This window comes from Kitasatospora sp. NPDC004614, assembly GCF_042873675.1.
Lineage (GTDB): Bacteria > Actinomycetota > Actinomycetes > Streptomycetales > Streptomycetaceae > Kitasatospora.
Genome location: NZ_JBIALR010000001.1, coordinates 898347 through 952328 on the forward strand (window position 1 = coordinate 898347; position 53982 = coordinate 952328).

The 53982-nt window shown below is 72.3% G+C and carries 56 protein-coding genes, 1 tRNA gene and 3 pseudogenes (1 of these 60 cut by a window edge); 35 read left to right on the forward strand and 25 right to left on the reverse strand.

What is annotated here, in order from left to right:
* Positions 1-112: 112 nt before the first annotated feature.
* A pseudogene (locus ACFYST_RS03865) lies at positions 113-646 on the reverse strand (multiprotein-bridging factor 1 family protein); the annotation flags it as partial.
* Between the two features lie 24 nt (positions 647-670).
* Between ACFYST_RS03865 and ACFYST_RS03870 the strand changes: the two are divergent.
* Positions 671-886, forward strand: a complete 216-nt coding sequence (locus ACFYST_RS03870; protein WP_387859628.1) for a hypothetical protein — start codon at positions 671-673, stop codon at positions 884-886.
* Positions 887-1000: 114 nt separating this feature from the next.
* Here the strand turns inward: ACFYST_RS03870 and ACFYST_RS03875 are convergent, their stop codons facing one another.
* Positions 1001-1405 carry a DUF6928 family protein gene (locus tag ACFYST_RS03875; protein ID WP_387859629.1) on the reverse strand — a complete coding sequence of 135 codons (405 nt, stop codon included), beginning with the start codon at positions 1403-1405 and terminating at the stop codon, positions 1001-1003.
* 331 nt (positions 1406-1736) lie between these two features.
* On the opposite strand from ACFYST_RS03875, the gene ACFYST_RS03880 reads away from it, so the two are divergent.
* Positions 1737-2579 carry a methyltransferase domain-containing protein gene (locus ACFYST_RS03880; protein WP_387859631.1) on the forward strand — a complete coding sequence of 281 codons (843 nt, stop codon included), beginning with the start codon at positions 1737-1739 and terminating at the stop codon, positions 2577-2579.
* A 209-nt stretch (positions 2580-2788) separates the two neighbouring features.
* On the opposite strand, the gene ACFYST_RS03885 is transcribed toward ACFYST_RS03880, so the two are convergent.
* Positions 2789-3682, reverse strand: a complete 894-nt coding sequence (locus ACFYST_RS03885) for an NAD(P)-dependent oxidoreductase (protein WP_387859633.1) — start codon at positions 3680-3682, stop codon at positions 2789-2791.
* Between the two features lie 84 nt (positions 3683-3766).
* Here ACFYST_RS03885 and ACFYST_RS03890 point away from each other — a divergent pair, with 84 nt between their 5' ends.
* Positions 3767-4138, forward strand: a complete 372-nt coding sequence (locus ACFYST_RS03890) for a winged helix-turn-helix transcriptional regulator (protein WP_387859635.1) — start codon at positions 3767-3769, stop codon at positions 4136-4138.
* A 12-nt stretch (positions 4139-4150) separates the two neighbouring features.
* On the opposite strand, the gene ACFYST_RS03895 is transcribed toward ACFYST_RS03890, so the two are convergent.
* Positions 4151-4924, reverse strand: coding sequence for an IclR family transcriptional regulator (locus ACFYST_RS03895; RefSeq protein WP_387634742.1), 774 nt, complete (start codon positions 4922-4924; stop codon positions 4151-4153).
* Positions 4925-5287: 363 nt separating this feature from the next.
* Here ACFYST_RS03895 and ACFYST_RS03900 point away from each other — a divergent pair, with 363 nt between their 5' ends.
* The 6 genes from ACFYST_RS03900 to ACFYST_RS03925 all read left to right on the forward strand — a co-directional run bounded on the left by ACFYST_RS03900 (position 5288) and on the right by ACFYST_RS03925 (position 11189).
* Positions 5288-6316 (forward strand): ABC transporter substrate-binding protein, encoded by a 1029-nt coding sequence (locus tag ACFYST_RS03900; protein WP_387859637.1) that lies wholly within the window; start codon positions 5288-5290, stop codon positions 6314-6316.
* 81 nt (positions 6317-6397) lie between these two features.
* Entirely contained in the window at positions 6398-7486 is a 1089-nt protein-coding gene (locus ACFYST_RS03905) for an ABC transporter substrate-binding protein (protein WP_387859639.1), read from the forward strand.
* Positions 7483-8340 carry an ABC transporter permease gene (locus ACFYST_RS03910; RefSeq protein WP_387859640.1) on the forward strand — a complete coding sequence of 286 codons (858 nt, stop codon included), beginning with the start codon at positions 7483-7485 and terminating at the stop codon, positions 8338-8340. The genes ACFYST_RS03905 and ACFYST_RS03910 overlap by 4 nt, the downstream gene beginning before the upstream one ends.
* Positions 8337-9068 (forward strand): ABC transporter ATP-binding protein, encoded by a 732-nt coding sequence (locus ACFYST_RS03915; protein WP_387859642.1) that lies wholly within the window; start codon positions 8337-8339, stop codon positions 9066-9068. The genes ACFYST_RS03910 and ACFYST_RS03915 overlap by 4 nt, the downstream gene beginning before the upstream one ends.
* A 34-nt stretch (positions 9069-9102) precedes the next feature.
* Positions 9103-10116 (forward strand): ABC transporter substrate-binding protein, encoded by a 1014-nt coding sequence (locus ACFYST_RS03920; protein ID WP_387859644.1) that lies wholly within the window; start codon positions 9103-9105, stop codon positions 10114-10116.
* A 5-nt stretch (positions 10117-10121) separates the two neighbouring features.
* Positions 10122-11189 carry an LLM class flavin-dependent oxidoreductase gene (locus ACFYST_RS03925; RefSeq protein WP_387859646.1) on the forward strand — a complete coding sequence of 356 codons (1068 nt, stop codon included), beginning with the start codon at positions 10122-10124 and terminating at the stop codon, positions 11187-11189.
* Positions 11190-11238: 49 nt separating this feature from the next.
* On the opposite strand, the gene ACFYST_RS03930 is transcribed toward ACFYST_RS03925, so the two are convergent.
* A complete protein-coding gene (locus ACFYST_RS03930; RefSeq protein ID WP_387859648.1) occupies positions 11239-12228 on the reverse strand; it encodes an aldo/keto reductase in 990 nt (329 codons plus the stop codon).
* A 126-nt stretch (positions 12229-12354) separates the two neighbouring features.
* On the opposite strand from ACFYST_RS03930, the gene ACFYST_RS03935 reads away from it, so the two are divergent.
* Positions 12355-12795, forward strand: coding sequence for a group III truncated hemoglobin (locus ACFYST_RS03935; protein ID WP_387634722.1), 441 nt, complete (start codon positions 12355-12357; stop codon positions 12793-12795).
* Between the two features lie 106 nt (positions 12796-12901).
* Here ACFYST_RS03935 and ACFYST_RS03940 read toward each other — a convergent pair whose 3' ends face one another.
* Entirely contained in the window at positions 12902-13093 is a 192-nt protein-coding gene (locus ACFYST_RS03940; protein WP_387859649.1) for a hypothetical protein, read from the reverse strand.
* 372 nt (positions 13094-13465) lie between these two features.
* Between ACFYST_RS03940 and ACFYST_RS03945 the strand changes: the two genes are divergently transcribed.
* The 4 genes from ACFYST_RS03945 to ACFYST_RS03960 all read left to right on the forward strand — a co-directional run bounded on the left by ACFYST_RS03945 (position 13466) and on the right by ACFYST_RS03960 (position 20208).
* Positions 13466-16756, forward strand: a complete 3291-nt coding sequence (locus ACFYST_RS03945) for a BTAD domain-containing putative transcriptional regulator (RefSeq protein WP_387859651.1) — start codon at positions 13466-13468, stop codon at positions 16754-16756.
* A gap of 140 nt (positions 16757-16896) precedes the next feature.
* Positions 16897-19032 (forward strand): MMPL family transporter, encoded by a 2136-nt coding sequence (locus ACFYST_RS03950; protein ID WP_387859653.1) that lies wholly within the window; start codon positions 16897-16899, stop codon positions 19030-19032.
* Positions 19033-19114: 82 nt separating this feature from the next.
* A complete protein-coding gene (locus tag ACFYST_RS03955; protein WP_387634711.1) occupies positions 19115-19465 on the forward strand; it encodes a DUF488 domain-containing protein in 351 nt (116 codons plus the stop codon).
* Positions 19466-19557: 92 nt separating this feature from the next.
* Complete coding sequence (locus tag ACFYST_RS03960; RefSeq protein ID WP_387859654.1) at positions 19558-20208, forward strand: tetratricopeptide repeat protein; 651 nt, start codon at positions 19558-19560, stop codon at positions 20206-20208.
* 78 nt (positions 20209-20286) lie between these two features.
* Here ACFYST_RS03960 and ACFYST_RS03965 read toward each other — a convergent pair whose 3' ends face one another.
* On the reverse strand, positions 20287-20688 hold the full coding sequence (locus tag ACFYST_RS03965; RefSeq protein WP_387859656.1) for a hypothetical protein: 402 nt from the start codon (positions 20686-20688) through the stop codon (positions 20287-20289).
* A gap of 58 nt (positions 20689-20746) precedes the next feature.
* Positions 20747-21193, reverse strand: coding sequence for a MarR family winged helix-turn-helix transcriptional regulator (locus ACFYST_RS03970; protein WP_387634704.1), 447 nt, complete (start codon positions 21191-21193; stop codon positions 20747-20749).
* A gap of 59 nt (positions 21194-21252) precedes the next feature.
* Here ACFYST_RS03970 and ACFYST_RS03975 point away from each other — a divergent pair, with 59 nt between their 5' ends.
* Positions 21253-21603 carry a hypothetical protein gene (locus ACFYST_RS03975; protein WP_387634701.1) on the forward strand — a complete coding sequence of 117 codons (351 nt, stop codon included), beginning with the start codon at positions 21253-21255 and terminating at the stop codon, positions 21601-21603.
* Positions 21588-21872, forward strand: a complete 285-nt coding sequence (locus ACFYST_RS03980; protein WP_387859658.1) for a DUF2568 domain-containing protein — start codon at positions 21588-21590, stop codon at positions 21870-21872. Before ACFYST_RS03975 ends, ACFYST_RS03980 begins: the two co-directional genes overlap by 16 nt.
* A gap of 34 nt (positions 21873-21906) precedes the next feature.
* Here the strand turns inward: ACFYST_RS03980 and ACFYST_RS03985 are convergent, their stop codons facing one another.
* Positions 21907-22581 carry an SMI1/KNR4 family protein gene (locus ACFYST_RS03985; RefSeq protein ID WP_387859659.1) on the reverse strand — a complete coding sequence of 225 codons (675 nt, stop codon included), beginning with the start codon at positions 22579-22581 and terminating at the stop codon, positions 21907-21909.
* Between the two features lie 277 nt (positions 22582-22858).
* Between ACFYST_RS03985 and ACFYST_RS03990 the strand changes: the two genes are divergently transcribed.
* Positions 22859-23722 (forward strand): universal stress protein, encoded by an 864-nt coding sequence (locus ACFYST_RS03990; RefSeq protein ID WP_387859661.1) that lies wholly within the window; start codon positions 22859-22861, stop codon positions 23720-23722.
* A gap of 103 nt (positions 23723-23825) precedes the next feature.
* Here ACFYST_RS03990 and ACFYST_RS03995 read toward each other — a convergent pair whose 3' ends face one another.
* Positions 23826-24365, reverse strand: a complete 540-nt coding sequence (locus ACFYST_RS03995; protein ID WP_387859663.1) for a TetR/AcrR family transcriptional regulator — start codon at positions 24363-24365, stop codon at positions 23826-23828.
* Here ACFYST_RS03995 and ACFYST_RS04000 point away from each other — a divergent pair.
* Positions 24333-24476: pseudogene (locus ACFYST_RS04000) on the forward strand (SDR family oxidoreductase); the annotation flags it as partial. The gene ACFYST_RS03995 and the pseudogene ACFYST_RS04000 overlap by 33 nt on opposite strands.
* Positions 24477-24852: 376 nt before the next feature.
* Entirely contained in the window at positions 24853-26040 is a 1188-nt protein-coding gene (locus tag ACFYST_RS04005) for an alpha/beta hydrolase (RefSeq protein ID WP_387859664.1), read from the forward strand.
* A 24-nt stretch (positions 26041-26064) separates the two neighbouring features.
* Here the strand turns inward: ACFYST_RS04005 and ACFYST_RS04010 are convergent, their stop codons facing one another.
* Entirely contained in the window at positions 26065-26391 is a 327-nt protein-coding gene (locus tag ACFYST_RS04010) for a MoaF N-terminal domain-containing protein (protein ID WP_387634685.1), read from the reverse strand.
* A 145-nt stretch (positions 26392-26536) separates the two neighbouring features.
* Positions 26537-26932, reverse strand: a complete 396-nt coding sequence (locus ACFYST_RS04015; RefSeq protein ID WP_387634683.1) for a ribonuclease domain-containing protein — start codon at positions 26930-26932, stop codon at positions 26537-26539.
* 294 nt (positions 26933-27226) lie between these two features.
* On the opposite strand from ACFYST_RS04015, the gene ACFYST_RS04020 reads away from it, so the two are divergent.
* From ACFYST_RS04020 to ACFYST_RS04040, 5 genes and pseudogenes are all read left to right on the forward strand, one after another.
* Positions 27227-28489, forward strand: coding sequence for an esterase/lipase family protein (locus ACFYST_RS04020; RefSeq protein ID WP_387859665.1), 1263 nt, complete (start codon positions 27227-27229; stop codon positions 28487-28489).
* 45 nt (positions 28490-28534) lie between these two features.
* Positions 28535-29010: pseudogene (locus tag ACFYST_RS04025) on the forward strand (diadenosine tetraphosphate hydrolase).
* Positions 29011-29048: 38 nt separating this feature from the next.
* On the forward strand, positions 29049-29573 hold the full coding sequence (locus ACFYST_RS04030; protein WP_387634674.1) for a hypothetical protein: 525 nt from the start codon (positions 29049-29051) through the stop codon (positions 29571-29573).
* 255 nt (positions 29574-29828) lie between these two features.
* Positions 29829-30491, forward strand: a complete 663-nt coding sequence (locus tag ACFYST_RS04035) for a hypothetical protein (RefSeq protein WP_387859667.1) — start codon at positions 29829-29831, stop codon at positions 30489-30491.
* Positions 30481-31128: a Fic family protein gene (locus ACFYST_RS04040; RefSeq protein WP_387859669.1), complete on the forward strand. Its 648-nt coding sequence runs from the start codon at positions 30481-30483 to the stop codon at positions 31126-31128. The genes ACFYST_RS04035 and ACFYST_RS04040 overlap by 11 nt, the downstream gene beginning before the upstream one ends.
* A gap of 28 nt (positions 31129-31156) precedes the next feature.
* Here the strand turns inward: ACFYST_RS04040 and ACFYST_RS04045 are convergent, their stop codons facing one another.
* Positions 31157-31660, reverse strand: a complete 504-nt coding sequence (locus ACFYST_RS04045) for an AAA family ATPase (RefSeq protein WP_387859670.1) — start codon at positions 31658-31660, stop codon at positions 31157-31159.
* Positions 31661-31762: 102 nt separating this feature from the next.
* Here ACFYST_RS04045 and ACFYST_RS04050 point away from each other — a divergent pair, with 102 nt between their 5' ends.
* Genes ACFYST_RS04050 through ACFYST_RS04060 form a run of 3 tightly spaced genes read left to right on the forward strand, consistent with a single transcriptional unit; the run spans position 31763 to position 34301 of the window.
* On the forward strand, positions 31763-32485 hold the full coding sequence (locus ACFYST_RS04050) for a hypothetical protein (protein ID WP_387859672.1): 723 nt from the start codon (positions 31763-31765) through the stop codon (positions 32483-32485).
* A gap of 26 nt (positions 32486-32511) precedes the next feature.
* Positions 32512-33633 carry a sensor histidine kinase gene (locus ACFYST_RS04055; RefSeq protein WP_387859674.1) on the forward strand — a complete coding sequence of 374 codons (1122 nt, stop codon included), beginning with the start codon at positions 32512-32514 and terminating at the stop codon, positions 33631-33633.
* Positions 33630-34301, forward strand: a complete 672-nt coding sequence (locus ACFYST_RS04060) for a response regulator (protein ID WP_387859675.1) — start codon at positions 33630-33632, stop codon at positions 34299-34301. The genes ACFYST_RS04055 and ACFYST_RS04060 overlap by 4 nt, the downstream gene beginning before the upstream one ends.
* 11 nt (positions 34302-34312) lie before the next feature.
* Here ACFYST_RS04060 and ACFYST_RS04065 read toward each other — a convergent pair whose 3' ends face one another.
* A complete protein-coding gene (locus ACFYST_RS04065; protein ID WP_387634656.1) occupies positions 34313-35083 on the reverse strand; it encodes an IclR family transcriptional regulator in 771 nt (256 codons plus the stop codon).
* Positions 35084-35175: 92 nt separating this feature from the next.
* Between ACFYST_RS04065 and aceB the strand changes: the two genes are divergently transcribed.
* From aceB to ACFYST_RS04080, 3 genes are all read left to right on the forward strand, one after another.
* Positions 35176-36807: a malate synthase A gene (aceB, locus tag ACFYST_RS04070; RefSeq protein ID WP_387859677.1), complete on the forward strand. Its 1632-nt coding sequence runs from the start codon at positions 35176-35178 to the stop codon at positions 36805-36807.
* A gap of 60 nt (positions 36808-36867) precedes the next feature.
* Positions 36868-36929: transfer RNA gene (locus ACFYST_RS04075), tRNA-Ser, on the forward strand.
* 366 nt (positions 36930-37295) lie between these two features.
* The gene (locus ACFYST_RS04080) at positions 37296-38891 is read left to right on the forward strand and encodes a TROVE domain-containing protein (RefSeq protein ID WP_387859679.1); all 1596 of its coding nucleotides are present in this window, start codon (positions 37296-37298) and stop codon (positions 38889-38891) included.
* A 294-nt stretch (positions 38892-39185) separates the two neighbouring features.
* Here ACFYST_RS04080 and ACFYST_RS04085 read toward each other — a convergent pair whose 3' ends face one another.
* From ACFYST_RS04085 to ACFYST_RS04130, 10 genes are all read right to left on the reverse strand, one after another.
* Positions 39186-39725 carry a hypothetical protein gene (locus ACFYST_RS04085; RefSeq protein WP_387859680.1) on the reverse strand — a complete coding sequence of 180 codons (540 nt, stop codon included), beginning with the start codon at positions 39723-39725 and terminating at the stop codon, positions 39186-39188.
* A 136-nt stretch (positions 39726-39861) separates the two neighbouring features.
* Entirely contained in the window at positions 39862-40299 is a 438-nt protein-coding gene (locus ACFYST_RS04090) for a hypothetical protein (RefSeq protein ID WP_387859682.1), read from the reverse strand.
* A 60-nt stretch (positions 40300-40359) separates the two neighbouring features.
* On the reverse strand, positions 40360-40794 hold the full coding sequence (locus ACFYST_RS04095; protein WP_387859684.1) for a hypothetical protein: 435 nt from the start codon (positions 40792-40794) through the stop codon (positions 40360-40362).
* Positions 40795-40852: 58 nt separating this feature from the next.
* Positions 40853-42238 carry an 8-oxoguanine deaminase gene (locus tag ACFYST_RS04100; RefSeq protein ID WP_387634640.1) on the reverse strand — a complete coding sequence of 462 codons (1386 nt, stop codon included), beginning with the start codon at positions 42236-42238 and terminating at the stop codon, positions 40853-40855.
* A gap of 38 nt (positions 42239-42276) precedes the next feature.
* Positions 42277-43179 (reverse strand): factor-independent urate hydroxylase, encoded by a 903-nt coding sequence (pucL, locus tag ACFYST_RS04105; protein ID WP_387859686.1) that lies wholly within the window; start codon positions 43177-43179, stop codon positions 42277-42279.
* 49 nt (positions 43180-43228) lie between these two features.
* Complete coding sequence (uraH, locus tag ACFYST_RS04110) at positions 43229-43576, reverse strand: hydroxyisourate hydrolase (RefSeq protein WP_387859687.1); 348 nt, start codon at positions 43574-43576, stop codon at positions 43229-43231.
* A 19-nt stretch (positions 43577-43595) separates the two neighbouring features.
* Positions 43596-44105: a 2-oxo-4-hydroxy-4-carboxy-5-ureidoimidazoline decarboxylase gene (gene uraD, locus ACFYST_RS04115; protein ID WP_387859688.1), complete on the reverse strand. Its 510-nt coding sequence runs from the start codon at positions 44103-44105 to the stop codon at positions 43596-43598.
* Positions 44106-44249: 144 nt separating this feature from the next.
* Entirely contained in the window at positions 44250-44621 is a 372-nt protein-coding gene (locus ACFYST_RS04120; protein WP_387859690.1) for a helix-turn-helix domain-containing protein, read from the reverse strand.
* Positions 44618-45070 (reverse strand): thiamine-binding protein, encoded by a 453-nt coding sequence (locus ACFYST_RS04125; RefSeq protein ID WP_387859691.1) that lies wholly within the window; start codon positions 45068-45070, stop codon positions 44618-44620. The genes ACFYST_RS04120 and ACFYST_RS04125 overlap by 4 nt, the downstream gene beginning before the upstream one ends.
* A gap of 126 nt (positions 45071-45196) precedes the next feature.
* The gene (locus tag ACFYST_RS04130; protein ID WP_387859693.1) at positions 45197-45718 is read right to left on the reverse strand and encodes a GNAT family N-acetyltransferase; all 522 of its coding nucleotides are present in this window, start codon (positions 45716-45718) and stop codon (positions 45197-45199) included.
* A 132-nt stretch (positions 45719-45850) separates the two neighbouring features.
* On the opposite strand from ACFYST_RS04130, the gene allB reads away from it, so the two are divergent.
* From allB to ACFYST_RS04150, 4 genes are all read left to right on the forward strand, one after another.
* Positions 45851-47194, forward strand: a complete 1344-nt coding sequence (gene allB, locus ACFYST_RS04135) for an allantoinase AllB (RefSeq protein ID WP_387859695.1) — start codon at positions 45851-45853, stop codon at positions 47192-47194.
* 22 nt (positions 47195-47216) lie between these two features.
* Complete coding sequence (gene alc / locus ACFYST_RS04140; protein WP_387859696.1) at positions 47217-48326, forward strand: allantoicase; 1110 nt, start codon at positions 47217-47219, stop codon at positions 48324-48326.
* A gap of 139 nt (positions 48327-48465) precedes the next feature.
* Complete coding sequence (locus ACFYST_RS04145; protein WP_387859697.1) at positions 48466-49251, forward strand: IclR family transcriptional regulator; 786 nt, start codon at positions 48466-48468, stop codon at positions 49249-49251.
* A gap of 206 nt (positions 49252-49457) precedes the next feature.
* Positions 49458-50600, forward strand: coding sequence for a tetratricopeptide repeat protein (locus tag ACFYST_RS04150; protein WP_387859698.1), 1143 nt, complete (start codon positions 49458-49460; stop codon positions 50598-50600).
* 237 nt (positions 50601-50837) lie between these two features.
* On the opposite strand, the gene ACFYST_RS04155 is transcribed toward ACFYST_RS04150, so the two are convergent.
* Entirely contained in the window at positions 50838-51839 is a 1002-nt protein-coding gene (locus ACFYST_RS04155; RefSeq protein ID WP_387859699.1) for a helix-turn-helix domain-containing protein, read from the reverse strand.
* Between the two features lie 274 nt (positions 51840-52113).
* Here ACFYST_RS04155 and helR point away from each other — a divergent pair, with 274 nt between their 5' ends.
* Positions 52114-53982 carry the 5' portion of an RNA polymerase recycling motor ATPase HelR gene (gene helR, locus ACFYST_RS04160; protein WP_387634606.1) on the forward strand. 294 nt of this gene lie beyond the right edge of the window, so 1869 of the gene's 2163 nt are visible here — the first part of the coding sequence; its start codon is at positions 52114-52116; the stop codon falls past the right edge of the window.

A 53982-nucleotide genomic window follows, 5' to 3' on the forward strand; every position in this document is an offset into this window, starting at 1 on the left:
GGGCGGGGGTGCTCGGCCCCGCTCCGCCAGTGTCGTCCGTCCCCTCCTTGCCCGATGCCAGACGGGCGCGTGCCTCCAGCCAAGCGCCCGGAGGTCCCTGGTGACCGCAGGCGAGAAGGAACGCCCGCAGCACTTCGGGCCTGGGTAGTTGGTCATGGCGCAGAATGGCGGCCACCGTGCTGCGCGGGAGCGTCTCGCCGAGTTCGGCGGCGCGGTTCTCCAGCGCGCGATAGGTGAGTCCGGACCGTTCCCGTAACTCCCGCAGCAGCGCGACGAATTGAGCCGCGTTGTGGGCACGGGCCGGATCGGGGGGTGGCGGCGGAGAGCTCATCCCGCGATTCTCGCCAAGCCACTGCGGGCGGCACCACCGGGATTTGAGTCGTTCATGACCGGCGATCCCGGGGTGGGTGCTTCCATGCCACCAGGTGTGGGCGACTCGGCCTGCCGCTGCGTGTCCGTCCTGGACGGTTCGGACACCGCTGGTCAGGGGCCGGGCGGCTGTCCACGGGTGTCCGGGACGGCTATCTCCTTGCCCGGTCGCTCCGGTGGGTGGTGGAGTTCGAACCGCTCGGCCCCCGGCCGTTCCGCCACGAGCGGTTCGGGCCGAGGACCGGGCCGTGTACCGGGTTCGCCCGGGCCTGGCCATCCGTCACACCGCGAGGAGTTCACGATGATCAACCTCAAGCACGCGGCCGTCGGCGTCGCCGTCGTCAGCAGCGTCGTCCTGGGCGCTGCGGGCACCGCGAATGCCGCGAGCTGGATCACCCTGCGTTCGGGGATCAGCCTCAGCACCTGCGAGGCCGAGAAGAACGGTGCCACCCAGCCGGTCCGCTGCATCGAGTCCCCGGTGGGCAGCGGCAAGTACAAGTTCCAGGTGTGGGCCTGAGCGGCGTGCCCCGGCGGGCCGGTCGGCAGCTGCCGGCCGGCCCGCAACTCCCCGGTCGGGTCGAGCGCACCAGCAAAGCGGTGCACCAGCCGGGTGCCGGCCTCCGGGCACCACCTACTGGTTCACCACGATCGGCGGGCTTGGACGACTCCGGGCCCGCCTCGCATGGAGCCGGGCGAACCGGGACGTGGTCGATCGGGCGGGCTGAACTCGCGGTGCCGGTTGCCGGGTTGGGTCGGCGTCCGCTTTGGCGTACGGGCTCAGTCCCGGGCGGCGATCCTGGCGAGGGTCGCAGATCAGGTCGAGCCCCGGCACGGACAGTGCGCAGACCGTCCCCTCGGGCGGGTAGAGCGCCTCGGCCAGTGCCCACGGCTCGTCGTTGCCCGCGTCGAGGCGGTGGCCCGGGCGTATCCGGGCGAGCAGTGTGGCGGCCTGGTCGAGGTCAGGGGCCGGTGCGTCTTGGAGTACGTCGGCGATGGCGGCTTCCGCGTAGGCCAGCAGTGCGGTCTTCGCTCCCATGTGGCCCGTCCTGTTGGCTTCGGCCGGAGGCTACTGGCCGGCACGGACAGTTGGACGGTCGGGCGTCGAGTTCAGGGGCCGGGGCCGGGCGCTGTGCTCGGATCCGCGCGGCAGCGGAGGGGCAGGGGCGGGCCGAGTGGAACTCGAGGGGCCGGACATGGAGTTGAGGCGAGGCCCCGGTTCCTCCCGGGTGGTCACCCGGGCGAGGCGGGCAGCCGTTCGGGATGGCGTCCGGTTCGTGACGGTCTGTCAGGTGGGGGTGTTCGGAGTGTGAGGCATCCCTCTCCTGTCGTCGTGGCGCCGGTGGCCCGGGAAGGTTGACCATGGAGGAATGACCTCTTCGCATGACGGTGACCGACCGGATCCGACCGACGGTGCTCCCGCCCGTGGGTACCTGCTGGACAACGCGCGGGTGGAGGCGGGTGAGCGATTCGTGTGGTTGGCCGAGCTGTTCGACGGTGTGACGCGCGGGCACTTCGCGCGGCTGGGGATCGGGGCCGGGTCGCGTTGCTGGGAGGTGGGGGCGGGTGGCCCGGGTATTCCGGAGGCGCTTGCGGCGGCTGTCGGGCCGACCGGGTACGTGCTGGCCACGGACATCGACCCGTCGTGGCTGAAGGACGGCAAGGGGTACGAGGTGCGTCGGCACGACGTCGTCGCCGATCCGGCGCCGGAGCCGGGGACGTTCGATCTGGTGCACGCCCGGCTCGTGCTGGTCCATCTGCCGGACCGGGCCCGGGCGTTGGCCACCATGGTGGCGGCATTGCGGCCCGGCGGCTGGCTGCTGATCGAGGACGCCGACACGGCCCTTCAGCCGCTGGCATGCCTGGACGACAGCGGTCCTGCGCAGCGGCGGGCCAACCGGCTGCGCGGCGGGGTCCGGGAGTTGCTGTCGGGTCGCGGTGCGGACCTGAGCTTCGGGCGGACGCTGCCGCGGATACTGCGTGAGGCCGGGTTGGTGGACGTGGCTGCTGCGGGCACGTTCCCGGTCGGTGGGCCGGCCTGCAACCGGCTGGAGGCGGCGACCATTCGGCACGTGCGCGGCGAGCTGCTCGCGGCCCGCCTGGCCGACGACGCGGAGATCGACGCGCACCTGGCCTCCATCGAAGCGGGCGAACTCGACCTGACGCTGGCGCCGTTGATCTCGGCCTGGGGGCGTCGTCCGGTCGAGGGCTGAGGACTCTGCGGCGGCCGGGCAGGTGGGCCAGGTCGGTTAGGTCGGCCAGGTCGGCCAGGTCGGTGGGGGGCAGTTCCCGCAGGCCTGCCAGGACCCAGTGCACCATGCGGCCATGGTGGTGGGGCCCACGCCGCGCGTCATGAGTACGGGTACTCATCGCGGAGCCGGTCCTGGCCGGGCGCGAACACGCGCCCGGCCAGGGGGAGTTGTCAGTGCGGTGTGCGGATGGCGTCGATGATGCGGGTCCAGTTGTCGCTGCCGTGGCCGCGGTCGATGGCGTGCCGGTAGTGGGCCTGGACGGCCAGCGGGAGGGCGAGGTCGAGGCCGAGGGCGGTGCTGGTCTCGACGATGTGGTCGGCGGTGGCGCCCATCATGGTGACGGTGCTGAGGTGGCCGGGGTGTTCGCCCGCGTCGAGGGCCGTGCCGGGGGTCGCTTCGACGGCCCGCAGGATCGCGCCGGTCTGGTCGGCGGAGGCGAGCAGTTCGGGCAGCGCCTCGGCGGCCTTCATGCCGGCCGTGCCGAGCATCGCGGTGGCGTGCATCAGGGCGGACAAGGTGCCGAGGAACACGGCGAGTTGGGCCTGGTACATCATCTGGGCGAGGCCCGGGTCGGTGCCGAGGTACCTGGGTGTTCCGAGCAGTTCCAGCACGGCCGTGTGGCGTTCCATCAGCTGCGGGTCGCCGCTGTAGTAGACGTGGGCCGCCGGTGTGCCGACCATCGGTGCGGGGACCATGACGCCGCCGGTGAGGAAGTTCGCGCCGTGCTCGGCCGCCCAGGTGGCCGCCTCGCGGGAGCGGTCGGGGGTGTCGGAGCTGAGGTTGACCAGGGTGCGGCCGGCGAGCGCGGGGGTGGCGTCGTCGAGGATGTCGTGCATCGCCCGGTAGTCGGTGAGACTGAGGACGGTGAGGTCGCTCGCCTGCACCGCTTCGGCGGGCGTCGCGGCGAGAGTGGCCCCGGCGGCGATCAGGTCGGCGGCGCGGGCGGGGGTGCGGTTCCAGACCGTGACGGGGTGGCCGGCGGCGAGGAGGGTGCGGGTCATGGCCTGGCCCATCGGGCCGAGTCCGATCACGGTGACTGCGCTGAGCTTCTGGTGTTCGTTCACCCCTCCATGCTCGGAGAGCGCCGCTACTCTCGGAAGTACCCACTATTTTCTGCGGTACTTACCTTTTAGTAAGGGGAGTTGGCGATGGCCAAGGCACCACGACGGGGCCCGTACATCTGTGGCATCGACGCCGCGCTCGACGTGGTGAGCGGCAAGTGGAAGGGCCTCATCCTCTGGGAGCTGGACACCCACGGAGTGCGCCGCTTCGCCGAACTCCGGCGCGCGCTACCGGGGGTGAGCGAGAAGATGCTGACGCAGCACCTGCGCGAACTGGAGGAGGACGGGCTGGTCCACCGCGAGGTGTACGCCCAGGTGCCGCCCCGGGTGGAGTACTCGCTGACCGAGGACGGACGCACCCTCAACCGCGCGCTCGGGCCGCTCGGCGCGTGGGGGACGGAGCGGGTGCGCCGTGAAGGCCTCGGGACGGTTGAGGTTCCGGCGTCCGGTCAGCAGTGAGGCCCGCGGCCGTCAGCGTTCGTCCGGGGGGAGGAGGAGGACGGCGAGGGCCCGGGCGCAGGTGTGGGCCTGGGCGAGGGTGTGGGGGAGGGTGTGGAGGGTGAGGTGGGCGGGGGTGGAGCGGAGGGCGAGGGCGAAGCGGGCCGTGGCGGTGGCGTCGAGGACGGGGACGGCGAGGGTGCGGATGCCGGGGGCGGATTCGCCGTCGTTGAGGGCGTAGCCGCGTTCGCGGGTGAGGGCGAGTTCGGCGTCGAGGGCGGCGGGGTCGGTGAGGGTGCGGTCGGTGTAGGCGGGGAGCGGTCCGGGCAGCGGGCTCTCGGTGGGGGAGGGCCAGGCGAGCAGCACCTTGCCGAGGGCGGTGGAGTGCAGCGGGCGGCGCAGGCCGAGGCCGGTGGAGGGCAGGACGGAGCCGCCGACCAGGATGACGGCGTGCGGGCCGGAGCGGATGGCGAGGTCGGCGGTGGCGCCGGTGCGGCGGGCGAGCTGGTCGAGTTCGGGGCCGGCCAGGTGCAAGCCGCGCTGGTGGAAGGTGAGTTGGCCGAGTTCGGCGACGGCCGGGCCGAGCCGGTAGCGGGCGGTGCGCTCGTCCTGGTCGAGGAAGCCGGTGACGACCAGGGTGCGGGCCAGGCGGTGCGCGGTGGAGACGGACAGGCCCATCCGGCGGGCGAGTTCGGAGGCGCTGAGGTCGGGGCCGTTGTCGTGGAAGCAGTGCAGCAGCCCGAGTGCTCGGTGCACTGCCTGGGCGCCGGCCGGTGGTGACTGGAGGGTTCCGGGGCTGGCGGGCATTGCGCACCTCTTCGGGAGTGGCTCATATGGGGTCAACTGCGGTGGGATTTCCAGGATATGGGTGTGATCGCGAACAGAGCATGTCGGCGGTGTTGCGGCAGCGCACCCTCGCGTGAACGGATGATCCCATCATTTGGCAAGGCTTGATCCGGGACCTGACCCCGTGGAACGCTCGACGCATCGGTGAACATCGGTAGCCACCGGCCCGGTGGGCCGGTCCGACAGGAGGGAGCGCGCCGTGGGCATAGACCGGCTGCGCTCCCGCTGTTGTCGCTGAGCACCCTCCTCAACTCCCTTTTCCCGTCGTGCTGTTCCCACTGTGTGGGATGCCTGTGCGTTCTCTTAGATTTCCGGAGCCCCGCCATGAGCCCCGTACCCGCCGTTTCCGGCACGCCCCCGTACCCCGACACCCTGTGGTTCACCCGCTGCCCGGTGCCCACCGCCACCGGCATCGCCGCCGACCGCGGCTGGCTGGCCGAGGAGTTCGCGGCCGACGGCATCGAGGTGCGTTCCCTGCAGGACGCGCCGCCCGAGGTCGCCGCCGACCACCACTACACGCACGCGCTGCCCGCGCTGTTCCGCGAGGGTGGCAACGTGCCTGCGCTGTGGGCCCGTTCGCGTGGTGAGCGGACCCGGCTGATCGGCCTCACCTGGATCGAGGAGCGTCAGACGATTCTGGTTCGGGAGAGCGGTGGGATTCGCTCGGCCGAGCAGCTGCGGGGCGCCCGGCTCGCGGTGCCCCGGCACTCGATCGGCATCGACTTCTGGCGGGCGATGGCCCTGGCCGGCCACCACGGCGCCCTGAAGTCGGCGCAACTCGGCTGGGAAGACGTCGAGTTGACGGAGGTGTCGGCGGAGCCCGGCGGTGAGCAGTGGGCGGCCGAGCTGGCGGCGCTGCGGGACGGCCGGGTGGACGCGGTGTACGTGAAGGGCGCGTTCGCCGTGGAAGCCGCCCGCCGGTACGGCGCGGTGCCCGCCGTGGAGCTGGACGCGCTCGCCGACCGCCGCCACCGGGTCAACAACGGCACCCCGCGGCCGATCACCGTGCACCAGCAACTCCTGGACGAGCACCCCGAGTTGGTGGCCCGGTTCGTCGCCGTGCTGCTGCGCGCCGCCGACTGGGCGGCCGGGCAGCCGGACGAGGTGGCGCGCATCCTCGGGGCCGAGACCGGCGCGGGCCCGGAGGGCGTCGCCGGGGCTTACGCCGGGGGCGGACACCGCACCCTGCACCTGGACCTGTCCGCCGAGCGCCTCGACCTGATCGCCCAGCAGGAGCGGTTCCTGCACGCCCACGGCTTCCTCGTCGACCGGGTGGACGTCCACGCCTGGGCCGACCCCGCCCCGCTGGCCGCCGCCCGCGCGGCCCTGCTCGCCACCGACGCCAGCACCTGAAGCCCGAAGCCCGTTCCTGAAGCCCTCGTTCGCCGAAGTCCGACCTTCCCCGACTCACCTGTGATCCAAGAGGAGAGACCCATGCGCAGCACCATTTCGCGCACCCCCGTCGCCGTCGCCGTCACCGCAGCTGCCGCCCTCGCCCTGACCGCCTGCGGCTCGTCCGGGTCGGAGGCGGGCAGGAGCGCTGACGGCAAGGGCGGCGAGGTGGTGCTCCGGGTGCCCGACCCCGGGAACTCCGGGTTCCTGGCGAAGGGGAAGAAGGACGGGTCGCTGGACCGGGCGCTGGAGGCCGTGCACGCCAGGGTGGTGTGGACGGGCAGCGCCGGGCCGTTCGCGCCGGCCGCGCAGGCGCTGAACGCGGACCAACTGGACGTCGCGCAGGGCTCGATCACCTCCGCGATCACCGCGCTCGCCCAGAAGCCCGGCTTCAAGCTGTTCGCGCAGCTCGAGCCCGACCAGGCCGGCGAAGGAATCCTGGTGAAGAACGGCTCGCCGATCAAGGAGGTCAAGGACTTGATCGGCAAGAAGGTCGCGGTCTCCCAGGGCGGCACCTCCGAGTACCTGCTGCTGAAGGCGCTGGAGAAGAACAACATCCCGGCCGACCAGGTGCAGCGGGTCTACCTGCGCGCCGACCAGACCTCCGGCGTCTTCAACTCCGGCCAGGTGGACGCCTGGGCGACCTGGGGGACGTTCTCCATCCCGGCGATCGCCAACACGGGTGCACACTTCCTGGTGGACGGCAAGGCCGTCGGCAGTGACAACTACGCGGTGTGGGCGGCCCGTTCGGGCTTCGCCGAGCAGCACCCCGAGGTGCTGAAGGCGTTCTACGGCTACCTGCACGAGAACGGCGCGAAGGAGAAGGCCGACCCCGCCGCCTACTTGAACGTGTTCACCGACGCGGGCCCGACCGCCGTCAGCCCGGCCGAGCAGCAGGTCGCCGTCGAGTTCGGCAAGCAGCGCGCCGTGGACTCGCCGATCACCGAGGCGGACATCGCTCGGTTCGGTGTGGTCGCCGCGTTCTACGCCGACCAGGGCGTCACCAAGTCGAAGGTGGACGTCAAGCCCTACCTGATCGACATCAACTCCCTTGGCGGAGCGGCTTCCGGAGCGGCTTCCGGCGCGGTTTCCGGAGAAGCTTCCGGCGCGGCTTCCGGAGCGGCGAAGTGACCGCCGCGGCCGTCACCGCCGAGCAGGCGCGGGCCGCCGGGCTGGAAGCCCCGCGCGCCCGGACCACCGCCGACCGCCCGCGCGGCGTCTCGCTCGCCCTGCGCACCCTCGGCCCGCTCGCGCTGCTGGCCGCCTGGCAGGTCTCCTCCGCGACCGGCGTGCTCACCCCCGACGTGCTCGCCTCGCCCGGCCAAGTCGTCCAGGCGGTGGGCGAGTTGTGGGGCAACGGGCAGCTGGCCGCCGCGCTGTCCACCTCGCTGACCAGGGCCGCGCTCGGCCTGCTGTTCGGGGCGGGCACCGGGCTGGTGCTCGGAGTGGTCACCGGATTCTTCCGGCTCGGCGAGGAGTTGCTCGACTCCGCCGTCCAAGTGCTGCGCACCGTCCCGTTCCTGGCGCTGGTGCCGCTGTTCATGGTGTGGTTCGGCATCACCGAGACCGCTAAGGTCGCGCTGATCGGCGTCGCCACGTCCTTCCCGATGTACGTCTCCACCTCCGGCGGCGTGCGCAACACCGACCGCAAACTCGTCGAGGCGATGCGCAGCTTCGGACTGTCGCGCTGGGCGATTGTCCGCGAGGTCGTTCTGCCCGGTGCGCTGCCCGCGCTGCTGTCCGGACTGCGGCTGTCGATGACGCTCAGCGTGATCGCGCTGATCGCCGCCGAGGAGATCAACTCCACTGAGGGAATCGGCTACTTGATGGCCCAGGCGCAGAACTTCTCGCGCACCGACGTGCTCGCCGTGTGCATCCTGATCTACGGCCTGCTGGGCTTGGCCGCCGACGGCGCCGTGCGCGTCCTCGAGCGGGTGCTGATGCCGTGGCGTCCGGTCAACGGGCGGGCGGGTGCCGGGCGATGACCACTCCGGCTGTTCATGTCCGGGGTCTGCGACGGGTGTTCGGCACCCGGGCCGTCCTGGACGGCATCGACCTGGACATCGCCCGCGGCGAATTCCTCGCCCTGCTCGGCGCGTCCGGCACCGGAAAGACCACGCTGCTGCGGATCCTCGGCGCACTCGACCGGGCCGACGAGGGCACCGTCCTGGTGCCGCCCGCGCGGACGGTGGTCTTCCAGGAACCGCGGCTGATCCCTTCCAAGCGCGTCCTCGGCAACGTCACCATCGGCCTGCCGCGCGGCACCGACACCCGGGAGACCGGGCGGCGGGCACTCGCCGAAGTCGGCCTCGCCGGCCACGCCGACGCCTGGCCCAGCACCCTGTCCGGCGGCGAGGCGCAGCGCGCCGCGCTCGCCCGGGCCCTCGTGCGCGAACCCCAACTGCTGCTGCTGGACGAGCCGTTCGCCGCCCTGGACGCACTCACCCGGCTGCGCATGCAGGACCTGGTCGGCGACCTGTGCCGCCGACACCGCCCCGCCGTGCTGCTGGTCACGCACGACGTGGACGAGGCGATCCGCCTCGCCGACCGGGTGGCCGTGCTGCGCGACGGCGCACTCGTGCGGGACGAGACGGTCGCCGTCGAACGCCCTCGCGACCCCGCCGACCCCGCCTTCGCGACGCTGCGCCGCGACCTGCTCGCCGACCTCGGCGTGCACCAGGACGCCAAGGCAGAAGCCCACAGTTTCGACTGACGCCCCGTCAGCCACAGAGAAAGAGTTTTCATCCATGACCGTCACCGTCGGTGTGCACCGCTCCAACCCGTCCCTCTACCACCTGGCCCGACTCGACTACCTCCAGCAGGAGTTGGCGCCGCTCGGCGAGACCGCCGAGTTCCACCACTACGCCGACGGCACGAAGACCGGCGGCTACCTGGCGGACGGCACCATCGACTTCGGCGGGACGGGATCCACCCCGCCGATCACCGCGCAGGCCGCCGGGCACGACATCGTGTACACGGCGGTGTCCGCGCCCCGGCCCGACCACGGGGCGCTGCTGGTCGCCGCCGACGGCCCGATCGCCTCGGTCGCCGACCTGAAGGGCACCACCGTGGTGCTCGCCGTCGGCTCCTGGCAGACCCACCTGCTCGCCAAGGCCCTGCACCAGCACGGGCTTTCGTACCGCGACGACCTCACCGCCGAACGCCCCGCGGGCGACGAGGCCGAGCGGCTGCGCAGCGGCGCCATCGCCGGCTGGATCGCGCAGGGCGCGGAACTCGCCGCCGCCCGCCGCACCGGCGGGTTCCGCGAACTGATCCGCACCACGGACGTGATCACCGACCGCTCGGTGTTCTTCGCCCGCCGTGAACTCGCCGTCCAGCGGCCCGAGGTGGTGGCCGCGATCGTCACCGCCCTTCAGCGCGCCGACCACTGGGCCGCCGCCCACCCCGAGGAGGCGGCCGCGATCGCCGCCGCCGACCAGGGCGGAGAGGCGGTCGACTGGCACGCCGCGCTGAGCGCGCTGCCCTGGCAACTGGAGCCCGCCACCGCCGAGTTCGTCGCCGAGCAGCAGGAAGCCGCCGACATCTTCCACCGGGTCGGCTTCATCGACCGGCCCGTCACCGTCGCCGACATCCACCTGCCCGCCCTGGAGCAGCCGGTCGCCGAAGCCATCGCCCGCGCCGCGAACTCCCGCGCCGCGAACTCCCACGCCGCGAACTCCCACGCCGCGAACTCCCACGCCGCGAACTCCCACGCGGCGAACTCCCACGCCACGAACTCCCGCGCCACGAAGGGGAACTGACCGCCATGGCCACCGAAGTCCTGTGGTACCTCATCCCCCGCGAGGGCCACTACCCGTGGGAGCCCGAGGGCCGCCGGCCGGTCGACCTCGGCTACCTCCAGCACCTCGCCGCCACCGTCGAACGACTCGGCTACACCGGCGCGTTGCTCGCCACCGACCAGTACGACGTGTGGGCGCTCGGCTCCGCGCTCGCCGCCGCCACCGGCCCCGGCTTCCAGCCCCTACTTGCTGTTCACCCCGGGCTGATCTCGCCCACCCTGCTCGCCAAGATGGCGCTGTCCTTCGAGCACCTGCACGGCGCCGGCCGGCTGCGCTTCAACGTGGTCAACGGCTCCACCAACCAGCTGCGCGAGTACGGGCTGCACGTCGAGCACGACGACCGCTACCGGCTGTCCGCCGAGTACTGGGGCCTGGTCAAGCGCCTCACCAGCGGCGAAGTCTTCGACCACGAAGGCGAGTTCTACCAGCTGAAGAACGCCGGTGCGTCGCTGCGCGACCTGCCGCCGCTGCGCGAGGGCCACATACCGCTCTGGTTCGGCGGATCCTCTCCGGCCGGCATCGAGGTCGCCGCCGAACACGTCGACGTGTACCTCACCTGGGGCGAACCCCCGCACCTGCTCAGGGAGAAGCTCGACCTGGTCCGCGAACGCGCCGCCGCGCACGGCCGCACCCTGCGGCTCGGCCTGCGGCTGCACCTGATCGTCCGCGACACCGAGGAACAGGCCTGGGCCGCCGCCGACCGCCTGCTCGACGTCACCAGCCAGGCCACCTACGCCCGCCAACTCGGCGGCACGCAGGGCGAGGACGGCGTGGGCTGGCAGCGGCAGTTCCGCCAGCACGGCGGCCGGGTGCCCGCCCGCGCCCGCGAGTTGGAGACCCATCCCAACCTGTGGCCAGGGATGAGCCTGTTCCGGCCCGGGCCCGGCACCGCCGTGGTCGGCTCCACCGAGCAGGTCGTCGAACGGCTCCGGGAATTCAAGGAGTTGGGCGTCGCCACGTTCATCCTGTCCGGCAACCCGCTGCTGGAGGAGGCCTACCGGGTCGCCGAGACCGTGCTGCCGCAGCTGCACTGACACCGCACGGGTGGGCGGCCGACTCTCCCCGGCCGCCCACCGTCAGGCCTCAGCCGATCAGCCGGTCGATCTCCGCCAGCTCCGCGGCGGTCAGCGGGCCGGCCGCCAGCGCGTCCAGGTTCTGGTCCAGCTGCCGCACACTCGACGCGCCGACGATCACCGACACCACCCGTTCGTCCCGCAGCACCCAGGACAGCGCCAGCTGCGCCAGGCTCTGACCGCGGCCCTCCGCGACCTTCGCCAGCGCCCGCAGCTGCGCCAACTTCCCCTCCGTCAGCGCCTCCTGCTTCAGGAAGTGCCCCACCGACATCCGCGAACCCGCCGGCACCTCGCCGCTCAGGTAGCGGTCGGTCAGCAGACCCTGCGCCAGCGGCGAGTACGCGATCAGCGCCGTCTGCGTCTCGCCCACCGCGTCCAGCAGCCCCTGCTCCGGCTCGCGGTTCAGCATCGAGTAGCTGGCCTGGTTCAGCAGACACGGCGTACCCAGCTCGCGCAGGATCGCCACCGCCTCGCGGTGCTGCTCCGCCGGGTAGTTGGAGATCGCCGCGTACAGCGCCCGGCCTGAGCGGACCGCCGTGTCCAGCGCCCCCATCGTCTCCTCCAGCGGAGTCGTCGGGTCCCAGCGGTGCGAGTAGAAGACGTCGACGTAGTCCAGACCCATCCGCTCCAGCGACTGGTCCAGGCTCGCCAGCAGGTACTTGCGCGAGCCGCCGTCGCCGTACGGGCCCGGCCACATGTCCCAGCCCGCCTTCGACGCGATGAACATCTCGTCCCGGTACGGGCGGAAGTCCTGCGCGAACAGGTAACCGAAATTGCGCTCCGCACTGCCGTACGGCGGGCCGTAGTTGTTCGCCAGGTCGAAGTGCGTCACGCCCCGGTCGAACGCCCGGCGCAGCACCGCGCGCTGCACCTCCAGGGGCTGGGAGTCACCGAAGTTGTGCCACAGGCCGAGCGAGACGGCGGGCAACTGCACGCCGCTGCGCCCGGCGCGGCGGAAAGTCATCGAGGCGTAGCGGTCGTCCGCGGCGAGGTAGGTCATACCGGCATCCTGCCAGGTGAGCGCGGTGATGGGGACCAACGGCCCTCCCGTCGGGACCGGCCCCGACGTACCCTGAGCGGGCCTGACCAGCATCAGGAGGAACGCGACCAGCATGAGGAGGAAGCCGTGACGCTGCCGGACATCGCCACCCGGGCCGACCTGGAGTCCGCCCTGCGCCGCTTCTACGGTGCCGCGTTCGCCGACCCGCTGCTCGGCCCGATATTCACCGAGATCGCCCGCCTGGACCTCGAAACGCATTTGCCGCGGATCACCGATTTCTGGGAGAGCGCACTGCTGCGCACCGCCTCCTACCGGGGCAATGCGCTCGCGCCGCATGCCGCGCTGCACGCGATGAGTCCGCTCGATGCCGAACATTTCGGCCGGTGGGTCCAGCTCTGGCGCGCCACCCTGGACGGCCGCCACGCCGGCCCCGTCACGGAACGCGCCAAGGCCCAGGCCCAGCGGATCGCCGTCGCGATGATGCGCCGCCTCGGCGAGGGCGACACCGGAGGCGGCAGCGGCGGCTTCGTCCCGCTGTCCGCCGTCCGCCTCGCCTCCGGGGTGTGAGCGACTTTCGTGGTGCGGGCGACCGGCTGCCGGGGAGGTGTGGTGTGCCTCCGGTGAGCAGGTCGCTGTTGGTCGATGGCCTCCGACCGGGTTACCGCTGACGGGATTACTTCTGGCCCCAGGTCACGTCCCAGTCCGGGCCGCCGTGGTTCTCGTTCGGCGTGGAGACCGAGGCGCCGGTGGCGAGGGTGGCCGGGGCGGCGTGCGAGGACGGCGCGGAAGAGATTCCGATCAGCACGGCGATACCAGCGGAAAGCAGGCCGACGAAAGCGGTACGAGCGACACGGGTGGCGTTCACGGAAATCTCTTCTCTGTACGAAGTGCAGTGTGTGGTGAGTGAATTCCCCGGTGAATTGTGCGGGGAATTCGCTGTGTCGGATCCGGGTTTGGTCTTTCCTGCTCCCCTGCCGACGGGCACTACTTTGGCCCCCCGCCGGGGACGCAGGGAAGGGCTTGAGGGTGGACGGATCATGCAGTGGCACAAGTCGTCCACACCTCCCCCCTCTTCGCGGCACAGCCCGGCCGCTGGCGGCAGGGGTAAATCCGCAGGTGGGATGGGGTGTTGCGGGCGCCGCCGGGGCTTGGAGCCGACTTGGAGACCGCGGGCGGCCGCGCTTGGAGCGCAGGTGGTGGACGGTTCCGGACAGCCATCGCATAGGCTCGGCGCACGATGGTGCGGATCACTGTGCTCGGGGCACTCACGGCGCAAGTGGCGGGGGACGCAATCCGGTTGGGCGGCCCGCGCCAGCGCGCCGTGCTCGCCCGCCTGCTGGCCGCCCGCGGCGCGCCCGTCTCCGCCGACCGGCTGATCGACGACCTGTGGGACGGTGCCCCGCCCGCCAAGGCCGCCGTCTCGCTCCAGACGTACGTCTCCAACCTGCGCCGCCTGCTGGAACCCGCGCGCGGCCCCCGGCAGTCGCCGCGACTGCTGGTCAGCGCGGAACGCGGCTACGCGGTGCGCGAAGTGCACACCGACGCCGCCGAGTTCGAGACGCTGGTGGCGGCCGGGGAGCCGCGGCGGGCACTGGAACTGTGGCAGGGCACCGCGTACGGGGAGTTCGCGGACCGGCCGTGGGCCGCCACCGAGACCGCCCGGCTGGAAGAACTCCGCACCGGCGCCCGGGAGTCCGCGACCGCACGGGCACTGGGGGAGGGCCGCCTCGCGCTGGCCGTGCAGGACGCCACCGCACTGGTCGAGGAGCACCCGCTGCGCGAGGAGGGCTGGCGCCTGCTCGCCCTCGCCCTCTGGCACGCCGGACGCCAGGCCGAGGCCCTCACCGCCGTCCGCCGCGCCCGCACCCACCTCGCCACCGAACTCGGACTCGACCCCGGCCCGGCCCTCACAGAGCTCGAAACCGCCATCCTGCGCCAGCAGTTGGACCACCTCGCGCTGCCTGCCGGCCCGGCCGGGATCGCGCTGCCCGCCGCGCCGGAGCGCAGTATCGCGAGTCGCACCGGCGGGGTGTTCGTCGGACGCCTGGAGGAGCTGGCCGCGCTCCGGCGGGCCGCCGAGGCCGCGCGCGGCGGGGCCGGCTTCGCGCTGGTCAGCGGCGAGGCCGGAGCCGGAAAGTCCACCCTGCTGGGCCGGCTGACGGAGGAACTCCGCGGACACGGCTGGCGGGTGGTCACCGGCCGCTGCCCGGAGAGCGCCGGCGCCCCAGCCGCCTGGGCCTGGACCGAAGTACTGCGCGAACTCACCACACAGGAACCGGACCCCGCCGCCGACCCCGAACTCGCCCCGCTGCTCGCCGATCCGGAACCCGCCGCCCGTCAGGACGCGCTGTCCGGCCGGTTCCGCCTGCACCGCGCCGTCGTCGCACGCCTGCACGCCGCCGCCCGCAGCACCCCCCTCGCCGTCCTGCTCGACGACCTGCACGCCGCCGACCCCGAAACCCGCGAACTGCTCGGCGAACTCGCCGCTCACCATGCCCCCGGCGCCCCCGACGGCGGCCTGCTGGTGGTCGCCGCGCTGCGCCCCGGCGAGGGCGAACTCGCCGACGTACTCGCCCGGTTGGCCCGGCGCTCACCCACCCGGGTGCCACTCGGCGGTCTCGCCGAGGTTGACGCCGGACGGCTGATCGAAGCGGTCTGCGCCGCCCCCGTCCGCCCCGAAACCGTCCACGCGCTGGCCGAACGCACCGGCGGCAACCCGTTCTACCTCACCGAGAGCGCCCAACTGCTCGCCCTCGAGGACGAATCGACCGCACTGAAGCAGGTACCGCAGGGCGTCCGGGACGTCCTGCGGCGACGCTTCGAACGGCTGCCCGCACCCGCCGTCGACCTGCTGCGGCTGGCCGCCGTCGCCGGACGGGAGAGTGACGTCGACCTGCTGGTCCGGGCCGGCGAACAGGACGAGGACACCGCCACCGAGGCCGTCGAAGCGGCCGTCGCGGGCGGGCTGCTGCTCGAACCCCGGCCCGGTACCGTCCGGTTCGCCCACCTGCTGGTCCGCGACACCCTGTACGCGGACCTCGGCGGCCTGCGCCGGGCCCGCCTGCACGGCCGGATCGGACACGCCCTGCGCGAGCTGCGACCCGGCGAACTCGCCGCCCTCGCCCACCACTTCACCCAGGCCGCGACCACCGCCACCGCCGAACTCGCCGTCGAACACTGCGTCCGCGCCGCCGAGGCCGCCGAACGCCGCTACGCCCACCGCAGCGCCGTCACCCTGCTCCGGCAGGCCGTCGACAATCTGGAGCGCGCCGCCGAACAGCCAGGCGAGGACCGGGCCGCCCGCCGCATCGACCTGCTCGGCGCACTGCTGCGCGCCCAGGTCCGGGCCGGACAGGTCACCGACGCCGGAGCGACCAAAGCGCACGCCCTGCGGCTCGCCCGCGAATCCGGCCGCGAAGACCTGCTGATCGCCGCCTGGACCGCCTGGACCGAACCCACCCCCTGGGTCACCCACCCCTACGGCACCCTCGACCAGGACGCCATCGACACCCTCGGCCGGCTGCTGCGCCGCACCGACCTGCCGCCCGCCACCCAGTGCCGACTGCTCGACGCGCTCACCCACGAACTCGACTGCACCGGCTCGACCGCGGCCGTCGACGCAGCCACCCGCGCCGTCGCGCTGGCCCGCGCCGAGAACGACCCGCGCTTGCTGTGCCTCGCACTCGCCGCCCAGGCCCGCGCCTGCGACCACGAACTCGCCGCCGTGGACCGGCTCCACCTCGCCGAGGAGATCACCGCACTCGCCGTCGAACACGACCTGCCGGCCTACCGCTGGCACGCCGAACACCTCGCCGCCACCGCCGCCGCCGTCCGCGGCGACCTCCCCGCGCTGCGCCGCCACCTGACGGCCGGTGAGGAACTCGCCCAGCGCTACCGGCTGGTGGAACTCTCCGACGTGGTGCTGTGCCAGCGCGGCATGCTGGAACTCGCCGCCGACCGGGTCGAGGAGGCCACCGCCCTGTACGACCGGGCCGTGGCGAGCCTGCGGGCCCGCAGTTCGCTGCACGCCGACGCGCTCGACGCGCTGGTGCGGATCGTGATCGCCCACCGGCAGGGACGCCTCGCCGAGATGCTCCCGCTGATCGACCACCACCGCGCCGAGTACGGCCCGCTGGTCGCCGACGTCGCCGCGCTCGCCCTGCTCGCCGCCGGACGCCCCCGCGAGGAGGCCCGCGCGGCCCGCGCCGAGCGCCGCACCGTGCAGGCCGACTACTTCCGCTCGCTGTTCCTGGTGCTGCGGGCGGACGCCGCGATGGCCCTGGACGAGCACCAGGAGATGGCCGAACTCCTCGACGAGCTAAGGCCGTTCGCCGACCTGGTGGCCGGCGCCAGCTCCACCTCGATCGCCTCCCGCCCGGTCGCCCTCTCGCTCGGCGAACTCGCCTGCCGGCTCGGCCGCACCGCCGAGGCCGCCGAGCACTTTCGGCACGCCGCCGAAGTCGCCCGCCGCTGGGAGTCCCCGAGTTGGGAGGCCCAGGCGCGGGAAGGGCTCAGAGCGTTGGCTTGATGACGCTTTTCGGGCACATGGAAGATCGTCCGGACGATTTCCACGTCCCTACCAAGTGCACTCCAAGACGGCACTCCCACACTGGTGTTCGTCAGTTGACCGTCAGTTGACCCGAACGCCTTACGGGAGGCACCCGCACCATGTCCACACTCCTCGGCCGCCTCGGCGGGGCAGCTGCCGCCCGGCCCTGGCGCACCGTCGCCGCCTGGCTGCTGCTGATCGCCGCGATCTTCGGCCTGGCCCGGGCGTTCGGCGGCGAACCCCACGACAGCTACCGGGTACCGGGCACCCGCTCCACCGCCGGCCTGGACCTGCTGAACGAGCGCTTCCCGGAGACCGCCGGCGCCGGCGCCCGCGTGGTGGTCCACGACCGCAACGGGAAAGCGCTTGCCGAAGACACCCTGACCGCCCTGCGCACCCGGCTGACCGCCGTACCGCACGTGATCGCGGTCACCCCGCCGATACCCTCCCGGAACGGCGACACCGCGCTGCTGACGCTCAGTTACGACGTCGAGGTCACGGCGTTCAAGGGCTCCGAAGGACTCGACGCGCTGCACGACGCCGCCCGGTCCACCACCGACGCCGGCTACCAGGTCGAGTACGGCGGACAGGTCCCCGAACACTTCTCCGCCCCCGACGGCACCGCCGAGGCGATCGGCATGACCGCCGCCCTGATCATCCTGGTGATCGCGCTCGGCACCGTGGTCTCCGCCGGACTGCCGCTGCTCGTCGCCCTCGCCGGACTCGCCGCCGGCACCGGACTGATCACCCTGATGGCCGCCGTCACCGACATCAGCAACATCGCCCCCACCGTGGCCTCCATGGTCGGCCTCGGCGTCGGCATCGACTACGCCCTGCTGCTGGTCTCCCGGCACGTCGAAGGACTGCGCAACGGCCTGGACCCACGGGCCGCCGCCACCGCCGCCAACGCCACCGCCGGCTCGTCCGTGGTGGTGGCCGGCTGCACCGTCCTGGTCTCGCTGTTCGGCCTGAAGCTCGCCGGCCTGTCCATCTACGCGTCCTTCGGCTACGCGACCTTCGCCACCGTCGGCGCCGTCATGCTCGCCTCGCTCACCCTGGTCCCCGCCCTCGCGACCCTGGCCGGCCCCCGCCTGCTGCGCCGCGCCGAGCGCCGAGCCGCCGGTGCTTCCACCGTGAAGACCGGCGGCCCCACCCGGACCGAGCGCTGGGCGCGCCTGATCGGCCGCCGACCGATCGCCGCCGCCGTGCTCTCGCTGGCCGTACTGCTCGGCCTGTCCGCACCGATGCTCGGCATGCGCACCTGGCCGCAGGACGCGGGCAGCCAGGCCGCCGGCAACACCACCCGCAAGGCGTACGACCTGATCGCCGACGCGTACGGCCCCGGTGCCAACGGCCCGCTGCTGCTCGCCGTCGACCTCGACCGGCTGCCGAAGAGCGAACTCCCGGCGCTGGAAGCCAAGTTGGCGCGGGAGCCGGAGCTGGAGCAGGTCCAGCCCGCCCAGTTCAACCGGGCCGGGAACGCCGCCGTGATCACCGTCCAGCCGAAGACCGGCCCGCAGGACGAGGCCACCGCGAAACTGGTGAAGCGGCTGCGCGACCACGAACTGCCCGCCGGCGTCGAGGTGACGGGCGTCGTCGCGAGCTTCTCCGACATCTCCGACCGGCTCTCCGCCCGCCTCTGGGTGGTCGTCCCGTTCGTGGTCGTGCTGTCGCTGGTACTGCTCACCGCGCTGTTCCGGGCGCCAGTGATCGCGGTGAAGGCGGCCGCGATGAACCTGCTGTCGGTGGCCGCCGCGTACGGAGTCATGACGGCGGTGTTCCAGAACGACGCGACCGCCGAGCTGCTCGGACTGCCGCACGCCGTGCCGGTGTCCAGCTGGGTGCCGATCCTGATGTTCACCGTACTGTTCGGCCTCTCCATGGACTACGAGGTCTTCCTGCTCTCCCGGGTCCGCGAGGACTGGCTGGCCACCGGCGACGCCAAGGGCAGCGTGGTGCGCGGCCTGTCCGCCACCGGCCGGGTGATCAGCAGCGCGGCCGCCATCATGGTCGCGGTGTTCACCGGCTTCGCGATCGACCCCGACATCACCGTCAAGATGATCGGCGTCGGCATGGCGGTCGCCGTCCTGATCGACGCCACCGTGGTCCGGCTGGTGCTGGTGCCCGCCACCATGACCCTGCTCGGCCGCCACAACTGGTGGCTGCCGCGCTGGCTCGACCGGCTGCTCCCGCAACTGCGCATCGAGCACGGCGACGCGCCGGCCGCCCCCGCGGAACAGCCGGTCGCCGTCTGACGTAGCAGGCCCGCCCTTCGGGGGCGGGCCCCGCTGCGCGCTCCGCGTCGCCCACTGTTCGGTAGGTGCTTACCGTGGGTGCATGAGCGTGCGAGTGGAACGGGTGTACGAGGCACCGGACGGCGGGGTGCGAGTCCTGGTGGACCGGCTGTGGCCGCGCGGACTGAAGAAGGAGGACGCCCACCTGGACCGCTGGGCCAAGGAAGTCGCACCGTCGACCGAACTGCGCCACTGGTTCCACGGCCCCGACGGCGAGTACCAGGAGTTCGCCCGCCGCTACCGGGCCGAGCTCGACGCGCCGCAGGCACAGGACGAGTTGGACGAGCTGCGGGAGCTGGCGGCGAAGGGCGACCTGGTGCTGCTGACGGCGGTCAAGGAGCCGTCGCACAGCCATGTGTCGGTGCTGCTGGAACGGTTGGAGCAGCCGGGGTAGCTGTTGGGTCGGCTGTACGGGCTTCCGGGACGCCCGCCGCATGCTCAAGGCGCACTGATTAGACGGGAGTTGACGCCCGTTACGATCGCCGAATGACTGTGGACGGACGGATCGAAGAAGCAGAACTCCGCTACGAGCGGGCCGTGTTCAAGGGCGACACCAGCGCTCTCGAACCTGCCGAACGCGGGCTGGACGGGGTCGAAGCAGACCTCGCACTGGCCCGAGGGAAGATCATCCACGCCCGCTACCTGGGCGAACGCGTCGAAGACCCCCGGGAGTTGGGGCTCTTCGAACGGGCCGCCGAGCTGTACGGCCGGCTCGGCGACGAACGCGGCGAGGGCGAAGCACTGTTCTGGGTGGGCACGTTCCACCAGGTGGTACGGGACGACAACGGGACGGCGCTGCCCTCCCTCCGGCGGGCCAGGGAACTGGCCGCCCGGGCCGGCGACCGGCTGACCCTCTCGTACGTGCTGCGGCACCTCGGCATCGCCGACCACACGACCGGCCAACTCGACTCCGCCCGCGCCCACTTGGAGGAGTCCACCCGGCTGCGCCGCGAACTCGGCTTCCTGCCGGGCATCGCCGCCAACCTGATCGGCCTCGCCTTCCTCGCCTCCCAGCAGGAACGGCGCGAGGACGCGGCGGCGCTGCTCGCCGAGGCGGCCGAACTCGCCGTGAAGAGCGAGGCGTTCGGCGTGCAGGGGTGGGTGGCGGGGGCTCGGGAGGAGCTCGGCCTGGCGTGATCGCTTTTCCCGTTCGTCCTGCCGGGATGATGGGTGCTCGGCGGGGTGAACGGGCGGGAGCGGCAGGGCAGTTCAGGCTCAGATCTCGGCGGGCTTGCGGTCCGGCTCGTGGTCCGGCTTGCGGTGCGGCTCGGGGTGCGGCTCGGGGTGCGGCTCGTGGTGCGGCTCGGGGGCCGGCTCGTGGTCCGGCTTGCGGTGCGGCTCGGGGTGCGGCTCGTGGTGCGGCTCGGGGTCCGGGAGGAAGCGGCTCAGCCGGTAGCTGTCCGGGTGGTCGCCGCGGCCGCAGAACTCGTCCATCCGGAGGGTGGACCAGTCGAGGTCCGGTTCCGCCGTGCCGAGTTCACGGAGGTAGGCCTTCCACTCGCCGGCGTCCTGGGTGGCGAACTGCACCTGCCAGCTCCCCGCTTCCGGCGCGAAGCGGGCGGCGAACTGCTGGGCGAGCTCCTGGTGCTTGCGTTTTCTCTTCTTCTGACCTGGCACCGGCTCAGCATTCCCGGCGGAGGGTTTCCGGGCAAGCCGGATTCGCCGACGCGCCCTGTCAGTGGGGGAGTTGCTGCTCCCCGAGAGTGCGCAGGTGGCGGGCGAGGGCGGTGCGCTGGGCGGCGGTGAGGCCGCCGGTCAGGTCCGCGTCCACGGCCTCGGCGGCCTCGGCGCAACGGGCGAGCAGCTGACGTCCCTCGGCGGTGAGGGTCAGCACCTGGCGGCGACGGTCCTCGGGGTCGCGGACGCGCTCGACCGCGCCCAGCTCCTGCAACTGGTCCGCGAGGGCCACGATCAGACTGGGCGCGACGCCCAGACGGGTCGCCAACTCCTGCTGGGACGCGGCCGATCCGGCATCCAGTGCGGCCAGCAGACCCGCGTGCTTGGGCTTGATTCCCAGCTCCTCCACCCGGCCCGCGAACCGGTCCGAGGCGAGAGCACCGAGGGTGCCCAGGTTGAAGACCACCGTTGCGCGCAGCGCCGCTGCTCCCTTGACATCGCTCACAGCCCGAATGGTACCGTCCCTATATCGTTCAGGGTTCGAATGATTCAGGGGGAGATGGAATGAACGGTCTGCTGGTAGCCAACGCGGTGGCTGCACTGCTCAGCGCCGGATCCAGTGTGGCCGGGGCGATCCGCCCCGGACTGGTGCTGGCCGCGAACGAGCCGATCACCGCAGGGACGCGCCTCTACGCCGGGGCCTACACCGTCCGCGCCGTCCCGCTCGGACTCGTCACCGCGCTTGTCCTGGCCGCCGGTTCGCGCGCCGCAGCCTGGCCGATGCTGGTGGTCGCCGGGCTGGCGCAGGTGGGCGACACCGCGATCGGCGTCCGGCAACGGAACGTCGGCATGACCATCGGCGCCGGCGCGGCCGCCGTCCTGCACCTCACCACCGCCTGGTGGCTGTCCCGGTGAACGGCGTCGGACCCGTCGACGTACTCGTGTTCGCCGCCGAACTGGCCGTCTACGCAGCCGCCGCACGCTGGGCCTGGACCCGCCCCGGCCGCCGCGCCCTCCGCGCGGCCGGCGCCGTCGGGTCGGTCGCCCTGCTCGCCGTCCTCTGGGGCCAGTTCGCCGCACCGACCGCCACGCACGCCTTGCGCGGCCTGGCGCGGGTGGCGTTCGAGATCTGCTGGTTCGGCACGGGCGCCCTCGCGGCGGCCGGGAGTTGGCGGCGGAGGTAGGTCAGGCCCGCTGTATCGGACTTTTCCTGCCGACCTAGCGGTCGCAGATGGGTGAGCGTGCGGGGTCGCGGCTGCTGTCGGACGTGGTTCGGGACTCCTCGTGGGCGAGCCAGTCGAGGTACCACTCTTCGAATGTCGCGGCCTCGTGGTCGTCGTTCAGTAGCGGGCTCAGGCGATCGCACGCTGCGCGCCCGTCCCACCACATGCGGCCTCGCATGGGGCCGGTGACCACCAGGAGTGTGGAGAAGCCGCAGCCGTGTTCCAGGAGGAAGACGGCACCGGTGGTTCGGGCGTCCTCGGCCGCGCCCACGGCCTCGTCCCAGGCGTCGTAATCGGCCTGGTAGGCCGCCTCGGAGGCGAAGTCCTCCCGGTTCGGCTCGCGGTCACAGAGGTAGTCGGACGCTGCGAGCGCGGTGTCGTGGCTGGGGAAGGGGACATGCAGCTTCCCGTTCTTCCAAGGCGCGGCGCCGTCCCAGTCCCAGCGCGAGCCGTCGAACCGCAGCGTCCGTACCTTGCCGCCGGCGCTGACGTGCAGCAGGTACTGGCGGTAGTCGTCGGGGAACGTCACGTCGAACTGTTCCTCGGCCTGGCGTACTTGCGTCTCGGTCAGAACGTCCGGGAGACCGCTCCGGCCGTTGATGCCCGTTCCCCGCTGCGCGAAGAGGGCGACAGTCCGGTGCCGTACCTCGGTCCAGTCCACTGCCTGCATGTTTGGCAAGGTAGCCGATCGACGAGTCGGCGGTGCTGTGGGCGCTCAGCCTCACCCGCGCCCAGAGCGATGCGCTCGCCGATGCGCTGGGAAGCAGGCTGTTGCGGGAGTTCTGGGCGGCGGCGGGGCCAAGGCGGAAAGCGGTTTCCGTACGGCCGAATGCAACGGCCAGGCCCCCAGTGGGAAAGCGTTTTCCAGGGCCCGCGCCGTCCCTGCTTGGCCGGTGGTGCGGGGCGGCGCATGCTGGAAGGAACGAGCCTGGTCCGAGGAGTGTGTGATGGAGATCAGGGGACCCAGTGGGGTGATTGCCGGGGTTGACGGTTCGGCGCCTTCGAACGAGGCCGCGGAGTGGGCGGCCCGGGAGGCCGAGCGGCGGGGGGAGAGTCTTCACCTGGTGCATGCCGTCAATACGGGGACCGTCACGCTCTCGCCGCGTACCGGGACGACCGTCACGGATCTGATCCTGCGCGAGGCGGAGGAGCTGCTGGAGTCCGTCCGGGCGGGGCTGGAGGCTGCGCACCCGGGGTTGCGGATCACCGGTGACGTTGTTCCGCGCGATGCGGCGGAGGCGGTGCTGACGGCCGCCGAGCACGCCGGTCTGGCGGTGTTGGGGACGCGTGGGCACGGCGGGTTCGCGTCGTTGCTGCTGGGGTCGGTCAGTCTGCGGGTGGCCGCGCATGCGGCGTGTCCGGTGGTGGTGGTGCGCGGGACGGAGTATCCCGACGGGCCGGTGCTGGTGGCGGTGCACGACGAACGGGACGCGGCCGCGTTGCGGTTCGGGTGCGAGACGGCTGCCCGGCGGGGGTCGGTGGTGCGGGCGTTGCACACCTGGTCGCCGGTGGTCGCGGATGTCGGGCGGATGGCGCCGATGGTGGACGAGCTGGGGGAGGAGAACCAGCTGCACGAGCAACTGCTGGTGCGCACCTGCGATCCGGTGCGGGAGGAGTTCCCGGCCGTCGAGATGCAGTCGCAGCAACTGACCGGCAACACCGCCGCGACCGTGGTCGAGGAGTCGCGCGCCGCCTCGCTGGTGGTGCTCTCGCGGCATCAGCCGGCGTCGCGCTTCGGTCTGCGGCTGGCGACGCCCGTGCATGCCGTCCTGCATCACGCGCAGTGTCCGGTGGCGGTTGTGCCGGTATGAATCCGGTATGAACAAGCTTTATTGGTAGGGGAGTTGAGGGGTGGGAGTCCGCCCGGCGGATGACCGGGCGGACGGGTGCGGGCGGACGGGTGCGGGCGGGGCCTCAGGCCGGGCGTAAGTTCGGGTCGGTGAGTGGCCCCGCCAGGCGGCGGACGGCGGTTTCGGCGAGGTCGGCGGCGCCGGACGGGTCGGTGTCGCCCGCGGCCCAGGCCTCGACGGCGACCCGCATCGCGGCGTTGGCGGCGGCGGCCGACAGGCGGACGTCCAGGCTGTCGGGGGAGAGGTCGGTGCGGGCGGCCAGGACGGGGCGCAGGGCGGCCTCGGCGTCGTGCTGGGTGCGGTGCCGGACGTCGCGGAGGGCAGGGTCGTCGGGCATGGCGCGGAGCAGGCCCCTGGTCCAGGCGAGGGGGGATTCGGCGGGGCGGCCGGGGGCGGGGTCGAGTGCGCCGCGGGCGGATTCCACCAGGGCGGGCAGCAGCGGGGTGCCGGGTGCGGTGGTGGCGAGCAGCTCGATCCACTGGCGGGAGCCGTCGGCGAGCAGCGGGGCGACGGCGTCCTCCTTGGTGCGGAAGTAGCGGTAGAAGGTGCGCAGCGAGATGCCGGCGGTGCCTGGTTCGCCAAGCTCCAGCCCGCGATCGGCCACGGCTTCGCCGGGCCCGAGACGGTGGCCGGCGTGATCGCGATGCTCACCTCGGACGACGGCGCGTTCGTCACCGGCACCGAGATCCGCATCGACGGCGGGACCCACGCCTGACGGCGGCGCGTACGCCTGGCGCCGGTTGACAGCGACACCCACGCCGGACGCCGGTCAACTGCCGGCCCCCCGTCACACCCGTCGCATCCGCCACGCCCGTCCCGTCCCGCCACGCCCGTCCCGTCCCGTCCCGTCCGTCCCGTCCCGTCCCGTCCGTCCCGTCCCGTCCCGTCCGTCCCGTCCCGTCCCGTCCGTCCCGTCCGTTCCGCCGTCCCGCTCGATCGTGCGCGGGCGGCGGGACGGAACCGTTCGGGTGGCCGCCGGCGTCCCCGGTGCAGCGTGCATACTTAGCCGGCACGTTCGGCACGGCCGCGCCGAGTCCGTCTGCCACTGGCTCGTGGGCGCGCGGCGAGGGGAAGACACGGGGATCACGGCCATGGGGCTGACCAGCACCACACTGCTGCTGTTCACGATCGAGATCGCGCTGATGGTGCTCGGCGCCACCGTCTGGTGGTGGCCCGCAGTCGCGAACCGCCACTGGCGGGCCGTCCTCGGCCGGATCGGCATGCTGTTCGGAAGCCAGCTCGCGCTGCTCGCCGTGATCGGCCTGCTGGTGAACAACTACTTCTCGTTCTACAGCAGTTGGAACGACCTGCTGGGCACCGGCAAGGACGGCCCGGTGTCCGTGAAGGCCGCCGCCGCGCCCGTCGCGCCCGTCGGGGCCACGGCCGCCCCCAGCTCCAGCCCGAGCGCGGAGCCCGAGCCCACCAACCTGCCCGTGCTGCCCGCCCAGGAAACCGGCAAGGAACCCGTCAACACCACGCTCGGACGCGACCCGCAGAAGGTCGGCGAGATCCGCTCCGTGCGCATCCCCGGCGCGCGCACCGGCCTGAGCACCGACGGATACGTCTACCTGCCCCCGCAGTACTTCCAGCCCGGCAACGAGCAGAAGAAGTTCCCGGCCGTCATCGCGATGACCGGCTTCCCCGGCGACGCCAAGGCACTGATCACCCGCTTCAACTACCCCGGCGTCGCGCTCGACGAGATGCGGGCCGGCCGGATGCAGCCCACCGTCCTGATCCTGATGCGCCCCTCGCCCGCGATGCCCGCCGACCCCGAATGCGAGAACGTCCCCGGCGGGCCGCAGGCCGAGACCTACTTCGCCAAGGACGTCCCGCGCGCGATCTCCGCCACCTACCGGACCTCCACCGGCCCCGCCGCCTGGGGCATCATGGGCAACTCCACCGGCGGTTACTGCGCCGCGAAGGTCGCCATGCGGCACCCCGAGGTGTTCGCCGGCGGCGTCTCCATCTCCGGCTACCTGAAGGCCGCCGAGGACGTCACCACCGGCGACCTGTTCAAGGGCAGCCAGCAGCGCCGCGACGAGGCCGACCTGCTGTGGCGCCTCCAGCACCTGCCGATGCCCGCCACCGCGATCATGCTCAGCGGCGCCGAGAAGGGCGACGGCGACTTCCGCAAGGACGCCGACGCCTTCACCGCGGCTGCCAAGCCGCCGATGACCACCGGCGTCGCGTCCGTCCCCGAGGGCGGCCACAACTTCGCCACCTGGATCAAGCTGCTCCCCTCCGGATTCCAGTTCCTGTCCGCGCACCTGAAGGCGTGAGGGAAGCCGGCGGGGGGACGCGGGTCAGGCCGGGGTGAGGGTACCGGTGTGGAGTTCGCCGACCCGGCCGGTCTCGCCCTCCCAGGTCCAGAAGACCTTGACGGTGAGGGCGTTGAGGTCCATGACGTGGCTGACCGTGATGCCGCTGCGCTCGGTCCAGGAGACGAACCAGATGCCCGGGGCGATCGCGGCGGCGTGCAGCGCGACGTCCTCGTACTGGCCGGCGGACTCGCCGAGGCCCTCCCAGCGCAGCCGGGTGCCGTCCGCGGAGTAGGAGTTGCGGAAGGCCGCGCCGTTGTCGACCTCGAAAAGGTAGGTGCGGCCGGCGAAGCCCGGCAGAGCGGCGGTCATGTGTGGGCGGTCCTTCGGCGATCGGTGCGGTGGGCGGGTGCGGCCGGTGCAGCCAGCGCAGCTGGTGCAGCTGGTGCAGCCAGTGCGACCGGTGTGGCCGTACCCGCCCCAACCTATCGGACCCGACTCGGAACCGGGGGCCCGATCAGCAGGCGAAGTCGACGCGGCGGAACGTCACGTAGTGGTCGGCCGTGTAGTAGTCCTCGTGGAAGACCTTGCCGGTGATGATGCGTCGGGTGCCACGGGTCGGGCTGCCCGGGGTGATGACCGTGTACTCGTGGTAGTAGCCGAGCGACTGGGCGGGCAGCACACCCTCGCGGTTCTGGAAGGTGACGCCGTCCTGGGAGTACGGGAACGGCCCGCCGGCGTCGATCAGGCGGATGGTGTCACGGCCCTGGCTGGGCAGCGCCGAGTAGCAGATGTTCCCGCTGACGGCCGCGTGCGCCTCGGTGGTGGCCACGGCGGTGGGGGCGAGGGTCAGCAGGCCGAGGGCGGCGACCGAGACGGCCCGGATCTTCAACGCGCGGAGAGTCATTCGCATGCCCGCAGTGTGACGCCACGTCAGCCGCCCCCGTAACCCTTGTCGCGAACACTTCACCCACGGGTCGTGGCCGGGAAACCCGGCCGTCGCGCGGAGTACCGACACCGATTCGCGGTGCGGGGGCATCCGGCTTGTGGTGCGCCGACACCGCCCGGCTCCGCACCCTGTGGTCCTGACACATGGGTGGCCGCGACCGTCGCCCCTAATGTGACCTGACCCACAGTCGGGCCGCCGACCGTCCCACCCCCACGTGGTCGACGGTCGGCGGCCACCCATCAGTTGAAGGAGGACCAGGTGCGCCACCCGCTCAGGTCCGTGTTCACCGCCCTGTTGGCCGGCGCGCTGCTCGCGCTCGGCCTCACCCCCACCCAGGCCGCCGCGGCCACCGCAGTCCCCTCCTACCTCACCAAGGAAGCCGTGTTCGGCTCGCCGGGCAACGGCTGGGCGCAGGTCGAGCGCTACCTGGACGGCACCTCCGGGTTCACGCAGGAGCAGTACCCGTCCGACGGGCGCGGCGACCAGGACGGCACGCGGGTCACGTACTTCGGCGGCGTGAAGCGCCCGTTCTCCGGCCGGTTCCTGCTGTACAGCGCGCAGGGCTGGAACACCGCCGCCGGGACGCCCGTCCTCCTGGTGCACGGCGCCAACGACAACGCCGACCGGGCCTGGGCGAACCCCGGCGAGACCGGCAACTGCGGCGCGTCCAACTGCCCCAGCACCGGCATGGCGCAGGCGCTGGCCGCAGCCGGCCACCGGGTGTTCGCGATCGGATTCGCGCACAAGCAGGGCGACAACCTGATGCAGGCCCAGGCCGTCGGCGACGCCATCGCCGTCATCAAGGCCCGCACCGGCGCGGCCCAGGTCGACGTGGTGGCGTGGAGCAAGGGCGAGGTCGCGGCGCGCTCCTACGTCTCGTCCGTGAAGCCGAGTTGGGGACGCGCCTACGCCGGCGACGTCCGCAAGCTCGTCACCCTCGGCGGCCCCAACGGCGGCCTCGACTACACCTACGCGCACGGCTGGGCCTTCTCCCTGGCCACCTGGCCCGCCTGCGGCGGTACCGCCAACGCCCCGTCCCCCCACCTGTACATGACCTGCTACGGCACCTACACCTCGCAGCCCTGCCTCGGCGTACTCCCCACCGGCGGCTACGACTGCTTCCCCGGCCAGCGCCAACTGCTCGCCCGCTGGGACGGCCCCTACGGCGTCGACAGCACCATGCAGGACTGGTGGACCACCTACTACGGCGGCCAGGGCTTCTACACCTCCGGCCAGGGCATCCAGGCCGCGATCGACGCCGGCTCCCTGATCAAGCCCCTCCAGCAGGCGGGCGTTCCGGTCGGCATTTCCACCTACCTGCTGGCCGGCGGCTCGGCCGACATCCCCGGCATCCTGAACGAGGGCCGCGGCCCGAGCGACGGCCTGGTCTTCACCGCCAGCGCGCTGGACACCACCGGCATCGGGAAGGTCGGCGGCACCGCGCTGCTCAGCGGGCTGAACCACATGGAACTGGCCTGGGGGAGCGCGGCGGTGAGCCAGGTGACGGCCTGGCTGGCGTAGCGGTGCCGTGCCGGGAGGCGACTGCGGCCAGGTAGGTTCTGGCACATGGTTGACGACTGGCGGACGGATCGGATCGGGAGTGCGCTGCGGGGCGAAAACCCCGCAGTCGTACGGCACTTGAGCGCGGGGTTCGCGGTGATCGGCGATGTGCAGTTCCTGCCGGGCTACTCGGTGCTCCTGGCGGACGACCCCGGGTGGAACGACTGTCGGACCTGCCCAAGGGCAAGCGGCTGACCTTCCTGTCCGAGATGGAGCAGCTCGGGGAAGCAGTCGAGCGGGCATGCGCCCGGATGGATCCGGCCTTCCGGCGGGTCAATCTGGAGATCCTGGGCAACACCGACGGGTTCCTGCACGCGCACGTGTGGCCGCGGTTCGACTGGGAACCGAGCGAGTTGGTGCGGATGCCGGTGTGGCTGTATCCGCGCGACAGGTGGACCGATGCGCAGTACGCACTCGGTCCGCAGCACGATGCGTTGCGCGAGGCGATCGGGAACGAGCTGGATCGGCTGCGCTCGGCATAGGCGTCCCTGTGTCGGCCGTCCGCACTACAGTGCCGGGCATGCCAACGTCTTTGCTCGCCATGATCCGTGACCACGACGCCGTCGCCGACTACTTCAACTGGCCGGGCGAACTCGACCTCCCCCGCACCGAACACGTGGAACCGGTCCACCTGGCGAACGGCCTTTCGTTGGAGCCGTTCGCCGGGGACGGCGGTGGCGGGACGTACTTCTTCTGCGGCGAGGGCGGCGAGGGACGTCCGATCCTGTTCGCCGACTCCGAGGGCGGCGCCGCCCTCCTCGCCGTCGGACTGCCCGAACTGCTGCGCCTGCTGCTCGCCGCACCCTGGTGGCGCGACTGCCCGAACTGCACGGCGGAGGAGAGCGAGGCGGCCGAAGCCGAGTACTTGGAGGACGAGCCCGCGCTGCTGGCCGACCGGGATGCCGTCGCCGCCACCCTCGGACTCAGCTACCCGACGGCCGCCGAGGCGCTTGCCCGCCTGCACCTGACCGCGACTGGCATCGGACGCGAATTCGATCTGATCTACACGCCCGAGGGCTCGTCGTACCGGGCGCTGATCAGCTGAGTGCTCGGCGATCCGGTCGAGCACCCAGGTGGTGACGGCGCGGGCCACGCCCGTGGCGGCTCCGCGGGCGAGCTGGGCCCTGAGTCGCGGGTCGGCCGGCCGGGGCTGACGAAGAAGCAGCGAGGGCGTTGGCCAAGGCGGAAATGCAGGGGCCGGAAACCGAGTGGCGGGGCGTTGTCGCGGCTGGCAGGATCGGGCGGTTGTTCGTGTGCTGCTTCGATCCTGGGAGGACCCGTTTCCGCTCGCCGTCATCCGATGTCGTTGTCCTGGTCCGAGGTGGACCCCGACCGGACCCCGTTCTCGCTCGATGCGGACGCGCAGGACGAACTCGCTGCGGCGGTACTCGCGTTGGGGCCGCCCGTCGGCGCTTCGGGCGACCGTTATGAGTTCGTCGGCCAGGTGACGGACCTGCTGGTCGGGCGGTACGGCGTGTGGGCGTGCGGGTGGCATTGGGCCGTTGGGGAGGGTGGGGGCGGCGGGCCGGTTCAGAGTTGGTGTTGTGCGGGGCATTCGTTGCGCGAGGGGCCGGAGGCGGCATCGCGTGCGGTGGTGGAGTCGCTGCTGGAGTGGCGGGCGTGGGCGGAGCGGTTGGCCGAGCGGTTCGTCGAACTGGCCCCAGTGGCGAATGCAACTGGGGAGGACCGGAGTTGGGCGATCGAGCGGGCGGCGGTCCGGCTGGTGACCACGGTGCTGGATGCGACGTCCGGCGCATGCGGTTGGCACCATCTCTGCTGCAGGACGCTCAGCTGGTACCTGGCTTCGGTCGGGATCGAGGGCGAGCGGGCGGCCAGGCTGGTGGAGGATGCGATCGGTGGCCGCTTCGAGAGCTGGACGGCGCCCGGCTTTGCTGTGGTCGGGGCGGTCTGCGAGGACCTCGCGCTCGGCGTCACCGGACACCGGACCTACCGTGAGCACTGACGCGCTTGCCGTCTGGCGCACAGTGAGGCGGAAGGTCGATTGGGCGGCCACGGCTGACGAGCGTGGGCCGCTGCGCCCCGCGGCCGACGGGTTGAGTGCCTGGATCGACACCGAAGGGCGGCAGCGTTCGCCGCTGCGCGCTCAACGGTTGGCGGCGGCAGTGGAGTTGATGAGGGCGGATGCCGAGCAGCGGAGACCGCTGACTCCGGAGGTGCTGCTGAGCTGGCAGCAACGAGTGCTCGCGGCAGAGGAGTTGGCGTTCCGGACCACCGACGCGTTCGCAAAGGGTGGCCGGGAGCGGTACGGGTACGTGCCGTCATTGTGGGGCGACTTCGCGGATTGTCTGCTGGAGAGTGCGGACACCCGCCTGCCGCCGGCCGCGCGGGCGGCGCGCGCGTATCTGGACGTTGCGTTCTTCCATCCGTTCCCGGACGGCAACGGGCGTTCGGCGATGCTGGCGGCCTGTTACGTACTGGAGTTGGCCGGCATCCGGCTCGATCTGGTCGCCCCGCTGACCGTCACCCGCTACGCCGACGATCCGGCCGGTGCGGCCGATCTTGCTGAGCTGATCACTGTCCTGATCCGGGCCGCCCGCCGCCGGGCAGCAGTGAGAAGAAGTCAACAGGTTGAGCTGTAACGCCAGTTGAAATGAGCGGGGAGGGCCTTCAGGCCGAGGACTGCACGAAGACCTGTTCGCCCTCTCCGCGCGGTTCCTCGAAGTTGGCCAGGTAGCGTGCGAACAGCGACTCGTCCACGGTGACGCAGTTGGCGCCCTGTTCGGCGTTGCGAACTGCCAGGCGGCGCTTCAGCGTTGCGGGGTCGGCCTTGAGGTGGATGAGTTCCCAGCGGCAGCCGTGGTGTTCGATGAGTGCCTTGTAGTCGTCGCGGGCGGTGCGGCTCCAGAAGCTGTAGTCGATCACCACGTCGCGGCCGGCCAGCATCAGTTCGATCAGCTGCTGCCGCTGCTCCCGGCGGACTTCCTCCTTGAGCCGGTCGTACGCCTCGAACTCCAGCGCCAGGCCGGCGTCGCGTTGGCCGATGCGCTGCCAGACCACCTCGTCGATGGAGAGGCGGGTGAAGCCGCGTTGCACGAGTCCCATCGCGTGGGTGGTCTTGCCCGCTCCCGGGAGGCCGCACATCAGCACCACGGTGCTCAATTGCTGTGTCACGAAGAAAGGTTAGATCAACCGGAGGTCGGACCTGGGTCTGATGGCGAAGTGTGGACCTGGCTCCGACGACGGGGGTGGCCCGGGGGCGGAAGGGTTGGGGGCATGGATGAGATGCGGAGCGGGTGGGTCGGGTTTCCGGGGCGTTGGGTGGGGGCGGCGGCGCTGGTGGTGGGGCCGGTGTTGGTGGTGGCGGGGGTGGTGGTGCGGTGGCGGTACGACTTCTTCTTTCCGGCTCAGTTGGCGGCGTTTCGGGAGCGCCCTCAACTGATGGCTGTCTCCTACGGGTTGGTGTCGGCGGGGTGGACGCTGCTGCTGCCGGGGGTGGCGCTGCTGGCTGGGCGGGTGGCCCAGCGGAGGCCTGAACTGGCTTGGTGGGGCGGGACGTTGACGGTTCTGGGGTTGTGTGCGCGGGCGTTCCACGCGGGGGTGGACCATTTGGCGTTCCAGCTGGTGGCGCAGCGTGGTGCGGGGGAGGCGACGGCGCTGGTGGCGGGGTCGTACGGGGCGTTCCATGTGTTCAGTGCGTTGAATGCGGCGATCATGGGCGGATGGGTGTTGCTGGCGTGGGGGGCTTGGCGGGCAGGGGTGTTGGGGCCGGTGCGGGCGGTGGCGTTGGCGGCGGGGGCGGCGATGCCTTTGGGTGTGTTGAAGGGGGCGACGGTGGGATCGGTGGTGGCGGCGGTGGGGTTGTGCGTGGCACTGGTGCCGTTGGGGGTGGCGGTGTGGCGGGACGGGCCGCGGCCGGCGGGCCGGACGGTGGCGGGGCGGGTGTTGCTGGTGGTGGCGGTGGGCGTGGCGATGGTGTTGGTCGGACAGGCGGGATGAGGGTGCGAACGGGCTTGCATCTATGGGTGGTTGACGCGGCAGTCGCGGCCGTGGCGGTGGCGGCGTATCTGGCGATGGCGGCGGACGGCGGCGAGCCGGGGTTCACCGGCCCGTCGTGGCTGGCGGTGTTGGTGGCGCTCGGTGTCGGTGGCCCGTTGGCGGTGCGGCGGCGGTGGCCGTTGGTGGTGCTGGCTGTGGTGGTGGGCAGTTCGGTGGCGGCCACGTTGCTCGATGTGACGAGGGAGCCGTTCGTGGCGGCCGCGTTGGCGGGTTATGCGGTGGCTCTGCTGGAGCCGGTCCGGCGGGCGGAGGTGGCGTTGGCGGCGGCGGTCGTGGTGTCGGCGGGTGCGGTGGTGCTCGGCGAGGGAGTGGTGACGCCGTCGGGGACGGTCGGGGAGGCGGTTGGGACGGCGGCGGTGACGGCGCTGGTGCTCGGTGCGGCCTGGGCGGGCGGCCGTGCGGTGCGGGCCGGGCGGGTGCGGTCGGCGGAGCGCGCGCAGCGGTCGGCGGAGGCGGCGCTGGTGGCGGAACGGCTGCGGATCGCACGGGAGTTGCACGACATCGTGTCGCACAGTCTGAGCGTGATCGTGGTGAAGGCGGCGGTCGCCGACCATGTCGCGGAGGTGCGGCCGGCGGAGGTCCGGGCGGCCGTCCGGGAGATCGAGCGGACCGGGCGGGAGGCGCTGACCGAGATGCGCCGGGCGCTCGGGGTGCTGCGCGACGCGGACGCGGCGGAGGGGCCGGCGCCGGGGCTGGGCGAGCTGCCGGTGCTGGTCCGGCGGGCGGTGGACGCGGGGGTGCGGGTGTCGTGCGAGGTGCAGCCGGGGCCGACGCTGCCCGCCGGGGTCGCGCTGACCGTGCACCGGATCGTCCAGGAGGCGCTCACCAATGTCCTGCGGCACGCCGGGCCGGGGACGGGGTGCGAGGTGACGGTCCGTCAACTGACGGGCGAGGTAAGGGTGGAGGTGTCCGACGACGGTGCCGGGCGGGTGCCGGGCCGTCGTGTGTCGGGTGGTGGGCACGGGCTGGCCGGGATGCGGGAGCGGGTGATGATGTACGGCGGAACGCTCAGCGCCGGGCCCCGGCCGGGCGGTGGGTTCAGGGTGTCGGCCGTGCTGCCGGTGGACGGGACGGGGGAGGGCGCGTGACGGTGCGGGTGCTGGTGGCCGACGACCAGCCGCTGCTGCGGGGGAGTTTCGGGCTGCTGATCGACACCGCGCCCGGACTCGAGGTGGTCGGCGAGGCCGAGGACGGTGAGCAGGCGGTGGCCGCGACCGCGCGCCTGCGGCCGGACGTGGTGCTGATGGACATCCGGATGCCCATGCTGGACGGCATCGAGGCGACCCGGCGGATCACCGGCGCACCGGAGACGGCGGCCACCCGGGTGCTGGTGCTGACCACCTTCGACCTGGACGAGTACGTGTACGGGGCGTTGCGGGCGGGTGCGGCGGGCTTCCTGCTCAAGGACACCTCGCCTGCGGTGCTGCTGGACGGAATCCGCACGGTGGCGGCGGGCGACGCGCTGCTGGCGCCGTCGGTGACGCGCCGGCTGATCGCCGAGTTCGCCCGCCTGCCAGTCCCGAGGCAGACGGCGGGCCGCGGACCGGCCGCGGCCGTCGGCCCCGAGCAACTGACGCCCCGGGAGCGGGAGGTGCTGGTGCTGGTGGCCCGCGGGCTGTCGAACGGCGAGATCGGGGCGTACCTGCACCTGAGCGCGGGCACGGTGAAGACCCACATCGGTCGGCTGCTGGCCAAGCTCGCGGCCCGCGACCGGGCCCAACTGGTGATCGCTGCCTACGAGTCGGGCCTGGTGTAACCAGGGAGCCGTCAGAGCGCAGCGCCGAGGCGGGCTGCGACGGACTGCATCAGGGGGACGAGGCCGGCGGGGCCGGACTGGGCTTCGAGGGAGTGGATGCGGGCTTCGGGGCCGGAGACGGAGAGCGCGGTGGGGGTGGGGGCGCCGGGGACGGCGACGGCGAGGCAGCGGACGCCGATCTCCTGCTCCTGGTCGTCGACGACGTAGCCGGACTCGCGGGCGGCGGCGAGGTGGGCGAGCAGGGCGGCGGGGTCGGTGATGGTGTGCGGGGTGTGGGCCTGGAGCGGGCCGGGGCCGAGCAGCGCGCGCGCCTCGTCCTCGGGGAGCTGGGCGAGCAGCGCCTTGCCGACGCCGGTGCAGTGCGGCTGGGCGCGGCGACCGACCTCGGTGAACATCCGCATGGAGCGCCGGGACTGGACCTGGCCGACGTAGACGACCTCGCAGCCCTCCAGGACGGCCAGGTTGGCGGTTTCGCCGGTGGCTTCCATGAGTTCGGCGAGGAACGGGCGGGCCCAGGAGCCGAGCAGCCGGTTCGCGGTCTCGCCGAGGCGGATCAGGCGCGGGCCGAGGGTGTAGCGGCGGGCTGAGTCCTGGCGGACGTACCCCTGGGTGAGCAGGGTGCGGACCAGGCGGTGGATGGTCGGCATCGGCAGGCCGGAGGCGGCGGAGAGTTCGCTGAGGGTGGCGATCCCGCCGGCGTCGGCGAGGGATTCGAGGAGCAGGAAGGCGCGTTCGACGGACTGCACCGAGCCGGTGGTGCGTTCGGTGGGGCTGCTGGCCACGGGGTGGTTCCTTCATTGAAATTCTGCATCGCGGAAACTAATCTCCACTCTACAGAACGGAATAGCGGATCAGCCCGAGGAGTGTGCAGCCCATGGCAGCAGATCAGGGTTCGACGGTTCCGGGAGTGACGGTCTCGGGCCCGCCCGTGGAGCGCGCCGAGGAGGTGCTCACCCCGCAGGCGCTGGCGTTCGTCGCGGGCCTGCACCGCGCGTTCGACGGCCGGCGCCGGGAGTTGCTGGCAGCGCGTACGGCGCGCCGGGCCGAGATCGCCCGCACCGGTACCCTCGGCTTCCGGCCGGAGACGGCGGCGATCCGCGCCGCGGACTGGCAGGTCGCGCCCGCGCCGCGCGCCCTGGTGGACCGCCGGGTCGAGATCACCGGCCCGACCGACCGCAAGATGACCGTCAACGCGCTGAACTCCGGCGCGCAGGTGTGGCTCGCCGACTTCGAGGACGCCTCCGCCCCGACCTGGGCGAACGTGGTCTCCGGCCAGCTCAACCTGATCGACGCGTTCGAGGGCCGGATCGACTTCACCGACGCCCGGGGCAAGGCGTACACGCTGAAGCCCGCCGCCGAACTGGCCACCGTCGTGGTCCGCCCGCGCGGCTGGCACCTGGACGAGCGGCACCTGAGCGTGGACGGCGAGCCGGTGGCCGGCGCGTTCGTCGACTTCGGCCTGTACTTCTTCCACAACGCGGCCCGGCTGCTCGCCCGCGGCGCGCAGGACCCCAACTCCGGCCCGTACTTCTACCTCCCGAAGACCGAGAGCCACCTGGAGGCCCGGCTCTGGAACGAGGTCTTCACGCACGCCCAGGCCGAGTTGGGCATCCCGCACGGCACGATCCGCGCCACCGTGCTGATCGAGACCATCACCGCCGCCTTCGAGATGGACGAGATCCTGCACGAACTGCGCGAGCACGCCGCCGGGTTGAACGCCGGACGGTGGGACTATCTGTTCTCGATCGTGAAGAACTTCCGGGACGCCGGCGCCGGGTTCATCCTCCCCGACCGCAACAGCGTCACCATGGCGTCCCCGTTCATGGCCGCCTACACCCGCCTGCTGGTGCGGACCTGCCACCGGCGCGGTGCGCACGCGATCGGCGGGATGGCGGCGTTCATCCCGTCCCGCACCGACCCGGAGGTCAACGCGGCGGCGTTGGCGAAGGTCCGGGCCGACAAGGAACGGGAGGCGGCCGGCGGCTTCGACGGCTCCTGGGTCGCCCACCCCGACCTGGTGCCGGTGGCGCGCGCGTGCTTCGACGCGGTGCTCGGCGAGCGCCCGCACCAGAAGGAGAACCCGGGGGCGGCCGGCGACGTCACGGCGGAAGAACTGCTCAACGTTGCGGGTGCGCAAGGCAGTTGTACGTCCACCGGGCTGCGCAACGCCGTTCAGGTCGGCGTCCGGTACGTCGAGGCGTGGCTTCGCGGGATCGGCGCGGTCGCCATCTTCCACCTGATGGAGGACGCCGCCACCGCCGAGATCTCCCGCTCGCAGATCTGGCAGTGGATCCACAACGGCGTGGTGCTCGCCGACACGGGCGAGAAGGTGACGGTCGAACAGGTGCGGCTGCTGCTAGCGGAGGAACTCGCCGCGCTGCGGACGGAGACGGAGGCCGAAGCCGGGCGGCGGTGGGACGAGGCCGCCGCGCTGTTCGAACAGGTGGCGCTGGGCGAGGAGTTCCCGGAGTTCCTGACGCTGCCGGCGCTCGCCTTGCTCGACTGAGACGGAAAACTCAGTGCGGGCGGGGGCGGCGGACGGATAAGGTCGTTCTCGTCCAGGTGCGCAGGCAGGGGTTACTTCCACTTGTAATGGGCAGGTCGCGGGTTCGAGTCCCGCCGCCGGCTTTCGAGCCGGCGTAGCTCAGTTGGGAGAGCAGCTAATGTCGCCTCCGCCGCTTCTGTTCTCTGGACACCAAACTTCAGAATGACTGCCACCTCCCGGTGCGCAGACGCCGGTTACTTCCTCCAAAGAATCCCACCGGCGCCACCTTTGATCTCGGGAGGGCAACCGCGCCGGGGCGTCCGGTGCGCAGGCGGGGGTTACTTCCGGATCTGGTGGTTCCGGGTTCGAGTCCCGGTCGGCCGTGCGCGAGCGCGGCCGGTAGCTCAGTTGGTAGAGCACCAGACTGCTACCTCCGCCGAGGCCGGTCCACGCGACCGGTAATTCTCGGACGCCCCGGTTCGGCATGCCCGCCCGCAGGAGGAGTCCACATGTCCCGCTTCAACCTTCGCCGTTCGAAGAAGCCCGCCCCCGTCGGCCCCAGCTCGCCCGTCGCCACGACGGGGCAGCTCACGGCCAACCACCAGGGCGGGCCGGGACACCTGCGCGACGAGAAGTCCGAACTCTTCCTGCTGGCGGTCGCCAACCTGGTCGGCCAGGACACCTTCTACGAGCGCGGCGGCGACCGCGACGACCGCTACACCGCCCTGGTGCGCTCGCTCGCCGTCAGCGACCCCGAGTGGACGCTCGGCCTGCTGCGCTGGCTGCGCCACGGCGCCGCGATGCGCACCGCCTCGCTGGTCGGCGCGGCCGAGTTCACCCGCGCCCGGCTGGACGCGAAGCTCCCCGGCCACTCCCGGCAGGTGATCGACGCCGTCCTGCAGCGCCCCGACGAGCCCGGCGAACTGCTCGCCTACTGGACGTCCCGGTACGGGCGCGCGCTGCCCAAGCCGGTCAAGCGCGGTGTCGCGGACGCCGTCGGCCGGCTGTACAACGGGCGGGCGCTGCTCAAGTACGACACCGCGGGCAAGGGCTTCCGGTTCGGCGACGTGCTGGAGCTCACCCACCCGTCGCCGCACCCCGAAAAGCCTTGGCAGGGCGAGCTGTTCCGCTACGCGCTGGACCGGCGGCACCGCCCCGACACCGCCGTCCCGCCGCCGGGCGACGCCCTGTTGACCGCCCACCACGCGCTGATGGCCGTCCCCGTGGCCGAGCGCCGCGCGCTGGTCACCGGCCCCGGCGGCGCGGAGCGCCTGGCCGAGGCGGGCATGACGTGGGAGGCGCTGGCCGGCTGGCTCCAGGGGCCGCTGAGCGCGGCCGTCTGGGAGGCTGTCATCCCGTCCATGGGCGCGATGGCGCTGGTGCGCAACCTGCGCAACTTCGACCAGGCCGGCGTGTCGGCCGAGGTGGCCGAGCAGGTCGCCCGGCGGATCGCCGACCCGGGCGAGGTCAAGCGCTCGCGCCAGTTCCCGTTCCGCTACCTCGCCGCCCACCGGCACGCGCCGTCGCTGCGCTGGGGCCACGCGCTGGAGACGGCGCTGAAGCACTCGCTGGCCAACGTCCCTGCGCTGCCCGGCCGTTCGCTGATCCTGGTGGACCGGTCCGGCTCGATGTTCGACCGGCCGAGCGCGCAGTCCCAGCTCAACCGGGCCGACACCGCGGCCATCTTCGGCACCGCACTCGCCCTGCGGGCCGAGGAGGCGAACCTGGTCGAGTTCGGCACCAGCAGCCGGGCGATCCCGCTCGGGCGCGGCGACGCGGTGCTCAAGGTGCTGGACCGGTTCGGCAACCTCGGCGGCACCAACACCGCCGAAGCCGTCCGGACGCACTACCGCGGACACGACCGCGTGGTGATCGTCACCGACGAGCAGGCGTACGGGAGTTACTCGCACAACGCGCTGGAGTCCGTCCCCTCCCACATCCCCACCTACACCTGGAACCTGGCGGGCTACCGTGCCGGTCACGCCCCGTCCGGCAGCGCGCGGCGGCACACCTTCGGCGGCCTGACCGACGTCGCGTTCCGGCTCATCCCGCTGTTGGAGGCCGGGCGGGACGCCGCGTGGCCGTGGGAGAGCGATCGAAAGTAGAGCTGACGCAACGTCAATGATCGGTCGCTGCACGCTGGTTGACGCCTCGATTCCGGTTGTCGCGAGCTGGTCGCCGTTCGATGCGAATCTGAACGGATCTGCTCGCACCTCCCATCTCGGCTCCGGCGTGCGGCGCCCGCGCCTGTTCGCGGAGCACCGGCGAAAGGGCGAACCGTGACCGGGTTCACCGACAGCCGGTGCGGTGGAGGGATCACGTCCGCGTGGTACGACGGGGACCTGTGGCATGCGGAGTCGACGGTCCACTGCGTCAGCTAGCGCTGTCGTGACCCGACGTCATTCTTCGCGACGGCGTCGGTAGTACGCGAAGGTCAGCGCCAGGACAAGCGGTCCCCACAGGACCAGTGGCATGGTGGCCGCTGCCGCGAGCGCTTTCCACCAGCCGTTGGAGTACTCGACCATCGGGACTCCGAGGTCGAGGAAGGCGAGCGGCAGCGGATCCCACAGCACGACCAGCCCCAGCCCGCCCAGGGTGGCCGGGACGATCGCCGCGAACGGCGGGACGCGCCGGCCACCGATCAACGGGATCCAGGCCGGCACCACCTCGCCCCATCCGGCCGCCAGGCCGAAGGACAGGTACGCGAGCCCCTCGGAGAGCACGCTGAGCCCGAAGACGTAGAGAATCACCCACCAGTGCCAGGTCTTGTGGACCTCGTAGACCTGGCCCATCTCGAAGTCGAACGCGAACGGCAGGCGCCAGATGCACGACGGCAGCACGGCCAGGGGTATGAGCTGGGCCGAACGGACGGCCCAACGGGGGACCGGCCGCGCGGTGTTGCCGACCGTCGGGGACGGGTGGAGCAGGCTGAATCGCATGGTTCGATCCTGCTGGCCCGACGGGCTGCGGAAATCGACCTGAGGAACTGTCAGATGCTCGCCCTCACGAAGGAGATCGAGTCCTCCGTCAGGTGGACGGCCGTGCCGGTGGCTGCCGCCCGCCGCTGACGTCCCGTCAATCGCCGGAGTACCCGAACACCCCGAAGTGGGTCGCCTCGGCGTCGGTGTACAGCACCACGAACCGCCCGGTCCACCGCAGGCGCGTCTCCTTCAACAGCTCGCGGCCCTCCATCGCCCGCCGATACTGCTCCACACTCGGCCGGTCGGTCCCGAAGTGGTGCAGCAGCCGTGCAGACGACAGCGGCCGGACAGTCCCCAGGTCGTCGTATCCCGCCGGATCGTTGCTGAACAGCACCGCCTTGGGAATGTCCAGGATCGAGTGGGTGCCCTCCTCACCCATGAACTCCTCGTCCGCCCACAGCTCCTCGATCGACTCGTACTCACCCGCCCCGATCCAGTCCGTCCCCGCGAACACCTCCGCGTGCAGGGCGTTCAATGTCTTCTGCGGAGTCCCCCGGTAGACGGTGAGGTAATCCCAGCTGCTGGCGCCCATCCTCGTGCTCCTCAAGTCGCGGTCGGTGTCCGGACGCTACCGCAACGGGCCGACACCGCCTCAGTCACCCGATCTGCCGAAGATTCCCAGGTGGGTGGGCTCGCCATGGGTGTGGAGGAGGACGTACTTGCCGGTCCAGCGCCAGTCGATCTCATCGCGCAGGTACGGGGATTCGGCGAGGACGCGGGTGAACTGTTCGACCGTCGGCCGTTCGGTGCCGAAGTGGTCGAGCAGGCTCTGCGGCGGCAGCGGGCGGACACTGCCCACGTCCTCGAACCCCAGTGGCTCCGAGGAGTCCTCGACGGCATGGCGGATGTCGAGGATCGAGTGGGTGCCCTGCTCGTCCATGAACTCCTCGTCCGCCCACAGTTCCTGCAGTGTGTCGTACTCCTGGCCGGCCCAGTGTGCGGCGAACTCAGCCTGGCGCAGGGCGTCCAGGCTGCGCTGCGGCGAACCCGAGTAGGGGGTGACGTAGTGCCAGTCGCTGGCGCCCATCCGCATACTCCTCACATCGCCGAAGGGCCGGACGCTATCGCACCCGGCCGACAGCCGGTCAGGTGCGGGAGGCGAGGTCGCGGGCGGCGCGGGCGCAGGTGCGGGCGATGTGGGATTCGTCGGCGGTGGTGAGGTGGTCGTGTTCGATGACGGGGGTGCCGTTGACGAGGAGGGTGGTGAGTGGGGGGAGGGCGCCGAGGACGAGGGCGGCGACGGGGTCGGCGATGGTGGAGTGGAGGAGGCCGTCGATCTTCCAGAGGGCGAGGTCGGCGAGTTTGCCGGGTTCGATGGAGCCGATCTCGTGCTGGCGGCCGAGGACTCTCGCGCCGCCGATGGTGGCGAGGCGCAGGGACTGGCGGACGGTCAGGGCGTCGGGGCGGCCGGCCAGGCGGTTGATCAGGAGGGCGTTGCGCAGTTCGGTGCCGAGCTGGCCGGACTCGTTGGAGGCGGTGCCGTCGACGCCGAGGCCGACCGGGACGCCGGCGGCGAGCATGTCGGGGACGCGGGCGATGCCGGCGGCCAGGCGGGCGTTGGAGGACGGGCAGTGGGCGACGCCGGTGCCGGTCTCGGCGAACTTGGCGAGGTCGGAGTCGGTGAGGTGGACGCAGTGCGCCATCCAGACGTCCTCGCCGAGCCAGCCCGTGGACTCGAAGTAGTCGGTGGGGCCCATGCCGAAGAGCTTGCGGCAGAACTCCGCCTCCTCGGCGGTCTCCGAGCCGTGGGTGTGCAGGCGCACGCCCTTGCGGCGGGCCAACTCCGAAGAAAGGGTGAGGAGTTCGGTGGAGACGGAGAAGGGGGAGCAGGGCGCCAGCGCGATGTGCAGCATCGAGCCGAAGGACGCGTCGTGCCACCGGTCGACCGCGGCCTCCGAGGCGGCGAGGATCTCGTCGGTGTCCTCCACCGCGTGGTCCGGCGGCAGCCCGCCGTCCTTCCGGCTGCGGTCCATCGAGCCGCGCAGGGCGGTGAACCGGAGGCCGAGCTGCTGGACGGCCTCGATGGACGCGCCGAGCAGGTCGCCGGCGCCGCGCGGGAAGACGTAGTGGTGATCGGCGGCCGTGGTGCAGCCCGACTTGAGCAGGGCCGCCGCCGAACCCAGCGTCGCGGCGTGCATCAGCTCGGCGTCGATCCGCGCCCAGGTCGGGTACAGCGCCACCAGCCAGTCGAACAGGGTGTCGTTCTGGGCCAGTCCGCGGGTGAGCCACTGGTAGAAGTGGTGGTGGGTGTTGACCAGCCCGGGCGTGAGCAGGTGCCCCTCGCCGTCGATCCGCCGCGCCACGCCGGCGAGCCCGGCCGGCGCGGGCCCGTCGCCGACCGACTCGACGGTGTTGTCGAGCACGACCACGTGCCCGCGCGCGTACTCGGTGCCGGCGGCGTCGACGGTGGCGATCGCGGCGTTCTCGATCACGATCCGCCGGTCGTCCACGTCCAGGGGCCGAACTGCCATGGGAACTCCAGAAGTCAGGACAGAGTCAGGAGACAGAGTCAGGAGACGGGGATGACCGGGGTGACGCCCTCCCTGTGTACGGTGGCCTCGATCAGGCCGTACATCCGGTCGGCGGCGTAGTAGACCTCGTTCTCGTTCTTGAGCCCGAACGGCGCCAGATCGACCAGGAAATGGTGCTTGTTGGGCAGCTCCAGCCGGACTTCGTCCACCTCGGCGCGGTGGTCCAGCACCCGGCTGCCCATCGCGTGCAGCGTCTGCTGCAGGGAGAACGAGTAGGTGTCGGCGAACGCCTCCAACAGGTGCCGCCTGACCTCCGGGTACGACTGGTTCCAGTCCGGCTGCCGCTGCCCGTCGCGGCCGTCGAAACCGAACGCCCACCGTGCCGTCACCTGGGTGGCCAGGAGCCGGTCCTCGGCCTCCTGGAGGGTGGTGTAGCGGTCCTTGAGGAACCCCCGGAACTCCGAGCCGGTGGTGTTCAGCACCACCAGATCCTTGAGCCCGGAGACCACCTGGAACCGCTCGCCGTCGTACTCCACCTCGGTGGTGCGCACCTCCTGCCCGTTGCGAACGAAGGAATGACCGGACGGGGACGGCGAGTTGGGGGTGGCGATCCGGTCCCAGCCGTACTCCTCGACCCGGATCCGGGCGCTGCGCACCACGCCGCGCTCGGCGTCCGCCACGAAGTGCCGGGCCAGCAGGGCGGCGAATCCCTCGGCGGAGTCGATGCCGTGCTGTTTGGCGAACGCGTACACGGTGTTCTTCATGCTGTCGGTGGGCAGGCAGTTGGCGTTCGAGCCGGTCAGATGGACGTCGTCGAACTCGCCGCGCAGCGAGACCGAGACGTTCAGATCCTTGATCTCGTGGCCGGTGGAGTCGCGGCGGACCCGGACGATGCGGTTCTCCGCCTTGCCGTACTGGTTCTGCCCGAGCACGTGGGCCATGACGTGCCTCCTTGTGTCTCCCAGGTGGTGGAAGCGGCTAACCCGGCGCTCAGCTGCCGCGGTAGACCGAGTAGCCGAACGGGTTCAGCAACAGCGGTACGTGGTAGTGGAGTTGATCGGGTGCGACGGTGAAGACGATCGAGACCTCGGGGAAGAACGGCTGCTGCCCCGAGCTCCGCTGCCCCGTCCCCGCGTGGTACTCGGCGGTGTCGAACCGCAGCCGGGCGACCGAGCCGCCCGCCACGGCCGGCAGCCCCGTGACCCGGCCGTCGGCGTCCGTGGCGGAGGTGCCGAGCAACCGCCAGCCGTCCTCGGTGCGCACGGCCAGTTCGACCGGAACGCCCGCGGCGGGGCGGCCGAGGCTGGTGTCGAGCACGTGGGTGGAGATGCCGGCCATGGGCGGTTCCTCAGGTGGATCAGCTGGACAGCAGTCGGTCGAGCCGGAGTTCGTTGATCTCGCGCAGTTCCTTGCGGACGGTCTCCGCCTCGGTGGCGGCGTCGTGCGGCAGCCGCTCGCGCAGGGCGGCGAGCATGTCGGCCGCGGTCCGGCCGGTGGCGCGGATCAGGAAGACGTGGCCGAACTTCGCCTCGTACGCGGCGTTGGCCGCCGCCAACTCGCCCAGCAGGGACGGCTCGACGCCCCGGACGCCGGACTGCTCGCGCTCGGACGCGGCGTCGCCGGCCTCGGGCGCGCCGATCCGGGCGTGGCCGGCCAGCGCCGCGTTCAGCTCGGCCACCGACAGTTGCGCCGTCGCCCGCGCGTTGGCGGCGAGCAGTTCGGCGCGGTCGGACCAGGGGCGGGACGCGGCGACGGCGGCGGCCCAGGCCGGGCTGGAACAGATCTCCAGCAGAGTTCTTCGCAGTTCGGCGGAGTGGGTGGCGGCCAGTGCGGCGAGGACGGAGGAGTCGGCGGGTGGCTCGGTCACGGAAGGACCTCCTGGATTCGGTGCCACCCGGACAAGCTAGAACGAGCCCCGACGGGCCGTCAACGCTTTGTTGAACTGTTTGTGGCGGCGCGGTGCGTGGCGACGGAGGGCGAAGCGTGGCGACGGTGGGCGGCGCCCGACACGTCAGGACTTCTCCTGCCGGTTCAGGTAGTTGTACACGGTGAACCGGCTGACACCGAGCGCCGACGCGACGGTCTCCACCCCATGGCGGACGGTGAACGCGCCGCGTTCCTCCAGCAGGGCGACCACCCGCTGCTTCTCCGTGCGGCCCAGCCCGGCCAGCGGACGGCCGTCGAACTGGCGGGCCATCTCGGCCAACAGCCGGTCCAGCGCGCTGCCCAGGTGCGGCAGCCGCACCGCGACGGCCGGGGCGCCGTCCCACTCCAGGACGACGTCCTCGGCCCGCGCCTCGGCGAGGTCGACCGCGGTGGCGCCGACCGCCTCCAGCAGCGGCTTCAGGGCCGCGGTGAGCGGGTGGTCGGAGGCGTCGTTCACGGCGTCCTTCCTTCGTCGGACGTCATCGGCGGGGCCATTGGCGGGGCCATTGGCGGGGCCATTGGCGGGCTCATCGGCGGGCTCATCGGCGGGGCGTCCGGCGTCACCGGCGGGGGGTCCGGCGTCATCGGCCGGGCGTCAGGCGTCATCAGTGGGCCGTCGGGCGTCGCCGGTGGGCCGTCGGGCGCGGTCGGCGGGCCGGGTTCGGCCGGGGCCGGGTCGTCGGCCAACACGCTGACCTGGAGCGAGATCCGGCTCGCGCCGACCGCCAGGGTCTCCCGCAGCAGCCGGGTCACGGCGGCCAGCGCCTGCTCGGCGTCCCCCTCGGCGCTGGTGCCGAACGGCCCCACCGAGACGGCCAGGCCGGCCTCTTCGGCCGCCCGGCGGGCGGTTGCGGCGTGCTCGGGGAAGCCGTTCAGCTTGAACGGTTCGGTCGTGAACTCCACCATCAGTCGCACTCGTTCACCATATCGACCGACCGGCCGGTAGATGGTCGGATGAGACGATCGGATGGAGATTCAGTAGCGCCCGGCTTTCGGATCGTGGAACTCCTGTGGCGGGCGCGCGACGAGACGTCAGCGCGCGCGGAGCATGACCGTGAGCCGGGGCGAGTCGGGCGTGGATGCCTGGCTGTTGACGGCCCGGTAACCCCAAGTCTCGTACAGCGCCCTGACCTTGCCGTCCCCGGCGGCCGGGTTGACCATGAGCAGGGTGCGGCCTTCGGCGCGGCGGGCGAGGAGTTCGTCGTGGATGCGACGCGCGGTGCCGGTGCCGCGCCAGGGGGTGCGGACGCCGATCTCCTTGAGGGCGAACGCGGGGGCGTCGGTGAAGCCGTCGGGCAGGGGCTCGGCCATCCGCTTCCAGTAGGTGTCGTCGATGGTGTTGCCGTAGGCGTACCCGGCCGGGACTTCACCGTCGTACGCCAGGACGAGTCCGAAGCCGGGGTCGGTGGCGTGCCGGTCGAGGCGCTCGGTGAACGCCGCGACGGAGTAGTTGGGCAGGTGCAGCAGGGGTGCCCGGACGTCGGCGTAGGCGGCGAGCAGGTCCTGACGGGCCTGCGCGGTCAGCTCGGTGTGGTGGCACAGTTCGGTGGTCATATGGTGATCATCCCGGTGTGCGGGCTCATTTCGGCCCACCAAGGTGAGAATGCCCGTGCCGGTGGGCCGCATTGACGGTCGATCGGGCCGGTTCTAGGCTCCCAGGACTCTTCCGGCGTTCGGAGGTTCCTGATGCCCATGGTTTTCCGCTCCCGGCGGGTGGTGCTGCCGGAGGGGGAGCGCGCCGCCGATGTGCTGGTGCGGGGCGGGCGGATCGAACGGATCGCCCGGCACGGTGAACTGCCGCTGGACGGCCGGGAGTTGAACGACCTCGGCGCCCTCGCGCTGCTGCCCGGGCTGGTCGACACCCACGTGCACGTCAACGAGCCGGGGCGCACCGAGTGGGAGGGCTTCGCGTCCGCCACCAGGGCGGCGGCGGCCGGTGGGGTCACCACGCTGATCGACATGCCGCTGAACTCCGTCCCGCCGACCACCACGGTCGAGGGCCTGGCCGCCAAGCGGAAGGCCGCCGAGGGCCAGACCTGGGTGGACGTGGGGTTCTGGGGCGGGGCGGTGCCCGGCAACACCGACCGGCTCGAACTGCTGCACCGGGACGGGGTGTTCGGGTTCAAGTCCTTCCTCGCCCCGTCCGGCGTGGACGAGTTCCCCCACCTGGCCACCCCCGCCGACCTGGCGGCCGCGCTCACCGAACAGGCGCGGCTCGGCGCGCTGGCCATCGTCCACGCCGAGGACCCGGCCGAGCTGGACGCCGCCCCGCACGTCCCCGGCGTGCGCTACCGCGACTTCCTGGCCTCCCGGCCGGACCGCGCCGAGACCGTCGCGGTCGCCGCGCTGCTGGAGTGCGCCCGCCGCACCGGCGCCCGGGTGCACCTGCTGCACGTCTCGTCCGCCGCCGTGCTGCCACTGCTGCGCCGGGCCCGCGCGGACGGGGTGCGGGTCACCGCCGAGACCTGTCCGCACTACCTGACGCTGACCGCCGAGGACGTCCCCGACGGGGGCACCGCGTTCAAGTGCTGCCCGCCGATCCGGGACGCCGCCAACCGGGAACTGCTCTGGCAGGCGCTCGCGGACGGCGAGTTCGCCGCCGTGGTGTCCGACCACTCGCCGTCCACGCCGGAACTCAAACTGTTTCAACGAGACGGCGGGAGTGGGGACTTCGCGGCCGCATGGGGAGGCATCGCCTCCCTCCAGCTGGGCCTGCCGGCCGTATGGACCGAGGCCCGGCGGCGCGGCCACCAACTGGCGGACGTGGTGCGCTGGATGGCCGCCGGACCCGCCGCGCTGGTCGGCCTCGCCGGGGCCAAGGGCGCGATCGCGGCCGGCTGTGACGCCGACCTGGTGGCCTTCGACCCGGACGGCCCGTTCACCGTCCACCCCGAACGGCTGCACCACAAAAACCCCGTCACCCCGTACGCGGGCCGTACCCTCGTCGGGCAGGTCCGCCGCACCTGGCTGCGCGGACGGCCCGTCGACCCGGCCGGGGCCCCGCACGGCCGGCAGCTCGTCCGTCCTTGAACTCGCTTGTGAGGAGAGTCGGTTGAGTGACAGTCAGCACGCGTTCACCGAACTGGTCGACCTGGCCTCCCGGGCACTCGGCGCGGGCGTGATCGCCACCAACGAGGACACCTTCGCCGACGCCGAGAACCTGCTGGTCGCCGCGCCCGCCGAGTTCCGCCCGCACACCTTCGGGCACAAGGGCCAGATCATGGACGGCTGGGAGTCCCGCCGCCGCCGCGGCATCAGCGCCGAACAGCCGCACCCCACCGACGAGGACCACGACTGGGTGATCGTCCGGCTCGGCGCGGCCGGCCTGGTGCGCGGCGTCGTCGTGGACACCGCGCACTTCACCGGCAACCACCCCGAGACGGCGTCCGTGCAGGCCGCGTCCGTCCCCGGCCACCCCTCGCCCGCGGAGGTCGCCGCCGCGCGGTGGACCGAGATCGTCCCGCGAACGCCGCTGCGCGGCGACACCGCGCACACGTTCCCCGTCACCGACCCCGTCCGCTACACCCACGTCCGGTTGAACATCTGGCCCGACGGCGGTGTCGCCCGGCTGCGGGTGCACGGCGAAGTCCTGCCCGACCCACGGGACTTGGCCGGACTGACGTTCGACCTGGCCGCACAGGAGTACGGCGGCGTCGCCGAGGACGCGTCCGACCGCTACTACTCCTCCCCGCACCACCTGAACGCCCCCGGCCGGGCCACCGTCATGGGTGACGGCTGGGAGACCCGCCGCCGACGGGACAAGGGACACGACTGGGTGCGCCTCGCCCTGGCCGGGGAGGGCGAGGTGCTGGCGGTGGAGGTGGACACCTCGTGCTTCGTCGCGAATGCGCCCGGGTGGGCGGAACTCGTGGGGCTGGAGGCAGTGTTGTTGCCCCGGACGCGATTGCAGCCGGATACGCGGCACCGGTACCGGCTTTCGGGCCCGGCCGTTACGCACGTGCGCGTCAATGTGTATCCGGACGGGGGATTGGCGCGGCTCCGGGTCGTCGGGCGGCTCACGCCCTCCGGGCTGGATGCGGTGGCGCTGCGGTGGTTCAACGCGTTGCCGCTGGAGGAGGCGCGGGGGCTGGTCGGACAAGAGGTGGCGGGGGCGCGGCCGTTGAGGGACGCGGGGGCGATCAGGGGGCTGTACGGCGGGTGACCCATGAGAGCTGTCGCGGCATATGCCTGTCAAGAGGGAGTGGCTCTGGCGGGGGAATATCCGGTGAGCGGATGATGGGGTGTTCGCTTGCTGGCTACGCTGGGCGGACGGTGGGGTGAGAAGGAAGGGGGTCGGGGGAATGACGACGGTGAGCCGGGGGCGGAGTGATCTGCTGGGGCCGGGTGGTGGAGGGGCGGGGCCGTTCGGGGTGCTGCGGCGGGCGTTGCGGTTGTTGGAGGCCGTGGACCGCTATCCGGACGGGTGTACGACGGGGGATCTGGCGCGGGCGCTGAGCATGCCGGAGACGGCGGTGCGGTTGTTCGCGGAGGAGCTGGAGACCGAGGGGTACCTGCTGCACCTGGACGGGTTGTGGACGCTCGGCGGGGCGTTCACGCTGCTCGGCGCGCAGCACCGGGAGCCGCTGGTGAGAGCCAAGCTGTATCACCAGTTGGAGGAACTGCGGGACGAACTCGGCGCTGCGGTCTACTTCAGCCGCTACCAGGACGGCGAACTGCTGGTGGAGGCGGTGTGCGACGGCGAGCACGCGCCGGCGGTGCACGAGTGGGTGGACTTCCGGGCCACCGCGCACGCGTCCGCGATCGGCAAGTGCCTGCTCGCCCAACTCGACCATGCGGGACGGCTCGACCACTTCGCCCGGCATCCGGTGGCCCGGCTCACGGCCCGGACCATCACCGAGCAGGACCGCCTGCTGCAGCGGCTGGACCGGCAGCCCGCCACCGTCCCGATGCTGGACCTTCAGGAGTACTCGATGGACACGGTCTGCGCCGCTGTCCCGATAGTGGCGGGGAACACGGTGGGCTGCCTGGCCACCTCGCTGCCCGTCGAGCAGGCGTTCCGGCTGCGCGAGGCCGCCGAGTTGCTCACCGTCCGGGCCACCCCGCTGATGCTCGCGATGGCGGTGTGACCGGCTGACGGGAGGGCGTCGTCGTACCCGGCCGCGACGTTCGGCGACGCCGAGGAGCAGGCCCGGGGCGACAGCACGCTCGCCGGCGCGGTCGGGGACCACCCGGTACGGTCGCCGCCCGGCAGGTCCTCGCAGGTTGGAGACCGGATGCAGCCCCGTCGTCCCGCGCTACGATCACCGCCGATCGAACGGAAGGACGAACGGCGATGCGCCTGTTCACGAATCGCGGACTGCGCCGCGCCCACGAGTTGCTGGAGACCGCTCAGAAGGCCAACCAGGCCGAGCAGTTCGCGCAGGCCGAGGAGTCGGCGCGGCAGGCGGTGGAGCTGTACGCACGGGCGGGGCGGCGGGGTGCGGAAGGCGTCGCGGTCGGCCGGGCGGCGCTGGGCTGGGCGATCCGGGGGCAGGGACGCGGCGCCGAGGCCGAACGCGAGCTGCGGGCGGCGCTGACCGCGCCGGGCATCACGAGTGCCGGCCGGGCGGCCGTACGCACCGAACTGGCCCACGTGCTGCGGGCCGACCGGCGACACGCGGAGGCGCTGGAGGAGATCCGGCGGGCGGTGGTGGAGGCCCGGGCGACGATGTGGCTGCTGGGCGCGCGTCAGGCGCACGCGCTGCTGCTGGGCGAGTCGGGCCGGCACCGGGAGGCCGCCGAGGTGCTCAACAGCCTTGCCGCCGAGTGCCGCCGGGCGAATCCGCCGCAGTCGCAACTCGCGCTCGCGACGGGCAGCAATCGGCTGACGCACCTGGCCTACCTCGGAGAGCACGCCGAGGTCGACCAGGAGGTGCCGCGCTTGCGGGCAGCCGCCGGTACGGTGCCCGAACCCGCCGCCACACTCGTTTGGGTGTCGGCCGCCAACACCCTTGCGATGAGCCGGTCGCTGCGGGGCCGCCACACCGAGGCCGAGGAACTGCTGCGGGAGACGCTGGCCGAGCGCGGTGTGCCGGACAGCTTCGCGCTGACGCTGCACATCAACCTGTCCCGGGCACTGCTCGGCCAGGGCCGTCCCGAGGAGGCGGGCGAGGCCGTCGAGGCCGCCCGGGCGATCGCCGCCGGCATGCCCGCACTGTCCGAGAACGACCGGTCGGCGCTCGGCCTGGCCGCCGCCAACGTGCACCTCGCCCTCGGCCGCCCCGCCGAGGCCGAGCAGGAGGCCCGGCAGGCGATGGCCCGCTGCGCCGACGCCCCCGCCCACCGGGTACTGGAGTTGCGCACCGCGCTCGGCATCGCGAAGCAGCGGCAGGGCCGGGGCGACAGCACTCTCGCCGGTGCACTGGCGGACTGGCGGGCGCACTTCGGCGCGGAGCACCACGGCACGGTCGCGGCCCGGCAGGCCCTCGCGGGATAAGCGGAACGGGGGCCGTCGCGCGGATCCGGCGATCCGTTGCGACAGCCCCCGTCGGTTTCGACGTGTCCCCTTGTCCCCGGGCCGTCAGACATGCTGACGGCCCGGGCAACGTCGAAGGTCGAGCCCGTCCCCCGGAAGCGGGCTTCCCCCGGTGAGTCCACCGTAGGCCGGGCCGGACCAGTGCGTTTGGCATCGCGTGCCCGGCCGGTTGGCGAGGCGTCACCTCTCAGGAACGGCTCACGGGCAGGCGTGCCGGCGGTGGTCGCGCGGGGCGAGACCGTACGCGGTGCGGAAGGCGCGGCTGAAGTCGTCGGGGCGGGGCATGCCGCAGCGGGCGGCGATGGTGCCGATCGGGACGGTGCGCAGGGCGGGGTCGGCGAGGTCGCGGTGGGCCTTCTCCAGGCGCAGGCGGCGGATCCACGCGGCTACGGTGTCGCCGTCGGTGTGCAGGGCGAACAGGCGGTGCAGGTGGCCGACGGAGATGTGGTGGGCGGCGGCGATCACGGCCGGGGACAGCTCGGGGTCGTGCAGGTGGCGGCGGACGAAGGCGCGGACCTGTTCGACGATGGCGCGCTGCCGGGCGGTCTCGGGCAGGTCGGCGTCGTCCGCCAGCTCATCGGCCAGCCAGGCGGCGACCAGGTCCACCGCGATCGGGCCGAGCCGGTCGGCGACCGCCGGGCCGATGACGGGGGCCTGCCGGTCCACGCTGAGCAGGAAGTCCGCGAGCACCGCGGCCGTACCCTCGGACGCCCGGATGCCCCGGCCGATCAGCCGGCGCAGCCGGTGCGGCGGGATCGGCAGCAGCGCCATCGGGAAGTCGATGCCGACGCCCTGGACCCGCGGTTCGCCGTCCGCCCCGGCACGTTCGCCGAGCGCGCGCAGCTCGTACGGGCGGGAACTGTCCAGCATGGTCAGCTCGCCGGGCCGGAACACCTGCGTCGGCTCGCCGTCGCGGTGCAGGGCCAGCGCCCCGTGCTGGACGAGCGTCAGGTGGAACACGCCGGGGTCGGAGCGCCGCACCCGGGCGTCGGTGCGCCGGAACCGGGCGGACGGGAAGGAGGTGCCGAGGAAGGTCACCGGACCGAGTTCGGAGCGGCGCAGCTCGGCGTCGAAGCGGTCGGTGTCGGGGATGGTGGTGTCGCAGTCCCTGGTCAGTGCGATCAGATCGCGCCAGAGCTCGAACCGCTCCTGCGGCCGGAGTTCCGCGAACGGGCCGACGCTCTCCGTCGCCGCGGCCATGGCGTGCCCCACCTTCCGTTGCCCTCCGGCCACTCGCCGTGTCGGCCCCAAGCATCGCAGGTCAGGTGCGGTATCGGTGCAGGCCCCCGGGCAACAGAAGAGGCAGGGAGCCGATGCTCTCCTGCCGCTATTCAAACTTATACCGGACGGGGGGCCTTGCGGCAAGGCCCCCCAGGTAGCGCACAATCACTGACTGAATCCGGGAAACCCGCGCAATAGGAACAAGCGGGGCGAAACGCGCGAAACACCCGGCAGGGGATCGGAGAAGCACCACATGAGCCAGCAGACGACCAGCGCCTTCGAGTTGCCCGAGCGGCTCGCCGCCAAGGCGGACCCGGCCCTGATCGCCGACGACGAACGGCACTTCGCGGCCATCGCCGCGACCCTGGAACAGGACATCGCCGAACTGACCGCCCGGCTCGACGAGGTCCGCCGCCGCCCGGGCGGAGCAGGCCGCGAGGCCATGGACCGCGACAACGAGATCCACCAGATCTCGTCCCGGCTGCGCACGCTGCGCCGCTTCGGCACCGACCTGTGCCTCGGCCGGATCGTCCACGCCGACAGCACCGAACCCGTGTACATCGGCCGCCTCGGCCTCGCCGACGCCGACGGGCAGCGCCTGCTGATCGACTGGCGCTCGCCCGCCGCCGAACCGTTCTTCGCCGCCACCCACGCCAACCCGATGGGCCTCACCAGCCGCCGCCGCTACCGCTGGCAGCGCGGCAAGGTCGGCGACTACTGGGACGAGGTGTTCACCGCCGACGCGCTCGACGGCCACGCCGCCCTCGACGACCAGTCCGCGTTCATCGCCAGCCTCGGCTCCGCCCGGTCCGAGCGGATGCGCGACGTCCTCGCCACCATCCAGGCCGACCAGGACGCCATCATCCGGGCCGGCTCGCGCGGCGCCCTGGTCGTCGACGGCGGCCCCGGCACCGGCAAGACCGTCGTCGCCCTGCACCGCACCGCCCACCTGCTGTACTCCGACCCGCGGCTCGGCCACCGCAAGGGCGGCGTGCTGTTCGTCGGCCCCCACCAGCCCTATCTGGCCTATGTCGCCGACGTGCTGCCCAGCCTCGGTGAGGAAGGCGTCCAGACCTGCACCCTGCGCGACCTGCTCCCCGAGGGTGCGGCGGTCGCGGAGGAGCCCGACCCCGAGGTGGCGAGGCTGAAGGCCACGGCCGGCATGGTCCATGCGATCGAGCAGGCCGTCCGGATCTACGAGGAACCGCCCACCGAGGCCAGCAAACTCGCCATCGAGTGGTACGAGTTGTCGGTCCAGCCCGAGGACTGGGCCGAGGCCTTCTCCGCCGTCGGCCCCGGCACCCCGCACAACGAGGCCCGCGAGACGATCCTCGACGAACTCATCACCATCCTGATCGACAAGAACGCCGACGCCCTCGAGGACGAGGAGCACGGCATCTCGCCCGAGATGCTCGCCCGCGAACTGCGCCGCGACCGCGAACTGCTCGGCGCGCTGCGCCGGGCCTGGCCGATCCTCGAACCCACCGACCTGGTCGGCGACCTGTGGACCGTCCCCGCCTACCTGCGGCTGTGCGCGCCCTGGCTTAGCCGCGAGGAGATCCGCACCCTGCAGCGCACCGACCCCGCCGCCTGGACGCTCTCCGACCTGCCGCTGCTGGACGCCGCCCGCCGCCGCCTCGGCGACACCGACGCCGACCGCCGCCAGCGCGCCCACCGGGCCCGCCTGGCCGCCGAACGCGAACTGATGGACGGCGTCGTCGACCACCTGCTCAACTCCGACGACGACGGCGAGGGCGCGACCATGATGCTGGGCGGCGCCGACCTGCGCGACGCCCTGATCGACCACTCCGACCCCGAGCCGGTCAACCCCGACCTGCTGGCCGGCCCGTTCGCGCACATCGTGGTCGACGAGGCGCAGGAACTCACCGACGCCGAATGGCAGATGCTGATCGCCCGCTGCCCGTCCCGCTCCTTCACCATCGTCGGCGACCGCGCCCAGGCTCGGCACGGCTTCACCGAATCCTGGACCGAACGCCTTCAGCGGGCCGGCCTGGACCGCATCACCCTCACCTCGCTGAGCGTCAACTACCGCACCCCCGAGGAGGTCATGGCCGAGGCCGAGCCCGTCATCCGGGCCGCCCTGCCCGACGCCAACGTCCCC

Excerpts from the sequence above, each read along its gene's own strand:
- ACFYST_RS03870 (WP_387859628.1), top strand. The coding sequence starts at position 671 with ATGATCAACCTCAAGCACGCGGCCGTCGGCGTCGCCGTCGTCAGCAGC.
- ACFYST_RS03875 (WP_387859629.1), bottom strand. The coding sequence starts at position 1,405 with ATGGGAGCGAAGACCGCACTGCTGGCCTACGCGGAAGCCGCCATCGCC.
- ACFYST_RS03880 (WP_387859631.1), top strand. The coding sequence starts at position 1,737 with ATGACCTCTTCGCATGACGGTGACCGACCGGATCCGACCGACGGTGCT.
- ACFYST_RS03890 (WP_387859635.1), top strand. The coding sequence starts at position 3,767 with ATGGCCAAGGCACCACGACGGGGCCCGTACATCTGTGGCATCGACGCC.
- ACFYST_RS03895 (WP_387634742.1), bottom strand. The coding sequence starts at position 4,924 with ATGCCCGCCAGCCCCGGAACCCTCCAGTCACCACCGGCCGGCGCCCAG.
- ACFYST_RS03900 (WP_387859637.1), top strand. The coding sequence starts at position 5,288 with ATGAGCCCCGTACCCGCCGTTTCCGGCACGCCCCCGTACCCCGACACC.
- ACFYST_RS03905 (WP_387859639.1), top strand. The coding sequence starts at position 6,398 with ATGCGCAGCACCATTTCGCGCACCCCCGTCGCCGTCGCCGTCACCGCA.
- ACFYST_RS03915 (WP_387859642.1), top strand. The coding sequence starts at position 8,337 with ATGACCACTCCGGCTGTTCATGTCCGGGGTCTGCGACGGGTGTTCGGC.
- ACFYST_RS03920 (WP_387859644.1), top strand. The coding sequence starts at position 9,103 with ATGACCGTCACCGTCGGTGTGCACCGCTCCAACCCGTCCCTCTACCAC.
- ACFYST_RS03925 (WP_387859646.1), top strand. The coding sequence starts at position 10,122 with ATGGCCACCGAAGTCCTGTGGTACCTCATCCCCCGCGAGGGCCACTAC.
- ACFYST_RS03930 (WP_387859648.1), bottom strand. The coding sequence starts at position 12,228 with ATGACCTACCTCGCCGCGGACGACCGCTACGCCTCGATGACTTTCCGC.
- ACFYST_RS03945 (WP_387859651.1), top strand. The coding sequence starts at position 13,466 with ATGGTGCGGATCACTGTGCTCGGGGCACTCACGGCGCAAGTGGCGGGG.
- ACFYST_RS03950 (WP_387859653.1), top strand. The coding sequence starts at position 16,897 with ATGTCCACACTCCTCGGCCGCCTCGGCGGGGCAGCTGCCGCCCGGCCC.
- ACFYST_RS03955 (WP_387634711.1), top strand. The coding sequence starts at position 19,115 with ATGAGCGTGCGAGTGGAACGGGTGTACGAGGCACCGGACGGCGGGGTG.
- ACFYST_RS03960 (WP_387859654.1), top strand. The coding sequence starts at position 19,558 with ATGACTGTGGACGGACGGATCGAAGAAGCAGAACTCCGCTACGAGCGG.
- ACFYST_RS03975 (WP_387634701.1), top strand. The coding sequence starts at position 21,253 with ATGAACGGTCTGCTGGTAGCCAACGCGGTGGCTGCACTGCTCAGCGCC.
- ACFYST_RS03985 (WP_387859659.1), bottom strand. The coding sequence starts at position 22,581 with ATGCAGGCAGTGGACTGGACCGAGGTACGGCACCGGACTGTCGCCCTC.
- ACFYST_RS03990 (WP_387859661.1), top strand. The coding sequence starts at position 22,859 with ATGGAGATCAGGGGACCCAGTGGGGTGATTGCCGGGGTTGACGGTTCG.
- ACFYST_RS04005 (WP_387859664.1), top strand. The coding sequence starts at position 24,853 with ATGGGGCTGACCAGCACCACACTGCTGCTGTTCACGATCGAGATCGCG.
- ACFYST_RS04010 (WP_387634685.1), bottom strand. The coding sequence starts at position 26,391 with ATGACCGCCGCTCTGCCGGGCTTCGCCGGCCGCACCTACCTTTTCGAG.
- ACFYST_RS04015 (WP_387634683.1), bottom strand. The coding sequence starts at position 26,932 with ATGCGAATGACTCTCCGCGCGTTGAAGATCCGGGCCGTCTCGGTCGCC.
- ACFYST_RS04030 (WP_387634674.1), top strand. The coding sequence starts at position 29,049 with ATGCCAACGTCTTTGCTCGCCATGATCCGTGACCACGACGCCGTCGCC.
- ACFYST_RS04035 (WP_387859667.1), top strand. The coding sequence starts at position 29,829 with ATGTCGTTGTCCTGGTCCGAGGTGGACCCCGACCGGACCCCGTTCTCG.
- ACFYST_RS04050 (WP_387859672.1), top strand. The coding sequence starts at position 31,763 with ATGGATGAGATGCGGAGCGGGTGGGTCGGGTTTCCGGGGCGTTGGGTG.
- aceB (WP_387859677.1), top strand. The coding sequence starts at position 35,176 with ATGGCAGCAGATCAGGGTTCGACGGTTCCGGGAGTGACGGTCTCGGGC.
- ACFYST_RS04080 (WP_387859679.1), top strand. The coding sequence starts at position 37,296 with ATGTCCCGCTTCAACCTTCGCCGTTCGAAGAAGCCCGCCCCCGTCGGC.
- ACFYST_RS04085 (WP_387859680.1), bottom strand. The coding sequence starts at position 39,725 with ATGCGATTCAGCCTGCTCCACCCGTCCCCGACGGTCGGCAACACCGCG.
- ACFYST_RS04090 (WP_387859682.1), bottom strand. The coding sequence starts at position 40,299 with ATGGGCGCCAGCAGCTGGGATTACCTCACCGTCTACCGGGGGACTCCG.
- ACFYST_RS04095 (WP_387859684.1), bottom strand. The coding sequence starts at position 40,794 with ATGGGCGCCAGCGACTGGCACTACGTCACCCCCTACTCGGGTTCGCCG.
- ACFYST_RS04100 (WP_387634640.1), bottom strand. The coding sequence starts at position 42,238 with ATGGCAGTTCGGCCCCTGGACGTGGACGACCGGCGGATCGTGATCGAG.
- pucL (WP_387859686.1), bottom strand. The coding sequence starts at position 43,179 with ATGGCCCACGTGCTCGGGCAGAACCAGTACGGCAAGGCGGAGAACCGC.
- uraH (WP_387859687.1), bottom strand. The coding sequence starts at position 43,576 with ATGGCCGGCATCTCCACCCACGTGCTCGACACCAGCCTCGGCCGCCCC.
- ACFYST_RS04125 (WP_387859691.1), bottom strand. The coding sequence starts at position 45,070 with ATGGTGGAGTTCACGACCGAACCGTTCAAGCTGAACGGCTTCCCCGAG.
- ACFYST_RS04130 (WP_387859693.1), bottom strand. The coding sequence starts at position 45,718 with ATGACCACCGAACTGTGCCACCACACCGAGCTGACCGCGCAGGCCCGT.
- allB (WP_387859695.1), top strand. The coding sequence starts at position 45,851 with ATGCCCATGGTTTTCCGCTCCCGGCGGGTGGTGCTGCCGGAGGGGGAG.
- ACFYST_RS04145 (WP_387859697.1), top strand. The coding sequence starts at position 48,466 with ATGACGACGGTGAGCCGGGGGCGGAGTGATCTGCTGGGGCCGGGTGGT.
- ACFYST_RS04150 (WP_387859698.1), top strand. The coding sequence starts at position 49,458 with ATGCGCCTGTTCACGAATCGCGGACTGCGCCGCGCCCACGAGTTGCTG.
- ACFYST_RS04155 (WP_387859699.1), bottom strand. The coding sequence starts at position 51,839 with ATGGCCGCGGCGACGGAGAGCGTCGGCCCGTTCGCGGAACTCCGGCCG.